At 60.1% G+C, this 55162-nt stretch carries 56 protein-coding genes, 4 tRNA genes and 1 pseudogene (2 of these 61 running past the window's edge); 39 read left to right on the top strand and 22 right to left on the bottom strand.

What is annotated here, in order from left to right; genetic code table 11:
* The 3 genes from BLU76_RS23620 to BLU76_RS23630 all read left to right on the top strand — a co-directional run.
* A protein-coding gene (locus BLU76_RS23620) for an alpha/beta hydrolase (protein WP_092147870.1) crosses the window boundary here: on the top strand, positions 1–388 show its end. The gene continues 464 nt to the left of window position 1, outside the view; 388 of the gene's 852 nt are visible here — the last part of the coding sequence; its start codon lies beyond the left edge, outside the window; its stop codon occupies positions 386–388.
* Between the two features lie 129 nt (positions 389–517).
* A complete protein-coding gene (locus BLU76_RS23625) occupies positions 518–1336 on the top strand; it encodes a DUF4892 domain-containing protein (RefSeq protein ID WP_092147873.1) in 819 nt (272 codons plus the stop codon).
* Positions 1337–1400: 64 nt separating this feature from the next.
* Positions 1401–2438: an AI-2E family transporter gene (locus BLU76_RS23630; protein ID WP_092147876.1), complete on the top strand. Its 1038-nt coding sequence runs from the start codon at positions 1401–1403 to the stop codon at positions 2436–2438.
* A 216-nt stretch (positions 2439–2654) separates the two neighbouring features.
* Here BLU76_RS23630 and xopAW read toward each other — a convergent pair whose 3' ends face one another.
* From xopAW to BLU76_RS23645, 3 genes are all read right to left on the bottom strand, one after another.
* Positions 2655–3383: an EF-hand domain-containing protein gene (gene xopAW, locus BLU76_RS23635; protein ID WP_092224698.1), complete on the bottom strand. Its 729-nt coding sequence runs from the start codon at positions 3381–3383 to the stop codon at positions 2655–2657.
* A gap of 174 nt (positions 3384–3557) precedes the next feature.
* Entirely contained in the window at positions 3558–4601 is a 1044-nt protein-coding gene (locus BLU76_RS23640) for a sensor histidine kinase (RefSeq protein ID WP_092224700.1), read from the bottom strand.
* The gene (locus BLU76_RS23645) at positions 4601–5359 is read right to left on the bottom strand and encodes a response regulator (RefSeq protein WP_092147885.1); all 759 of its coding nucleotides are present in this window, start codon (positions 5357–5359) and stop codon (positions 4601–4603) included. The genes BLU76_RS23640 and BLU76_RS23645 overlap by 1 nt, the downstream gene beginning before the upstream one ends.
* A 290-nt stretch (positions 5360–5649) precedes the next feature.
* On the opposite strand from BLU76_RS23645, the gene pyrF reads away from it, so the two are divergent.
* A complete protein-coding gene (pyrF, locus tag BLU76_RS23650) occupies positions 5650–6348 on the top strand; it encodes an orotidine-5'-phosphate decarboxylase (protein ID WP_063324865.1) in 699 nt (232 codons plus the stop codon).
* A 56-nt stretch (positions 6349–6404) separates the two neighbouring features.
* Here pyrF and BLU76_RS23655 read toward each other — a convergent pair whose 3' ends face one another.
* Positions 6405–7409, bottom strand: coding sequence for an NADP-dependent oxidoreductase (locus tag BLU76_RS23655; RefSeq protein WP_092224703.1), 1005 nt, complete (start codon positions 7407–7409; stop codon positions 6405–6407).
* 226 nt (positions 7410–7635) lie between these two features.
* On the opposite strand from BLU76_RS23655, the gene BLU76_RS23660 reads away from it, so the two are divergent.
* The 4 genes and pseudogenes from BLU76_RS23660 (at position 7636) to BLU76_RS32410 (ending at position 12070) form a co-directional block, all read left to right on the top strand.
* Entirely contained in the window at positions 7636–8397 is a 762-nt protein-coding gene (locus tag BLU76_RS23660; protein ID WP_057451989.1) for an SDR family oxidoreductase, read from the top strand.
* Between the two features lie 206 nt (positions 8398–8603).
* Complete coding sequence (locus BLU76_RS23665) at positions 8604–9992, top strand: aminotransferase-like domain-containing protein (protein ID WP_092224705.1); 1389 nt, start codon at positions 8604–8606, stop codon at positions 9990–9992.
* A gap of 992 nt (positions 9993–10984) precedes the next feature.
* Positions 10985–11161 (top strand): annotated as a pseudogene (locus tag BLU76_RS32405) (HAMP domain-containing protein); the annotation flags it as partial.
* Positions 11162–11365: 204 nt separating this feature from the next.
* The gene (locus tag BLU76_RS32410; protein WP_371856966.1) at positions 11366–12070 is read left to right on the top strand and encodes a methyl-accepting chemotaxis protein; all 705 of its coding nucleotides are present in this window, start codon (positions 11366–11368) and stop codon (positions 12068–12070) included.
* A gap of 196 nt (positions 12071–12266) precedes the next feature.
* Here the strand turns inward: BLU76_RS32410 and BLU76_RS23675 are convergent, their stop codons facing one another.
* Positions 12267–13025 (bottom strand): hypothetical protein, encoded by a 759-nt coding sequence (locus BLU76_RS23675; protein ID WP_092147893.1) that lies wholly within the window; start codon positions 13023–13025, stop codon positions 12267–12269.
* Positions 13026–13396: 371 nt separating this feature from the next.
* Here BLU76_RS23675 and BLU76_RS23680 point away from each other — a divergent pair.
* The 5 genes from BLU76_RS23680 (at position 13397) to BLU76_RS23700 (ending at position 14715) form a co-directional block, all read left to right on the top strand.
* A tRNA-Glu gene (locus tag BLU76_RS23680) sits at positions 13397–13472 on the top strand.
* A gap of 2 nt (positions 13473–13474) precedes the next feature.
* Positions 13475–13550 (top strand) — tRNA-Gly (locus BLU76_RS23685).
* A 104-nt stretch (positions 13551–13654) separates the two neighbouring features.
* A tRNA-Glu gene (locus tag BLU76_RS23690) sits at positions 13655–13730 on the top strand.
* A gap of 3 nt (positions 13731–13733) precedes the next feature.
* A tRNA-Gly gene (locus BLU76_RS23695) sits at positions 13734–13809 on the top strand.
* A gap of 273 nt (positions 13810–14082) precedes the next feature.
* Entirely contained in the window at positions 14083–14715 is a 633-nt protein-coding gene (locus BLU76_RS23700; protein ID WP_092224707.1) for a LysE family translocator, read from the top strand.
* Between the two features lie 67 nt (positions 14716–14782).
* On the opposite strand, the gene BLU76_RS23705 is transcribed toward BLU76_RS23700, so the two are convergent.
* From BLU76_RS23705 to BLU76_RS23720, 4 genes are all read right to left on the bottom strand, one after another.
* The gene (locus BLU76_RS23705) at positions 14783–16039 is read right to left on the bottom strand and encodes an aminotransferase-like domain-containing protein (RefSeq protein WP_092224709.1); all 1257 of its coding nucleotides are present in this window, start codon (positions 16037–16039) and stop codon (positions 14783–14785) included.
* 62 nt (positions 16040–16101) lie between these two features.
* Entirely contained in the window at positions 16102–17247 is a 1146-nt protein-coding gene (locus tag BLU76_RS23710; protein WP_092224711.1) for a PLP-dependent transferase, read from the bottom strand.
* Entirely contained in the window at positions 17244–18728 is a 1485-nt protein-coding gene (amrS, locus tag BLU76_RS23715; RefSeq protein ID WP_063324873.1) for an AmmeMemoRadiSam system radical SAM enzyme, read from the bottom strand. The genes BLU76_RS23710 and amrS overlap by 4 nt, the downstream gene beginning before the upstream one ends.
* 103 nt (positions 18729–18831) lie before the next feature.
* A complete protein-coding gene (locus BLU76_RS23720) occupies positions 18832–19545 on the bottom strand; it encodes a YczE/YyaS/YitT family protein (protein ID WP_092150191.1) in 714 nt (237 codons plus the stop codon).
* A gap of 188 nt (positions 19546–19733) precedes the next feature.
* On the opposite strand from BLU76_RS23720, the gene BLU76_RS23725 reads away from it, so the two are divergent.
* Entirely contained in the window at positions 19734–20165 is a 432-nt protein-coding gene (locus BLU76_RS23725) for an Lrp/AsnC family transcriptional regulator (protein ID WP_063324875.1), read from the top strand.
* 73 nt (positions 20166–20238) lie between these two features.
* Here BLU76_RS23725 and BLU76_RS23730 read toward each other — a convergent pair whose 3' ends face one another.
* The 6 genes from BLU76_RS23730 to BLU76_RS23755 all read right to left on the bottom strand — a co-directional run bounded on the left by BLU76_RS23730 (position 20239) and on the right by BLU76_RS23755 (position 25638).
* A complete protein-coding gene (locus BLU76_RS23730; protein ID WP_371914906.1) occupies positions 20239–21489 on the bottom strand; it encodes an MFS transporter in 1251 nt (416 codons plus the stop codon).
* Positions 21453–22055: a DUF1349 domain-containing protein gene (locus tag BLU76_RS23735; RefSeq protein WP_092224714.1), complete on the bottom strand. Its 603-nt coding sequence runs from the start codon at positions 22053–22055 to the stop codon at positions 21453–21455. The genes BLU76_RS23730 and BLU76_RS23735 overlap by 37 nt, the downstream gene beginning before the upstream one ends.
* 7 nt (positions 22056–22062) lie before the next feature.
* Entirely contained in the window at positions 22063–22713 is a 651-nt protein-coding gene (locus BLU76_RS23740) for an HAD family hydrolase (RefSeq protein WP_092224716.1), read from the bottom strand.
* Positions 22713–23387: a dihydrofolate reductase family protein gene (locus BLU76_RS23745; protein WP_063324879.1), complete on the bottom strand. Its 675-nt coding sequence runs from the start codon at positions 23385–23387 to the stop codon at positions 22713–22715. The genes BLU76_RS23740 and BLU76_RS23745 overlap by 1 nt, the downstream gene beginning before the upstream one ends.
* A gap of 29 nt (positions 23388–23416) precedes the next feature.
* A complete protein-coding gene (locus BLU76_RS23750) occupies positions 23417–24445 on the bottom strand; it encodes an alcohol dehydrogenase catalytic domain-containing protein (protein WP_092224718.1) in 1029 nt (342 codons plus the stop codon).
* 323 nt (positions 24446–24768) lie between these two features.
* On the bottom strand, positions 24769–25638 hold the full coding sequence (locus BLU76_RS23755; protein WP_092224720.1) for a response regulator transcription factor: 870 nt from the start codon (positions 25636–25638) through the stop codon (positions 24769–24771).
* A 311-nt stretch (positions 25639–25949) separates the two neighbouring features.
* Here BLU76_RS23755 and BLU76_RS23760 point away from each other — a divergent pair, with 311 nt between their 5' ends.
* From BLU76_RS23760 to BLU76_RS23815, 12 genes are all read left to right on the top strand, one after another.
* Positions 25950–26147 (top strand): Flp family type IVb pilin, encoded by a 198-nt coding sequence (locus tag BLU76_RS23760; RefSeq protein WP_027911505.1) that lies wholly within the window; start codon positions 25950–25952, stop codon positions 26145–26147.
* A 150-nt stretch (positions 26148–26297) separates the two neighbouring features.
* Positions 26298–26492 (top strand): Flp family type IVb pilin, encoded by a 195-nt coding sequence (locus BLU76_RS23765; protein WP_027911504.1) that lies wholly within the window; start codon positions 26298–26300, stop codon positions 26490–26492.
* 26 nt (positions 26493–26518) lie between these two features.
* A complete protein-coding gene (locus BLU76_RS23770) occupies positions 26519–27049 on the top strand; it encodes an A24 family peptidase (RefSeq protein ID WP_092224722.1) in 531 nt (176 codons plus the stop codon).
* Positions 27050–27051: 2 nt separating this feature from the next.
* The gene (locus tag BLU76_RS23775) at positions 27052–28380 is read left to right on the top strand and encodes a P-loop NTPase family protein (RefSeq protein WP_092150169.1); all 1329 of its coding nucleotides are present in this window, start codon (positions 27052–27054) and stop codon (positions 28378–28380) included.
* A 15-nt stretch (positions 28381–28395) separates the two neighbouring features.
* The gene (cpaB, locus tag BLU76_RS23780) at positions 28396–29208 is read left to right on the top strand and encodes a Flp pilus assembly protein CpaB (protein ID WP_092150166.1); all 813 of its coding nucleotides are present in this window, start codon (positions 28396–28398) and stop codon (positions 29206–29208) included.
* A 70-nt stretch (positions 29209–29278) separates the two neighbouring features.
* The gene (locus tag BLU76_RS23785) at positions 29279–30595 is read left to right on the top strand and encodes a TadE/TadG family type IV pilus assembly protein (RefSeq protein ID WP_092224724.1); all 1317 of its coding nucleotides are present in this window, start codon (positions 29279–29281) and stop codon (positions 30593–30595) included.
* A gap of 8 nt (positions 30596–30603) precedes the next feature.
* Positions 30604–31083, top strand: coding sequence for a TadE/TadG family type IV pilus assembly protein (locus tag BLU76_RS23790; RefSeq protein ID WP_063324887.1), 480 nt, complete (start codon positions 30604–30606; stop codon positions 31081–31083).
* Positions 31083–31577 carry a TadE/TadG family type IV pilus assembly protein gene (locus BLU76_RS23795; protein WP_063324888.1) on the top strand — a complete coding sequence of 165 codons (495 nt, stop codon included), beginning with the start codon at positions 31083–31085 and terminating at the stop codon, positions 31575–31577. Before BLU76_RS23790 ends, BLU76_RS23795 begins: the two co-directional genes overlap by 1 nt.
* The gene (locus BLU76_RS23800) at positions 31571–32791 is read left to right on the top strand and encodes an AAA family ATPase (protein ID WP_092224726.1); all 1221 of its coding nucleotides are present in this window, start codon (positions 31571–31573) and stop codon (positions 32789–32791) included. Before BLU76_RS23795 ends, BLU76_RS23800 begins: the two co-directional genes overlap by 7 nt.
* Before the next feature lie 3 nt (positions 32792–32794).
* On the top strand, positions 32795–34237 hold the full coding sequence (locus BLU76_RS23805; RefSeq protein WP_092150160.1) for a TadA family conjugal transfer-associated ATPase: 1443 nt from the start codon (positions 32795–32797) through the stop codon (positions 34235–34237).
* Positions 34234–35220 carry a type II secretion system F family protein gene (locus BLU76_RS23810; protein ID WP_063324891.1) on the top strand — a complete coding sequence of 329 codons (987 nt, stop codon included), beginning with the start codon at positions 34234–34236 and terminating at the stop codon, positions 35218–35220. The genes BLU76_RS23805 and BLU76_RS23810 overlap by 4 nt, the downstream gene beginning before the upstream one ends.
* Before the next feature lie 27 nt (positions 35221–35247).
* Positions 35248–36213, top strand: coding sequence for a type II secretion system F family protein (locus BLU76_RS23815; RefSeq protein WP_063324892.1), 966 nt, complete (start codon positions 35248–35250; stop codon positions 36211–36213).
* Between the two features lie 568 nt (positions 36214–36781).
* On the opposite strand, the gene BLU76_RS23825 is transcribed toward BLU76_RS23815, so the two are convergent.
* The 4 genes from BLU76_RS23825 to BLU76_RS23840 all read right to left on the bottom strand — a co-directional run bounded on the left by BLU76_RS23825 (position 36782) and on the right by BLU76_RS23840 (position 40172).
* A complete protein-coding gene (locus BLU76_RS23825) occupies positions 36782–37051 on the bottom strand; it encodes a DUF3613 domain-containing protein (protein WP_092224730.1) in 270 nt (89 codons plus the stop codon).
* A gap of 22 nt (positions 37052–37073) precedes the next feature.
* Positions 37074–37787: a tetratricopeptide repeat protein gene (locus BLU76_RS23830; RefSeq protein ID WP_092224732.1), complete on the bottom strand. Its 714-nt coding sequence runs from the start codon at positions 37785–37787 to the stop codon at positions 37074–37076.
* 56 nt (positions 37788–37843) lie between these two features.
* A complete protein-coding gene (locus tag BLU76_RS23835; protein ID WP_092224734.1) occupies positions 37844–39067 on the bottom strand; it encodes a type II and III secretion system protein family protein in 1224 nt (407 codons plus the stop codon).
* 478 nt (positions 39068–39545) lie between these two features.
* Positions 39546–40172: an alanyl-tRNA editing protein gene (locus BLU76_RS23840; protein ID WP_092150151.1), complete on the bottom strand. Its 627-nt coding sequence runs from the start codon at positions 40170–40172 to the stop codon at positions 39546–39548.
* A gap of 90 nt (positions 40173–40262) precedes the next feature.
* Between BLU76_RS23840 and BLU76_RS23845 the strand changes: the two genes are divergently transcribed.
* Positions 40263–41261: a LysR family transcriptional regulator gene (locus BLU76_RS23845; RefSeq protein WP_092224736.1), complete on the top strand. Its 999-nt coding sequence runs from the start codon at positions 40263–40265 to the stop codon at positions 41259–41261.
* Positions 41262–41440: 179 nt separating this feature from the next.
* Here the strand turns inward: BLU76_RS23845 and BLU76_RS23850 are convergent, their stop codons facing one another.
* Complete coding sequence (locus BLU76_RS23850) at positions 41441–41848, bottom strand: PA2817 family protein (protein ID WP_003204309.1); 408 nt, start codon at positions 41846–41848, stop codon at positions 41441–41443.
* Positions 41849–42079: 231 nt separating this feature from the next.
* Positions 42080–44527 (bottom strand): acyl-CoA dehydrogenase, encoded by a 2448-nt coding sequence (locus BLU76_RS23855; protein ID WP_092224738.1) that lies wholly within the window; start codon positions 44525–44527, stop codon positions 42080–42082.
* A 402-nt stretch (positions 44528–44929) separates the two neighbouring features.
* Between BLU76_RS23855 and BLU76_RS23860 the strand changes: the two genes are divergently transcribed.
* The 4 genes from BLU76_RS23860 (at position 44930) to BLU76_RS23875 (ending at position 48109) form a co-directional block, all read left to right on the top strand.
* Positions 44930–45589: a transglutaminase-like domain-containing protein gene (locus BLU76_RS23860; RefSeq protein WP_092224740.1), complete on the top strand. Its 660-nt coding sequence runs from the start codon at positions 44930–44932 to the stop codon at positions 45587–45589.
* 45 nt (positions 45590–45634) lie between these two features.
* Positions 45635–46258, top strand: a complete 624-nt coding sequence (locus BLU76_RS23865) for a glutathione S-transferase family protein (RefSeq protein ID WP_092224742.1) — start codon at positions 45635–45637, stop codon at positions 46256–46258.
* Between the two features lie 136 nt (positions 46259–46394).
* Complete coding sequence (locus BLU76_RS23870; protein ID WP_072347156.1) at positions 46395–47327, top strand: ABC transporter ATP-binding protein; 933 nt, start codon at positions 46395–46397, stop codon at positions 47325–47327.
* Between the two features lie 2 nt (positions 47328–47329).
* On the top strand, positions 47330–48109 hold the full coding sequence (locus BLU76_RS23875; protein WP_072347169.1) for an ABC transporter permease: 780 nt from the start codon (positions 47330–47332) through the stop codon (positions 48107–48109).
* 295 nt (positions 48110–48404) lie between these two features.
* Here BLU76_RS23875 and BLU76_RS23880 read toward each other — a convergent pair whose 3' ends face one another.
* Positions 48405–48920, bottom strand: a complete 516-nt coding sequence (locus BLU76_RS23880) for a DUF2062 domain-containing protein (RefSeq protein WP_092150130.1) — start codon at positions 48918–48920, stop codon at positions 48405–48407.
* 144 nt (positions 48921–49064) lie between these two features.
* Between BLU76_RS23880 and BLU76_RS23885 the strand changes: the two genes are divergently transcribed.
* The 8 genes from BLU76_RS23885 to murB all read left to right on the top strand — a co-directional run.
* Entirely contained in the window at positions 49065–51311 is a 2247-nt protein-coding gene (locus BLU76_RS23885; RefSeq protein WP_092150127.1) for a DNA internalization-related competence protein ComEC/Rec2, read from the top strand.
* 95 nt (positions 51312–51406) lie between these two features.
* Positions 51407–52042: a MotA/TolQ/ExbB proton channel family protein gene (locus BLU76_RS23890; RefSeq protein WP_161951746.1), complete on the top strand. Its 636-nt coding sequence runs from the start codon at positions 51407–51409 to the stop codon at positions 52040–52042.
* Positions 52039–52467, top strand: a complete 429-nt coding sequence (locus tag BLU76_RS23895; protein WP_013694002.1) for an ExbD/TolR family protein — start codon at positions 52039–52041, stop codon at positions 52465–52467. The genes BLU76_RS23890 and BLU76_RS23895 overlap by 4 nt, the downstream gene beginning before the upstream one ends.
* Positions 52467–53477: a tetraacyldisaccharide 4'-kinase gene (lpxK, locus tag BLU76_RS23900; protein WP_092150124.1), complete on the top strand. Its 1011-nt coding sequence runs from the start codon at positions 52467–52469 to the stop codon at positions 53475–53477. Before BLU76_RS23895 ends, lpxK begins: the two co-directional genes overlap by 1 nt.
* 23 nt (positions 53478–53500) lie before the next feature.
* On the top strand, positions 53501–53686 hold the full coding sequence (locus BLU76_RS23905) for a Trm112 family protein (RefSeq protein WP_003179363.1): 186 nt from the start codon (positions 53501–53503) through the stop codon (positions 53684–53686).
* Positions 53683–54447 carry a 3-deoxy-manno-octulosonate cytidylyltransferase gene (gene kdsB, locus BLU76_RS23910; RefSeq protein ID WP_053189634.1) on the top strand — a complete coding sequence of 255 codons (765 nt, stop codon included), beginning with the start codon at positions 53683–53685 and terminating at the stop codon, positions 54445–54447. Before BLU76_RS23905 ends, kdsB begins: the two co-directional genes overlap by 4 nt.
* Positions 54447–54911: a low molecular weight protein-tyrosine-phosphatase gene (locus BLU76_RS23915; protein ID WP_072347151.1), complete on the top strand. Its 465-nt coding sequence runs from the start codon at positions 54447–54449 to the stop codon at positions 54909–54911. Before kdsB ends, BLU76_RS23915 begins: the two co-directional genes overlap by 1 nt.
* Positions 54908–55162: the 5' end (the start) of a UDP-N-acetylmuramate dehydrogenase gene (murB, locus tag BLU76_RS23920; protein WP_092150121.1), read on the top strand. The gene runs 765 nt beyond the window's last position; 255 of the gene's 1020 nt are visible here — the first part of the coding sequence; its start codon is at positions 54908–54910; its stop codon lies beyond the right edge, outside the window. Before BLU76_RS23915 ends, murB begins: the two co-directional genes overlap by 4 nt.

Below are 55162 nucleotides of genomic sequence, written 5' to 3' on the forward strand. Positions count from 1 at the left end.
CAAGCCGGTCTACAAAACCCTCGAGCGTGCCATCGAAGCACGGATGAAGGGGCTGGTGGCGGTGAGTCGCGAGGCCGCCGAATTGCTGGCCCAGCGCGGCCTGATGCCAGTGCCCGGGGGCTATACCTGGCGCACCGACAATCGCCTGACCTTGCCATCGCCTTTGCGCCTGACCGATGAACAGGCCATGGCGTTCGTGGCGCGGGTCGCTTGTCCGGCGCATCTGGTGGTGGCCGCCGACGGCATGCTGGCCCAGCACCCGGAGTTGCTGGAGCGTCTACCCTTCAGTCATGAGCAGTTGCCCGGCGGCCATCATCTACACCTGAACGACGAGGTCGGTGCCACGCTTGTAGCAGACTGTTTCAATCGGTTCTTCACCGTTCCTTGACTTGCGGCGGGCAACTGTCGAGGCTGGGCGGGTTGAAAGGGAGACAACCATGACAGACCTCTGTTTATCAGCCTCGCGGTGCATCGACGACGCCCGTTGCGTCCAAGCGTCCCAGGCCAAGCCGACCCGATGAAATTATCCGTTCACTCACTCGTCCTGCTGGTGCTGGCCTGCTTCAGCCCGGCGTCGTTCGCCGTCGATGTGCCAGGCAGTCGCGACCTGGAGCGTGTGCCGCGCATGCCCGACGCGCAGATTGTCGATTACCGGCAAACCAGCGACCTGGAACGCGTCTATCCCATGGGCTCGATTCGCAAGATCAGCGGCCAGTTGCGCTTCGACGGCCAGGTCGATGCCCGGGGGAACGCCACGTCTGTTACTTACGAACTGCCGCCGGAACATTCCGCCACCCAGGCCTTTACTGCCGCGCGCGAAGCGTTGCAGAAACAGGACGCCGAGCTGTTGTTCTGGTGCCAGGCCCGCGATTGCGGCGAAAGCAGCCTGTGGGCCAACGATGTCTTCGGCAACGCCAAGCTCTATGGCGCCGACAACGGTCAGGCCTTCCTGCTGCTGCGCCTGGCTCCACCGGCGGACAACACACTGATTGCGCTGTATGCCATCACCCGCGGCAATCGCAAGGCCTACCTGCATGTCGAGCAGTTCGAGGCGAATGCACCGCTGGGGGACCTGCTGCCGACGTCGGCCACGCTGCTGCGCCAGCTCAAGGACACTGGGGTCCTGGATTTACCGCGTCTTGCCGGTGAGCCAGACGACACCTGGTTGCGCCTGTTGTCCCGGGCGCTGAACCTGGACACGGGCTTGCGGGTCAGTATCGCCGGTCCCCGGGCCGAGGATTGGATCGAGGCTCTGGCGGGCCAGGGCGTTCGGGCGGCGCGCATGGAGGCCGCCAGCGGCGAGGCGGCGGGATTGCACCTGGAGTTGCTGCGCTAAGCTGTCTCGGGGCCGCGGGTTTCACGCCGTTGCCTCGCTCCTGTTCATTTTTTCGAGACCCTACATGATCAATAACGATCGGCTGTTGGTGCAGATCCTGCTCCTGGTGTTGTTCGGCGCAAGCCTCTGGGTCATGGCGCCGTTCTGGTCGGCGCTGTTCTGGGGGGCGGTGCTGGCGTTCGCCAGTTGGCCGCTGATGCGCCTGCTGACCCGCTGGGTCAATGGCCGCGAATCCCTGGCGGCGGCGCTGCTGACAGTAGGCTGGATGTTGTTGGTGGCGGTGCCGCTGGTGTGGCTGGGTTTCAACCTGGCCGACCATGTGCGTGATGCCACCGTGTTCATCAAGGACGCACAGGTCGACGGCCTGCCCGAAGCCCCGACCTGGTTGGCCGGTGTACCGCTGGTGGGCGAACGGCTGGTCGGCATCTGGAACAGCATCGACCAGCAGGGGGCCGCGCTGATGGTGTCCGCCAGGCCTTACCTGGGGCAGGTCGGCAACTGGCTGCTGGCGCGCAGTGCACAGATTGGTGGTGGCATACTCGAGCTGACCCTGAGTATCGTGTTCGTGTTCTTTTTCTATCGCGACGGCCCGCGCCTGGCGGTATTCGTCCACGGGTTGCTGGAGCGTCTGATCGGAGACCGTGCCGGTTACTACATCGAGCTGGTGGCTGGTACGGTGCAACGGGTGGTCAACGGCGTGATTGGCACCGCGGCGGCCCAGGCCGTACTGGCGCTGATCGGCTTCCTGATCGCCGGGGTCCCGGGGGCGCTGGTGCTGGGTATCGTCACGTTCCTGTTGAGCCTGATCCCCATGGGGCCACCGCTGGTGTGGATCCCCGCAACGGCGTGGCTGGCGTGGAAGGGTGAGTACGGGATGGCGGTGTTCCTGGGCATTTGGGGCACGTTCATCATCAGTGGCGTGGACAACGTGCTCAAGCCCTACCTGATCAGCCGTGGCGGAAACCTGCCCTTGGTCATCGTGCTGCTGGGGGTGTTCGGCGGGTTGATTGCCTTCGGTTTCATCGGCCTGTTCATCGGCCCGACCTTGCTGGCGGTGGCGTATAGCCTGTTGACGGACTGGAGCAAAAGCCAGGCGCGGTAACCCCTGCAAGCCCAAGACCCTGTGGCGAGGGAGCTTGCTCCCGCCGGGTTGCGCAGCGACCCCAAACCAATCTTTTCGATATACCTGACACACCGCGTTGTCTGGCTTTAAGGGCTGCTGCGCAGCCCAGCGGGAGCAAGCTCCCTCGCCACAGGGTTATCGTCGATCAATCAACCGCGAACCTGGCTCCCGAGCGGCCAGGTGTGTACGGATGAATCAGGTCGCCACGTTCAGGTGTTTCCCTACAGTGGCGACGTTATCCAGCGAGTACTGCCGGCTGAGGTTGGCGATCATTCTGTTCAACGCTTCGCTGGCATTGGCCTGTTCGGTGGAACTGTCGCTGCGGCGACCGGCCTGCAAGGCGCTGCTCAGTTCGCTGGCGGTGACGGTGGCGTCGCCATCGGCATCGAGCTGGCTGAACAGCTCTTCACCGGAGGCCTGTTGCGGTGGTGGCGGTGGTGCAAGGCTGGCGGAGAGTTCGTCGAGGCTGACAGTGCCGTCTTCATTCTTGTCCAACGCCGAGAACACTTGCTGGCTGTCGGCATCGCTGTCCGTGCTGGCCAGGCCGTTGCTCAACTCATCGCTGCTGACCGAGCCATCACCGTCGCTGTCCAGGACGCTGAGCAGCGCATCGGCCAGTTCGGTATTCGGCGCCTGGCTCCGTGGCGGCGGAGGTGGTGGCGCCATTGCGGCCATTTCCTCGCTGCTCAGGTCACCACTACCGTCACTGTCCAGGTCGCCGAAATTGTCGCTCAGGCTGACCAGGATGCCATCGTCGCTTTTTTGCGACAGGGCAGTGCTCAACTCTTCCTGATTGACCGAACCGTCGCTGTCACTGTCGAGCTTGCTCAGCAGTTCCTTTTGAAACTGCTGGCTGCGGGCACTGCTGGTTGCGGTACTGCTGGTGCTGGTATAGGTGGAGTAACTGCTGACGCTACCGATCATGGGCGCTCTCCTTGGGCTGGGATAGCCGGTGGGTGCACCGGCTTATGCAGCCTCTGCGAGGGAGTTGTCTGGGGTGTGTGGAGTTTGTACCGGTGGGTGTACAAACTCAGTCCCGGCGCAGTGTCGAGTGTGGGAGCGAGCAAGCCCGCTCCCACAGAGGGACATCGGTGGGATTCAGGTGCGAGGCAGGCTGATCACCGCTGTCAAACCGCCCCCTGGCGTCTCTTCCAGGGTCAATTGCCCGCCCAGGCGTTCGGTGGCTTCCCGGGCGATGGTCATGCCCAGGCCGACGCCGCCGGAGTTGCGGTTGCGTGAGCCTTCCAGGCGAAAGAACGGCTCGAACACCGCCTCGCGTTTGTCCGCCGCAATACCGGGACCATGGTCGATGACACGAATCAGCACCTGCTTATGTTGGTCTTCCAGGCTAATCAAGGCATGACCGGCGTAGCGCAGGGCATTGTCGATGAGGTTGTTGAGGCACGAACGCAGCGCCATCGGTTGCACCTGCAGCGGTGCACAGGTCCCGCTGACCTGTACATCGGCGCCCTGGTCCTGGGCGTTTTCGCTCAACGATTCCACCAAGGCCTGCACGTCCATCCATTGCAACGCTTCACTGGTGCGCTGTTCGTGCAAGTAGGTGAGGGTGGCATCGAGCATGCCGATCATGTCGTCCAGGTCCTGGCGCATCTGGCCTTGCAGCTTGATGTCATCGATCTGCTCCAGGCGCAGCTTGAGCCGCGAAAGCGGCGTGCGCAGGTCATGGGACACCGCGCCGAGCATGCGCGAACGCTGCTGCACCTGCTCGCGAATCCGTTGCTGCATCAGGTTGAACGTATGGGCTGCCTGTCGCGCTTCACGGGGGCCGTTTTCATCCAGCGGCGGGCTGTCGAGGTTTTCGCTCAGGCGCTCGGCCGCATCGCTCAGGCGCTGGATGGGGCGGGTCAGGAGCTTGGCGCCGTACCAGGCCGCGACGATCAGGCACACGAATTGAAAGGTCAGCGGCACCAGCGGGCCGCCGAACCAGGGGCGCGCAGGGCGGTTAGGGGGCGGGCCGAAGCGCGGGGGGCTTTCGGCCTGTCGGGAGAATTCCGGCGGTGGCCCGGGAGGCGGCCTGTCGTATTGAGAAAACCAGGCAAACGCCAACAGGTGCGCCAGGACAATCGCCAGCAACAGCACGCCAAACAGGCGGCCGAACAGGGAGTCGAGGCGCAGTTGCATCAACCGATGTCCCGCGCGTCGAACAAGTAGCCTTCACCACGCACGGTCTTGATCAGTTGCGGGGCCTTGGGGTCGTCGCCCAGCTTCTGGCGCAGGCGTGATACAAGCAGGTCGATGCTGCGGTCGAAGGCCTCGATGGAGCGCCCGCGAGCTGCGTCCAGCAGTTGTTCGCGGCTGAGCACCCGGCGCGGTCGTTCGATGAAGACCCACAACAGGCGGAACTCGGCATTGGACAGCGGCACCACCAGCCCATCGGCGGAGATCAGTTGGCGCAGCACGCTGTTGAGCCGCCAGTTGTCGAAACGGATATTGGCCCGATGTTCGCTGCGGTCGTCGCGCACCCGGCGCAGGATGGTCTGGATACGCGCCACCAGCTCCCTGGGTTCGAATGGCTTGGCCATGTAGTCATCGGCGCCCAGCTCCAGGCCGATGATGCGGTCGGTGGGCTCGCAGCGGGCGGTGAGCATCAGGATCGGGATGTCCGATTCGGCGCGCAGCCAGCGGCACAACTGCAAGCCATCTTCACCCGGTAGCATCAGGTCGAGCACGATCACGTCGAAGTGCTCTGCCTGCATTGCCTGGCGCATGGCCGCGCCATCGGTCACGCCGCTGGCTCGTATGCTGAAGCGGGCGAGGTAATCGATCAGCAGCTCGCGGATCGGCAGGTCGTCATCGACGATCAGCGCGCGGGTGGTCCAGCGCTTGTCATCGTCGGGTACTTTTTGATCGTCAGAATTTGCAACAGGGGTGTTCTGCATGGATGCATCATCTGCCAGGTAGGCTGCCAACCGCAAAGAAGGCGGCGAGGTTGAGCCCTCAGCATAAGGCTTCGTACCGCGAGGCGTGAAGCGCTGAAAGGACGGGTTGCGGCGGCGGACGGTAGCGTGTCGACGTGTTGTACGCATGTCATGAATGTATCGGCTTCGACACAAAGGCCGGTATCGTCCATGCTGCTGGGGGACGATGATATTTACCGATCATCGGGTCCCGCACGGGCGCTCGTTCCGCTACAATGCGCGCCGATTTCGACTTGCCTGAGAGCCCGCTCATGTCCGCCTGCCAGACGCCCATTATCGTCGCCCTGGATTTCCCCTCCCGTGACGCCGCCCTGAAGCTGGCCGACCAGTTGGACCCCAAGCTTTGCCGGGTCAAAGTCGGCAAGGAACTGTTCACCAGTTGTGCTTCGGAAATTGTCGGGACCCTGCGCGACAAGGGTTTCGAAGTGTTCCTGGACCTGAAGTTCCACGATATTCCCAACACCACCGCCATGGCCGTCAAGGCAGCTGCGGAGATGGGCGTGTGGATGGTCAACGTGCATTGCTCCGGTGGCCTGCGCATGATGGCGGCCTGCCGTGAAGTGCTGGATCAGCGCAGCGGCCCGAAACCGTTGCTGATCGGCGTGACCGTGCTGACCAGCATGGAGCGCGAGGATCTGGCCGGGATCGGCCTGGACGTCGAGCCTCAGGAGCAGGTGCTGCGGTTGGCGGCGCTGGCGCAGAAGGCCGGCCTGGACGGTCTGGTCTGTTCGGCCCTGGAGGCCAGCGCCCTGAAAGCGGCTCACCCGTCGCTGCAATTGGTGACCCCGGGGATTCGTCCGGCGGGCAGCGCCCAGGACGACCAGCGTCGCATCCTGACTCCGCGCCAGGCGCTGGACGCCGGTTCCGATTACCTGGTAATCGGCCGTCCGATCAGCCAGGCCGCCGACCCAGCTCAGGCGCTGGCGGCGGTCGTGGCCGAATTGGCCTGACCTGACACCGAAGATCCCTAATGTGGGAGCAAGCTCGCTCCCACAGTTGTTTTGTGTCAGACCTTCAATACCAACTTCCCGAAGTTCTCCCCACTGAACAATTTGGTCAGTGTCTCGGGGAATGTCTCCAGACCTTCGACAATGTCCTCCTTGCTCTTGAGCTGTCCCTTGGCCATCCAGCCGGCCATTTCCTGTCCAGCGGCGGCGAACTGTGCGGCGTAGTCCATGACCACGAAACCTTCCATGCGCGCCCGGTTGACCAGCAGCGACAGGTAGTTGGCGGGGCCCTTCACCGCGTCCTTGTTGTTGTACTGGCTGATGGCGCCGCAGATCACCACGCGGGCCTTGAGGTTCAAGCGGCTGAGCACGGCATCCAGGATGTCGCCCCCGACGTTGTCGAAATACACATCCACGCCCTTTGGGCATTCGCGCTTGAGGCCGGCATGAACGTCTTCGTTCTTGTAGTCGATGGCGCCGTCGAAACCCAGTTCATCGACCAGGAACTTGCATTTATCGGCCCCGCCGGCGATGCCCACCACGCGACAGCCTTTGATTTTGGCGATCTGCCCGGCGATGCTGCCCACCGCACCGGCGGCGCCTGAGAGCACCACGGTCTCGCCCGCCTTGGGCGCGCCGACGTCCAGCAGGGCGAAATAGGCAGTCATGCCCGTCATGCCCAGTGCGGACAAATAACGTGGCAGCGGTGCCAGTTTCGGGTCGACCTTGTAGAAACCTCTTGGCTCGCCGAGGAAATAATCCTGCACCCCCAACGCACCGTTTACGTAGTCCCCGACCGTGAACCCCGGGTTGTTCGAGGCAATTACCTGGCCGACACCCAATGCTCGCATCACCTCGCCGATGCCGACCGGCGGGATATAGGACTTGCCCTCGTTCATCCAGCCGCGCATGGCTGGGTCCAGGGACAGGTATTCGTTTTTCACCAGGATCTGGCCGGCTGCCGGTTCGCCGACCGGTACTTGCTGATAGGTGAAAGTCTCGCGGGTCGCCGCGCCTACCGGGCGTTTGGCGAGCAGGAACTGGCGATTGGTCTGGGCAGTCATGGCGGGCACTCAAGATGAATGAAGCCTTGTTGATAGACCTTCGAAGCATTTGCCGCAAGGTCTGCTGATACAGCGAATGCAGTTCGATCCAACGCAGTGATAGTTCGCCCAGGGGCCTTATCACTGGCGCCCATGAGCGCTCAACCGGCAGTTGGATAGTGCTGCCGCGTCCTCGGGACCTGTGGCTAGACTGGCGGCATCTCCCGCATTCTTCGAGGAACAGACAATGAGCATGACGTTTTCCGGACAGGTCGCCGTGGTTACCGGCGCTGCCGCTGGCATCGGCCGGGCCACTGCCCTGGCGTTCGCGGCAGAGGGGCTGAAAGTGGTGGTGGCGGACCTCGACGTGGCGGGTGGCGAGGGCACGGTGCAGTCGATTCGTGATTCGGGCGGCGAAGCGGTGTTCGTGCGCTGCAACGTGACGCTGGAAAACGATGTGCAGCAGCTGATGGACGAAGTGATCAAGACCTACGGTCGTCTTGACTACGCCTTCAACAACGCCGGGATCGAGATCGAGAAGGGCAAGCTGGCCGACGGTACCCTCGATGAGTTCGACGCGATCATGGGGGTCAATGTGAAGGGCGTCTGGCTGTGCATGAAGTACCAGTTGCCATTGCTGCTGGCCCAGGGTGGTGGCGCGATCGTCAATACGGCCTCGGTGGCGGGCCTGGGTGCGGCGCCGAAGATGAGCATCTATGCAGCGTCCAAGCATGCCGTGATCGGCCTGACCAAATCGGCCGCCATCGAATACGCCAAGAAGAAAATCCGCGTGAATGCGGTCTGTCCGGCGGTGATCGACACCGACATGTTCCGTCGCGCTTATGAGGCGGACCCGAAAAAAGGTGAGTTCGCCAATGCCATGCACCCGGTGGGGCGTATCGGCAAAGTCGAGGAAATCGCCAGCGCCGTGCTGTATTTGTGCAGCGACGGCGCGGCCTTCACCACGGGCCATTCCCTGGCGGTGGACGGCGGCGTCACGGCGTTCTGAGGACTTGCCCTTCGGCTTGTAGGACGAAGCCCGCACTGGTTGCGGGCTTTTTCGTGGGGCGCTCGAAAAAACCTCGGAACGGTCCTTCAATGTGTTTCAAAGGGTGAGAATCGACGGTTTTGGCGACGTTGTCGTACATCGTCCCGTTGCGGCCTGTGCTTAACTGTTTCCGGAAATAAAACAAATGCTTAGGAGCTTGGTTACTCATGGAGTTGAGAATCGACCGACAGGCCCTGGTGCCTGTCGTGCAGCAAATCGTTGACGCGCTGACCGGCTGGATCCGACAGGATGCGGTACAACCGGGAACTCGGCTGCCATCCGTCCGCCAACTGGCGCGGGAGAACCTGCTCAGCCAGTCCAGCGTCAATGAAGCGTGTGAACGCCTGGTCGCCCAAGGCCTGTTGGCGTCCCGCCATGGTTCCAGCTTTTTTGTCGCTCCACCCCCGTCGCCCGGGCCCGAGCCCACTGATCAGAATCGACAGCAAGCCACGTTCACCGACGGGGGCGACAGCTCGCAATGGGAGTTGAAGCTGGGGTGTGGCGGGCTGCCCGAGAGCTGGCGTGAAAGCGACGACCTGGGCTATGCGATCCGCCAGGTCACTCGCACCGACATGGCGGGATTGTTCAACTACAGCACGTCGTTGGGGCTGCCTGCCCTGCGTGAGCAACTGTCCAGGCGCTTGAAACAATTCAATATCGAGGTCGATAAAGACCTGATCCTGACCACCACCGGGGCGACCCACGGGCTGGACCTGATCGTACGGACACTGTTGCCGCCGGGTTCCCGCGTGGTCGTGGAGAGCCCCGGTTATTCCAGCCTGTTCGACCTGCTCAGGTTGCACGACATCGACATGATCGAACTGCCCAGGACCCCACGCGGCCCGGACGTCGATGCGCTGCAAGACCTGCTGGCGATGCACCGGCCCACTGCGCTATTCGTCAACAGCGCCTGCCATAACCCGACCGGCACCAGCCTGGCTCCGGCCGTCGCTCAACGGCTGCTGCAATTGACGAAGGAGCACGGCGTACTGGTGATCGAAGACGATGCCTATGGCGATTTCCAGAGCTCGGCGCGGACCCGGCTCGCGGCACTGGATCCCGAGGTGGTCTACGTGGGCAGCTTTTCGAAAACCCTGAGCAGTTCGTTGCGCGTCGGTTTCGTGGTGGCCGGACCTTCCATCATTGCGCGCATGAGCGAGGTCAAGGGCATTACCAGCATGGGGGGATCGCGGTTCTGTGAGTCGGTCCTTGCCTGCCTCCTGGCCAATGGCGCCTATCGCAAGCTGGTCCAGCGCCAGCGGCAGCGTCTGGGTGCCGATATGGCGGCGCTGTTGCAGGTACTGGAAGACGCCGACTGGGAGGTCTTTGGCAAACCGGCCGGCGGGCTTTTCATCTGGGCAAGACCGCCATTGTGTGACTACGCTGGAGTACAGCGCCTGGCCAGGCGTTTTGGCGTGCTGCTGTCTTCGCGTAGCGCATTCAGCCCTTCGGGTGCCGACAGTGACTGGCTACGGATCAACGTGGCGTATGCCCGTGACCCCAGGGCGCTGGCGTTCTTCCGGGCAGCGGCTCTGGATCGACCTCTAGTGTCCTGAAAACGACGCAGCTGTAGCTTTTTGCCATTATTCCGACGCCAGCATCTTGTGTTGCAGGGCGTCTCGTTGCGAATCTGCAATCAACACACACTGGCAGAGGACTGAGCGCAATGATTTCCGCCGTGCAAGGACGTTTTGCCAACCTGGGTATGGCAAAGAAACTGGGTATCGGATTTGTCCTGGTGCTGTTGCTGACCGCAGTGGTCGCGGCCATCGGTGTCTGGTCCCTGCAGACCATCAGCCATCGCTTCGATGGCCTGAAACAGATGTCGTCCCTCAACAGCGGGTTGCTCAAGGTCCGGCTGCTGGAGCAGGAATACGCCTCGCGCTCCGACCCCAAGACCGCCGATGCGTTGCGCCAGGGGGTCGACGCTCTGGTGGCCCAGGCGAACGAACTCAAGGTGCAGTCGGCTGCCAACGTGCCGGTGATGAACGACGTGGAGCAGGCGCTGGGCGCGTATCGCAAGGCGTTCGACGAATTTGTCGGGTTGAGCCAGAGCAAGGACCTGGCGCTGGAAATGGCCAGTTGGTCGGTGTCCAGCGTCGCCAATAACCTGGATGTGTTGCAGGCCGGGCTGGCGGATGATGGCACCTATACCTTGAAAGATTCCGAGGGCAAGGAGGGGGCCGAGTTCATCGAGCAGGCCAACCAGGTCAGCGAAGTATCCCGCTTGATGTTGCAGGCCATGAACGAAGCGCGGGTCCGCCTGGACCAGAGTCGCAAAGGCAATGTCGAGGGCGCCGGAGAAGGCAGCATCGAACAGGCCGAGCAGGCGATGAAACAGGCCGAAGTGCTCAAGACCACGGTCAAGGACCCGGGTTACCAGACCGTGCTGAATGAAGTGGCCGGGCATATCGCCGGGTTCAATGAACAATTGGCCGAATACACCGGCCTGCTGGCGAAGGAAAAAGTCGTCTACCAGCAACTGCACGAGCGGGCCGATCAAGTGGTGGCGCGGGTTGACCAGGCCTTCGGTGCCGAAGACCAGGCCATGCAGACCGAACTGAAGAAAAATTCGCTGCTGATCATCGGTTCGTCGGCCTTGGCGTTGCTGGTGGGATTGATCGCGGCGTGGGTCATAACCCGGCTGATCGTGACGCCGCTGCGCAGTGTCATTCGCGTGGCCCAGCAGATTGCGTCGGGTGACTTGAGCGCCACGGTGGAGGTGACGCGCCGAGACGAAATTGGTCAGTTGATGCAGGCGATGCAACAGATGGGAGCGGGGCTGAGCAGTATCGTCAGCGGCCTGCAGGCCGGTATCGAGCAATTGGCCAATTCGGCCCAATCGCTGTCAGCCGTGACCGAGCAGACCAACCTGGAAGTCAGTAGCCAGAAAGAAGAAACCGAGCAGGTCGCCACGGCGATGAACCAGATGACGGCCACGGTGCATGACGTGGCACGCAATGCCGAAGAAGCCGCACAAGCGGCCCAGACTGCCGACGACAAGGTCGAAAGCGGCCAGCAGGTTGTGCGTCAGAGTATGGTGCGCATCGAACAGCTGGCCGATTCGGCCACGTCGGCCAGTTCCAGTATCGAAAGCCTCAGTGCCGAGATCCAGAACATCGGTACGGTGCTGAGTGTGATCAAGAGCGTGGCCGAGCAAACCAACCTGCTGGCGCTCAATGCCGCTATCGAGGCGGCCCGGGCCGGGGAGCAGGGCCGGGGTTTTGCGGTCGTGGCCGATGAGGTGCGGGCGTTGGCCAAGCGCACGCAACAGTCGACCGAGGAGATCGAGCGACTGGTGAGTGCCCTGCGTTCAGCGGCCCAGGCTTCCGTGCAGCAGATCCAGAGCAGCGGCGAGTTGGTGAAGATGGCGGTCAGCGATGCACTACAGACCGAAAGCGCCTTGGGCAGTATTGCGGCGGCGGTGTCGCTGATCCAACAGATGAACCAACAGATCGCGGCGGCGGCCGAGCAGCAGAGTTCGGTGGCCGAGGAGATCAATCGCAGTGTCACCAGCATTCGCGCCAGCGCCGATCAATCCTCTCTGGCGATGCGCGGCAATGCCGCTTCCAGCATCGAGCTGGCGCAGTTGGGGGTTGAGCTTAAGGGGATGGTGGGGCATTTCAGGTTGTGAGTCCGCGATAGCAGGTCCAACATTCCAACAGTTTTGCCTGCCTGGCGGTGTACGGGCATAGTTTACAGCCCCGTGGCGACGGAGCTTGCTCCCGCTGGGCGGCGAAGCAGACCCAAGATTCGTGGGAGCGCTGCGCACTCCAGCGGGAGCAAGCTCCCTCGCCACAGAAACTCCACCCGCATAGGGTGGAGCCGTATCAGTCGTAGACTTTCTTCTTCTTCCACTCGTCGTTGACTTCGGCTTCCTTCAGCCCTTCGGTCAACTGGTTGACTTCGCCTTCGACCGGCTGGGTGCTGGCCAGGACCTGGGCATTGGCGCGGGCCAGGAGTTTTTCCAGGTAGGCCAGTTGTTCGGCGTAGACCTGGGGTTCCTGTTGCTTGCGCAGGTACTGCACGCCGCGCTCGAAGGCCAGGCGGGCCTGCCCGGGTTGTTCTTGCTGCAGGGCTTGCTGGCCGAGGTTGTTGAAGAACTCGATGTGCAGCAGCACCAGGATGTGTCGCACTTCGCGAATCCAGCGCTTGGCTTCGTTAGGCGGCAGGAAACCGTCCTGGGCGGCACGGGTGATCTGGCCGTGCAAGGCCTCGAGCAGAAAACGTACGTCCTTGGCCTTGGCTTCGGTCTGGATCGGTGCCGGTGGATTGTTCACCGGGATCGATTCACCTTGGGCGGCCAGTGCGCTCAATTCGTCCAGGCGTGCCTTGACCGCAGAATTGGTTTTCTCCAGGTTCAGCAGGCGCTGACAGACGTTCATCTCAAGGCGCGTCATCAACAACTTCAGGGCAGGGGTCATCAACTGCCCGGGGAAGGTTTCGGTGAGCTCCCCACAGCGACGCATGCGGTCGTTGAGTTCTACCTTGGTGCGGGCCTTTTCCAGCTTGTTGTTTTCCACCACGTGGTTCATGTAGCCAATGGCGATCAACAGGGCGATCCCGGCTACGACGAGCAGGGTGATCATGAGTGGTGTCACCGGTAAGACCTCTTTATTGTGGTACGCATGTCATGAGTGTAGTGGCTTGGCTTTTAAGCGCATAGGTCCGAGCGACGCGATTAGACGGGCGTCGTGCTGTTTATAGGAAGCATAACCGGATGGGTGCACATTGCCATCATTTGCCGGGCTCGACTATAGCGTCTCGGCGGGTGACAGAATATAGGCGCCAGAGACCGGGCGGGTAAAATGTCCGGATCGCCCCCAAACCGGGCGAAGTCATTGATTTAAATAAATTTATATCTGGGGGTTGACGACCCTTCAATCCATCCATAGAATGCGCGCCACTTACAGCGTAAAGCACTCAGCCAAACGCTGTAAGCAGTGAATGTTGTACGTGTGTCCCCTTCGTCTAGTGGCCTAGGACACCGCCCTTTCACGGCGGTAACAGGGGTTCGAGTCCCCTAGGGGACGCCAATGCGGGAATAGCTCAGTTGGTAGAGCACGACCTTGCCAAGGTCGGGGTCGCGAGTTCGAGTCTCGTTTCCCGCTCCAATTTTAAACAGCGTTGCTTTCGGGCAGGGCTGAGTGAAACCAGAACCAAATCTTCGGAGGCGGATCTGGGCACTGGAACACACACCATGTGTTCCGGGCAGCGTGTCCCCTTCGTCTAGTGGCCTAGGACACCGCCCTTTCACGGCGGTAACAGGGGTTCGAGTCCCCTAGGGGACGCCATTTGCGGGAATAGCTCAGTTGGTAGAGCACGACCTTGCCAAGGTCGGGGTCGCGAGTTCGAGTCTCGTTTCCCGCTCCAAATTCAAAAAAACGCCGCTCATTTGAGCGGCGTTTTTTTTTGCGCGTAAAAAAGGCCATCTCAATGCCCAAGGTTATGTTTCCGGCGCTCAAGGGGCTTTGACCAGCGATTCGTCTTGTCTGAGGGGGCTGACGACGATTTTCCTTAATATTGAAGGGGAGTGGAGAATACTTCCTGCAAAATTCAAGGGAAAACGCCTAGGAAGATTAATAGTTCATTCCTAAAGAAATGCACTTCTCCTAACCTTCCAGTACCCATTCTGGAGATGCATTTATGCTGATTTTCGTTAAATCGATGGTCATTGGGCTGTGCATTGCAGCCCCTGTAGGACCCATTGGGCTGTTGTGCATACAGCGAAGTCTGATGCTTGGGTGGAGAGCCGGTTTCGCGACGGGATTGGGCGCGGCCACAGCCGATTCGATCTATGGATTCATCGGTGCCCTGGGGGTCACCGCCATCATTGCGACGCTCATCAGCTTTAAACCTTGGTTGTGTATTTTCGGTGGGCTGTTCCTCGCCTACATTGGCTATCAGACAATACGATCGAAGGGCGGCGCGACAGCCATGGCGGGTGAGCGGGCCAACCTGTTCAAAGCCTACTCGACCACGCTGTTCCTGACGCTTTCCAACCCCATGACCATTTTGTCGTTTATCGCGATATTTGCTGCGTTGAGTGATGGCATGGCCAGTGACCAAGGCGGCCAGCACGCCTTGCTGCCGATGGTGACCGGTATCTTCCTGGGCTCGGCTGCCTGGTGGCTGGGGTTGAGTGGGTTCTCCTCCATTTTCAAGGCGCGGATTGCCGAATCGAAACTAAGGCTGATCAACTACTTTTCAGGGGCAACCATCGCCCTCCTGGGGGCCTACCAGGTCGCCACTGGCGTCATGCTGGCCACGGCAATCTGACCCAAGCTTTTATGCCTCGCTGAGCGGGGCATAAGCCTTGGTGTCTCCCTACGTGCACGCAGGACGTTTATTGCAGCCTGAACTCGACGTACGCCCTGAAACGGCCTATCGCCTGGGTGATTTGCGAGGTGGTTGCATTGCTGAATGACAGCCTGACCTGGGTGGTGGCCTCATTCATCAGTGAAAACAACGTGGTGGGAAATACAATCACCTTGAACAGCCTGGCGCATTCGCGCATTTCAAGATATCCAAAGACGAAAGGCAGTTGCACATTGATGAAGAAGCCGCCTGCCGGATGATTCCAACTGACCGCTCTTTGAGCGCCGGCTTTGAGTGGAAATTCGCGCTCAAGGCATTCAAGCATGTGATTCCTTTTATTTGTATAAGACAGCACCCTGGGTTGGTTCAGCTCTCTCAACGAGTAGTGGTGCTCGATCAGCAAGCCTGCGACAACCGCTTGGCACAGGGCGGGGGTGTTCACCGTGATCAGGCTTTTGGCTTTGCACAATCGACCGCTGAAGGACATGACCCCAGTGCCCTCTGGGGCGACCACATAGCCCATGCGCAAGCCCGGGAAAATCGATTTGGCAAAGGAGCCCAGCAAGAACACCCGACGGCTGTCGATGGACTTCATCGACGCAATGGCATCGCCTTCGTACCTGAAGTAACGGTAGGCAGTGTCTTCGAGAATGAAAAAGTTCTTTTCCTCGGCCAGAGAGAGCATGGCTCTCCTGTCGTCATGGGAAAGGCTGTCGGCAGTAGGATTGCTAAAGTCCGGAATCGCATAAAGCGCCTTGATTCTTTCACCTCTGGATTCCAGTGCTTCGATGAACCTGCGCAGGGCGATCGGATCAAGAAAGGCGGCCATGGGGACGGGGACTACTTTTATACCCAGCAGTTTTGCGATACCCGTGATCCCGGAAAACACCGGATCAGGTACCAATAAAACCCCTCCGCCTTCAAAAATGGACAGGAGCGTCAAGGTGCAGGCTTCTTGAAAGCCCATGCACACCACAATGCTTTCAGGGTTGGCAACGTTGATCGCTTCATCCACCTGCAGATGGCTGGCGATTATTTCATTGATGATTCCAGCGGTTTTTCCATATTGGCAAAGCAGCGTCGCAAGTGACTGCTCGGTGCCGGCAACGTGATCTTTGTATTGGCTCATGCCCCTGTCGATGAGCGAAGGGTCGCACTGCTCATCATCGGGTCGACCGGAGGCCAGTGAAATGGCCTCCGGGTTTTCTTGGGCAATCGAGTTTAGTAGGTGAATGACGTTCAGGATGGGGGCGTCGAATATCGTGCTTTCGAATGCGCTGGACACTTTCGCTTCTCCATAAAAAAGCAACGAGCCATTGAAGGCCCGTTGCTCATGATCAACACCCGCTACGCAGGATCGAGTGAGCTTTCTTGATCGACCATGCGCTCCATGGCTTCGAATGCCTGCAGCAGGTCTTCCTTGAGGTCATCCAGGTCCTCCAGGCCAAAGCACAATCGAACCAGGCCTTTCTCGATGCCCATGTCCGCTTTTTCCTGATCCGTCATCGAGGCATGGCTGCCACTGAAGGGTTGGGCAACCATCGACGTCACGCAGGCCATTCCCGTGCCTGTGCCAAACCATTTGAGCGTGCTGGTGAACGTTTTGTAGAAGGGAACCAGGTCGGGTCGAATATCGACAAACACAATGCCGCCGTAACCGGTCAGTTGTTTGCCATCGATGCGTGGGTAATAGACATGCTCGATAAAAGGCAGCTCGCGCAGATAGTTGAGCATGCTGGCTGTCGTCTGGCTGTGCTTTTCCATGCGCAGGTTGAACGTCTGCATGCTTCTGCGAAGCAACCATGCGCTATTGGGCGTTAATATCGTGCCTGAATAAAAGCGACCCTCAAGCAGGCGGTTGTAAATCATTTCACTGTTGACCAGAACCAGGCCGCCCATGACGTCGCTATGCCCGGAGAAGTATTTGGTGGCGCTGTACAGTGAAATGTCGGCGCCAAAGTTCAACGGCTTCTGAAATATCGGTGTGGCCCAAGTATTGTCAACCACCACCAGCGCTTGCGGGTTGTTTTGCTTGACGGCCCGGCTGACCGCATGAATATCAATGTCTTTCAGGAACGGGTTGGTCGGTGTTTCGAAAATGACCATGTCGACGTTCGCCGGCAAGGCATTCAACCCGTCTTGCGTGGTGAGATCCAGAATCGTCAGGTGTGCGCCGATGCGTGCTGCATACCGCTGGAACAATTTATAAGAGCAGCCATAGATGTATTTGTTGATGACCAGTGAAGCACCCGGCTTCAACAGTTCCAACACCATGTAGATGGCGCTCATCCCGGTGCTGTACGCCAGGGCATATTCGCTGCCCTCCAGGGACGCGACAACCTGTTCCAATTCACTCACGTTGGGATTGGCCTTCCTTGAGTAGAAGAAGGCCGAGTCAGCGCTGAAGGCGCTGCACTGATAAATAGGCGTGACCGAAGGTCGGGCGTCCCGGTCATCGACCTTGATATGAAGTATTTCAGTAGACACTTTCATGCTTGGCTGACCAGTTTGATGACCTGTTCATACATGTTCTGCTTGCCCTCGTAACCAATGGTCGGGGTAATGTCGTTTTGCGAAATACCAATTTCTTCAATCGATTCGGTGGGAAAGTGAGCCCTGTCGAATACTTCATGAAGGTTCGAGTTCACCCCGTTGGGGAGCCAGACCTCAGGACCGGTTTCGTCGATGCGTGCCTTGGCAATAATGAATCGATAGCTTTCATGGGGCCGCAGCGTCAGTGATTTCCAATCGCTGTTGTGCCCGTCCGTATAGTTGCGCCGCAGGTAGACGGTCTGTTCGAAATCTTCGGTATTCAGCACTTGAGCGTGCAGCGACACGATATCCCCATGCCACTCGAACTTGCGTTTCTCGTAAGCGCTCAGCGCCTCCTCTCGCAGCTCGACAGGAACGTTCGCCTGGTGTTCGCCCAGCAGTTTGAAATGCGCATCGTGCCCGCATTGAGAGCAGCAACCCTTGCTGTCCAGCCCGATGATTTCAGCGTTCAAACCATAGCGGGTGACGAGCAGGGCGTTACAGTTGTTGCAACTGGTGTTGGTTCCCTCAACGTCATTCACGTTGCCCAGATAGACATGCTCTACGCCCATGCTCCGAGCAACGTCCCGAGCCTTCAGCAACCGGTCCACGGGGGTACGGATGCTGTTGCTCATTTTGTAATCGGGATGGAACCTGACGAAGTGCAACGGCACATTCGGGCCCAGCTCATCCAATACCCACTGGCTGATTTTCCGGGCCGTTTCCTCGTCGTCGCTGATGTCGGTCACCATCAAGGTGCTGACCTCGACATATTTGCCGGCGTCGTAGACCTTCTTGATTCCCGCCAGGACTGGCTCTACCCAGCCGGTGGTGACCTTGCGGTAGTATTCCGGGGAAATGGATTTCAGCGAAATCGAGAAAATATCGATGACCGGCAGTAATTCATCAATGGCTTCTTCACTGATAAAGAATGCCGATTTATATAGGTTGATCAGGCCCGCTTCCTTGGCCAGCCTTGCCGTGTCGAGGATGAACTCATGCCAGACAACGGGATCGTTATACGTCCAGGAAATGACGCGTATGCCGTGCTTGAGTGCGGTTTCCACAACTTGTTCAGGGGTGTAGTAGTAAACGTCTTTGTCGGTGACGTACTTGGCCTGCGAGGTCTTCCAGTTGTGGCAATAACCGCAGTTGAGCATGCAGCCGATATTGCCCAGGGACAGGATCCGCTCTCCAGGAGCAAAGTGGAAAACGGCTTCGGTCTCAATCGTTTCTTCCGTGCTGTGAACACCTTTGCCGTAGTTCAATGTAACGAGTCTGCCGCCTCGGTTCCCGCGCACTTTGCAAAAACCTACCTTGCCCTCCTGTATGACACAGTTTCGCGGGGAAAGATGACACTTGACGACGCCCCCCGGGAGTATTTCTTCCAGTTTTGCCGGGCTGCTTTCCAAGGTCCAGTTTTTATTTTTTGTAGTGTCCATCTTTCTCACTCCTCATCACGGAAGTTGTTATCAATATCATCGGTTGAAAAAAATCGAGGCGAAACAATCCCGCTGCCATGGATGGCAACTATCTTTATGGGTGTTAGTAGGCGGATGAAGCGCGAATCAATCCATAGTTCTTGAGAGAAAAGCGCTTGGCATTCATGTTCATGAAGGGTTGAATAAGCGGGCCGATCACCAGCAGGAATGCGATCGTTCCCACGCCGAACGGGCCGCCTAAAAGCCATCCGCTCGAAAAGATGCCGATTTCAATGATCATTTTGGCTTTGGTGAATGACCAGCCCCACTTGGAAACCATGGTCAGGACCACGAGGTCCATGATTCTGATTCCAATACCGCTCATGATGATCAGCGCGGAGGAGTAGGCACATAACACCAGTCCCGTCGCCAATAACATGTACTCATTCATTCTCGCGATCAAATACTCTCCGAGCCCCAACCCTGACCAGAGATCAATCAACAGGCCGGTCAGCGTTGTTGTAATAAAGGGACTTATCGGCGGGTATTTTTTGTTCCAGAGCATCCACCATGTCAGGAAGAAGAGCGACACGATAGCCGAACAAATGCCCATGCCGAGCATAAGTATTTTATCGATGGAAATGATCAAGACGTCTAATGGGTCGGTACCCAGTTGACTGATGATGAAGCACTTGGCGCCCAGTGAAAAGAAACCGACACCCGTCAAGTACATCAGGAGCTGGTCCTTCTTGAAGTGGCGAAAACTTAGTACTTGCGTGCCAATGTACTGAGCGAATGAGTATGACTTTTTTCCACACTTTATCTTCTCATCTTCCATGCGAGCACCATCCCTGGAGAGAATATTTTATTATGAGTGCGTCACGCTAAAGAGCAGGGCTATTGATTGCCCTCAGGCTTTCAGGCTGGAAATAGACTAGCGCTCTGCTTTATTTTGGTGCATGCTTTTTTTAATGAAAAACGCGGGCTTTTCATTAAAATTTATACTTTTAACCGGGGAAAACGCACATGGATCGTATAGACGTCAAAATCCTGGGTAAGGTACAGGACTGTGGTCGCATTTCCATCACAGAGCTTTCCAAGCACGCAGGTCTTTCTATTCCTGCCACCAATGACAGGTTGCGCAAACTTGAAGACTCAGGGGTCATCAAGGGCTATCACGCTCAGTTAGATCCAACCAAACTGGGGTACGGCATATCAGCTGTCGTCGGCATCACCACCCTCAAGCCGGCGAAATCCAAATTAATAGCAACGCTCACCGACATACCTGAAGTCGTTGAATGCCTGCACATCACGGGAAACGATTCCTATCTGATCCGGATCTACGCCAGATCCATGGCTGAAATCGAGGACATCATTGCGAAAATCAACGCATACGGAGAGACGCGTACCAGCATTGTCCTGTCCATTCCCATCGAGAGAAGAAAGCTCGCCCCGTGAGTCAGGGCGCCTGTCAGGCAGGGGCGGGGAGTGCTCGATCGACGAGGTCGCTCCCCGGCCATGGGCGTCCGGTCTAGCTCTGGCACGGGTGGGGATGCTTCTGTGGCCAGCGAGACATCCACACGAGTAATAGCATCATGGCGGCGGGGCAGAGGGTGACCGCCAGTAAACCGATGTGCAAATCCGAATGCGCTGAAATAATTCCCACAAGCCATGGAATCAGACTGCATCCGGCATTACCCGAGGCTGTCAGTACAGAGAACATGGTTGCTCCACCTTGAGGGTAGGCATCTGCGGTAATGGCGAGCATCGTGGGCCATAGGCAACTGCCTGAGAACCCTGCGGCGATGGCAGCGGTTAACGCCAATGCGGGGCTGGGGGTGAAGCTGATCACGAAAAACAGGACGACGGTCACGGCGCAGCAGCCTAGCATCAGTGAAACGGCGGGTATCCGTTCTTGCAGCAGAGCGGCAGCCATGCGCCCGAGGGCCATGCCCACTGAAAAACCGGCGAGCGCAAACCCCCCCACTTCTTTCGAGTAGCCCAATCCTTGTTCAGCGAAGGCGGGCAGCCATTGAGACAGTCCCGTTTCCGTAGCTCCTCCTAGAAAGATGGCGATCATGCAGGCGATGAAATAGGGTTGTCTGATAAGCGCGGGCATGGATTCGCGTTGCACGTGCTCCTGTATCAGCGGTGGCAGGGGCAATCGCAGGAACAATAGAAAGGTTGCAAGCGGGGCAACGATCAAGCCCAAGGCGACCATGCGCCAGGAAATGTCCCATCTCAGGGCGATGCTTGCGATCAGCACGGCACTTACCGCGCCAATGCAGAAATACGAATGCAGCCAGTTCATGGCGGCGCTTCGGCGCTCGGGTTGCAGGGCTGCGACAATAGGGCTGAGGATCATATCCAGCACACCCGCACCGAAACCCATGATGGCAACCGCGAAGAGCAGGAAGGTATAGGAAGGGGCAAAAGCCACAAGGGCCAGACCTGCTGAAGTGGTCATCAGCCCAAAGAGAATGATCCGCCTGGCGTCCCCTCGGTCTGCCAATGGCCCGGTGACCAGAATGGCCACTATAAAGCTGAGGAACATGACCGCCGGAATCCGTCCCAGTTGCTCCGTGGTCAGCCCTGACGAGGGGCCAAAGGCATCACTGAACGTCGTCAGGTACACCGGCAGGAAGTTGAGTGCCATGGCCAGGCACAGCATGGCTGCATAACAAGCGTAAAGCGCGTGTCGATGGGGATTGGGCGCAGACAGCATCAGGTATAAAACTCTTGAAATTAGAAACGTGGGGCGCCGTGCGCTTTCCAACAGCATTCAGTCCATTCAATCTCTGAAAAGTGTGCCGCGAAAGATGAATCGCCCGGGCTACTGGCAAAGAACCCGAACCGGACGAGTTCTTCTGCATGGAGCAGGTGGAACATACGCATCATGCAGAACTGTGTCCCGTCAACCGAGTTTTCCAGAAGGAAGTCGCTGCCTCTTCGGCTCAGGCGGTAATACATGGTCTGGGTGACGCGATCGAAATCAGCCATGGACCAGTCTGAAAAACCATTGTTGGTCACGACAGAGAACAGCTGCTGGAAACCATTGTTCTGGTATTCGATGCCGCTTTTCATCCAGTGGTTTTTATCTTGATAGATAAACAGGCCGCATTGGTCAAAGTAGGTACTTGAGGCAAAAGATACCTTGGCCTTCAATGTCCAGTATTGTTCCTCGTTGGCAACCACAATGGCCGGCGCATTGTCATACTCCAGGCCGTAATAGGTGCCTCGCCAGAAGTCGGTGTCGGGTGTGGTGTGGATAATGATTTCCTGATCATTGATGGACGATCGCTCGGGGACGTTAATCCAGGTCCAGTCTGAAATACTCAGTTTTTTCATGCGTTTATTACCCGAAAAGCCAGTGGTTTATTTCCCAGTGGTGGTGAACACGTAAATCCGCCGCGCTCAGGTCCTGCTGCCCTGAATTGGGGTTGAGCAAACCCGCGCAAAACATGCTGGCGGCTTTTGCTGCCGCCACACCATGAGCGGAGTCTTCAATCACCACACAGGATGACGGTGGGAGACCCAGGCGTTGGGCGGCCGTGAGAAAAATCTCGGGATCTGGCTTGCTGTGCGTAACGTCATCGCCACACACGATCTCACTGAAAAAAAGCTGCAGCCCAGCGTTACGTAAAATCAGCTCAACGAGTGCTCGCGGTGAAGAGGAGGCGACTGCACAAGGTATTCCCGCTCTCTTTAATGCGCCGAGAAGTTCTGTCACGCCTGGCATGGGAGGCAGGGGGGCGGAACTCAATACTTCCATCAACTGCCGGTGATGCTCTGCCATGAGGCAGTCCAGATCTTCTGCAAGCCCGTATTCGGTTTTGATGGCGCTCCACATATGACGCTGCGTGGTGCCTACAAAACGAGACAGTTCTGCCTCATCAAGCACCACGCCATGGCGTGCATAGGAATGTCTTTCCTGTTTCATATAGACCGGCTCACTGTCCACCAGCACACCGTCCATATCGAAAATGAACCCCTGGAAAGCCAGCATCAATGCGCACGCCGCTGTTGAGGGTCACGCTTGAAGTGCAGGAAGTTATAGTGTGAGCGTGCTTCAAACTCATGCAGCTTGAAGGCTTTGGTCATTTCAATGTCTTGGAATCCTTCGCCATCTATTAGCGTGGTAGTGTCTGAGCCGCCAATGATGATAGGCAATTGCATGAGCATGATTTCGTCGACTAGATCAAGATTGAATACCTGCCAGTTCAGGTGGCCACCCCCTTCAACCATGATGTGATTTATTCCGCGAGCTTCAAGCATCGGGAAGAGCTGTTTGAAGTCGACTCGTGCGGTTCCTGCAAAAAGAACCTCTTTACCATGCGCGCGGATGTGCTCGACCATCTTGTGGTCACGTGCTTCTTCTGTCGTTGCGATGATAGTGTGTTCGGGAGAACTGAAGATTTTCGCAGAAGCTGGGAAGTTGAGCGATGTCGTAGGAATGATACGCACAGGATTACGACCGGACTCATAGCGATTGGTCAATTGAGGATCGTCGGTGATAATCGTATTGCGACCGACCATGATGGCATCGACTTCACCGCGGAATTTATGAATGAAGCGCATGTCTTCATCGTCGAAATGCTGAAACAGCGGTTTGCTGGAGGCTTCATTGCCGAGCGTCAGTTTGCCATCGATGGAAATCTGGCTGAATACAGTAACTTTCATAAGGGGTCTACTTGAAGGGCTGGTTAGCTTTAGCGTGACAAGTGCTTGGGATTGGGGGTGAAGACGCTTTTTATCGTGGGTGCGCAAGGATCATTCAACAAACTGTCAAATGCTGTTGAATAAGCTTCAAGGGGATAACGGTGGGTGACTAGCTTTCCAAGTTCAGGAAGCCTGTGGGCAATGCGCAGCGCCCGGGGGAAGTGCTGGTTGTACTCGCCTGCGGCAATGATACTGATGGCATTGACCAAGAAGTGTTTTGCAGGGAGTGAATATTCATAATTCCCGTTGAATCCGAACAGGACAATCCTGCCACCTCGGGCAACCCGGCTGGCGGCTGTCTCGAGCTGATTACCCACGGTATCGATGACAACATCGTATTTTTCCTGGTTTTGCCCAAGGCACTCAAGTTCCTCAGGGCGCACAATGTTCAAACCCAGGGAGTGTCCGAATTCGATTCGAAAGGTATTCAAATCGGTAGCACATGTATGGACGCCCATCGCGCTCAAAAGTAGTTGTGCGACCAGGCTCATGGGGCCCGATCCTAGAAGCAGCACACGTTCCCCCGCTTTGATGGAGGCTTGTTCAATGTTGTTCAAAATACAGGCTACGGGTTCAACCAAGACGGCTGTTTCCCAACTCATGTCGTCTGGGATGCAGTGTACAAAGCGCTCGCGTGTTATGAATCGCTCCGCAAATGTACCGTGCTTGTTGACGCCGGCGATGTCCAGGCCCGCATTTGAACCGCCATTGCATAGATGGGTTCTAGCGGCGTTGCAATGTTCGCAGTTACCGCAGTATTCGTTGGGGTCTATCACCACACGCATCCCTTTACGCGTGCGTTTGACGCCTGCCCCTACATTGACAACGACGCCGACCGCTTCGTGACCACGGACGATTCCCACCTGTCCCTCTTCACGCCCGGACAATACCGCCAGGTCTGTTCCGCAAATGCCGGAGAATACAATGTCTATTTCTATACCATCGGCGGGTAGCGTTTCGGACACTTCGTGACTCACCAAGCTCAACGTTCGTGTGCTCGCTAAACTGATTGCTTTCATATACCCATCAGCGCTCTATTCGATTTTTTTGGATGAAGCATGCCAACTAGAGAACCCGCTCTGCTGTATCTGGAGCGGCCTACGGACGTGCAGCACGGTTCATCCATTTGGAAACGGCTGGCATTATGCAAGGCTGACAGAGTTGGTTTCAGTCGAAAAAGAATTACCGATAACGACACGATGATTCATGTTGTTTCAGCTTGGCCCGCCAGGCGCCGTAAAGACAGGCCACGCATGGTCTTTTCTAAGTTGGCAGGGGGGTGAATATTATTATTTGGACACAACTTGCGATGTGCAATTAATCAATAACGGTAACAAACCTTTTACCCTTCAAGGCTGTGCACCAGGTTTTCAATCGCTTCCAGGGCGGCCTCATCCGGTGGCTCCGGTGTCGGATGTGCGTTGCGCATCTGGTATGCAAGACGGTATTCACTGGGCGTGCAACTGGCATATTGCTTGAAGGCGCGAGCGAAGTAGGACGGGTCCTTGAAGCCGGCCTCGTAGCCGATGCTGGTGATGGGCATCTGGCTGTTATCGAGCAGTTCCTTGGCGAAGCTCATGCGTTTGTTCAGTACGTAGTCAGTGAAACCGAGGCCATTGGCTTCCTTGAACACCCGGCTGAAACGAAACGTCGTCATGCCGCAACGCTTGGCCAGGTCGCGCTGATCGATGCTGTCGCGAAAATGCTGGTCGATGTACAGCATGATGTGGCTGAGGGCCTGGTGCTTCTGGTGCCCGGCGGTCAGGCGAATGCTGTCCGGCAGGGTCGGGGAGTGGTCGATCTGCGAGGTCTTTCCTCGGCCATTGGTATTGCGACGCAACTCGCACAGTTGCACCACGGCCGTGAGGTAGCGCTTTTTCTCGGCGGCGGACAAGGGCAGCACCATGTATTCCCAGACGCTGGAGCGCATGGCCCACACCGCCAGCTCTTCGGAGTGCTGCACGGTGAACATGGTGATGGGCGTGCCAGGTACGGTTCGTTTGATCTCCAACAGGCGTCGCAGGCCCGGCGTGTCCGGGCGGTCGAAATGGATGCAGATCATGTCGACCTGTTCCGCGCTGGGCAGCATGGCGTTTTTTGCCAGCGTGCAGTCGCACGTGTCCTGGAATTGGGAGACGAGTTCCTTGGTGGACCGATCGTGAGTCAGATCGAACCATAACAGCTTTGGTTTTTCAGTCAGACTTGGCGCCATAGGACGACTACCCAGAGGTTCTTCCTGCCCTTTAGCTAGCAGTATTGTCACAGTGCTATCACTTCGCCGAATAAATTTTTATAAAAAACCGATCTTTTAGCGCCGTCCCGCCACGAGACGCTCGCGAGCGCCCGTCTGCGCTGCGGTACGGATGGATTTTCCGACCCGGCAGGCCCTTTCCCACCTGCCGCAAAAAAATCCTAGCGAAGTGCAAAATCCTCCTAACGGCTATGACCACCTGCTGACTAGGGTTGCATCAGGCAGTTCGCAATGTACTGCCCTTGAAAAACAACCCCGATGAGGTGTGCGAAATGACTCTTCAAACAATCAAGGCTTCGGTACTGAAGTTCGCCAAAGATGAAGACGGCCTGACCATTGTGGAATATGCGGTGGCTGGTGGGTTGATCACCGTATTGGTGGCCGCAGCCTTTGTGCTTCTGGGTGGTGCCGTGAATACCAAGATCCGTGCACTGTGCCAGGCGGTCAACGGCGGCGCTGTCTGCACATAAGCGATGACTTGCTTGGGGACACGGTGACTTTCAAGGAATAACGCTTGCGACTCTTTTGCAGTGAGTACAACGAATAAATCAAATGGACTTTGCGCTGTCCCCTCCCACCAGGTTTTTAGCAGTACTTCTTATCAGCGTGAGGTTCATGAAATGACTTTCCAGACAATAAGAACTTCGATCAGCAAGTTCGCCAAAGATGAAGACGGCCTGACCATTGTTGAATACGCGGTGGCGGGTGGCTTGATCACGGTGTTGGTGGCGGCGGCATTCGTCCTTCTGGGCGGTGTTGTGGATACCAAGATCCGTGCGTTGTGCCGAGCCGCCAATGGCGACGTCGCCTGCTAACAATAACCACACTAGGGAGACGCATCATGTCCATGGAATTGCTGGTGTCGACGGTACTGCTGGTAGGACTGCTGGGTGTGGCGGTGGTGAGCGATCTGCTTCGCCACCGCATCCCCAACACGCTGGTCCTGTTGGGCCTTGCCCTGGGGTTGGCCGGCCAGGTTTATACCGGTGGGCTCGGCGGCCTGGGCGACAGCCTATTGGGCATGCTGATCTGTTTCGGGTTGTTCCTGCCCATGTACGCGGTGGGTGGCATGGCCGCCGGTGACGTCAAGCTGATGACCATGGTCGGCAGCTTCCTGCCTTTTCATTACGCACTGTGGGCGGCGCTGTTCAGCCTGATCGCCGGCGGTGTGTGCGGTTTCCTGATCGTCCTGGCCCGTGGCCAACTGCTCCAGACCCTGGGGCGCTATTGGTTGATGGTGCGAGCCCAGGCCTATCTGGCGCCGACTTCCGATGAAGTGGCCGGTAAACCCTTTCCTTATTCGATTGCGATCCTGATCGGTACTTTGAACAGCGTTTACTGGCAACTGGTTGCCGGCGGCTGGGGAGTCTAGTCATGCACGTCATCAACGATAGCGATGCCTACCCCAGCGAACGGGAAGCGGTCCAACGCTTGGCGCCACAACCCTGCACCATTCGCGACACCGGCCTGAGCGACAGCTTCCTGGGTGAGCTGGTGTGCAAGCATCTGCACGACGCCGGCGTGCTGGACATGTCGCGGCTGGTGGAGCGCCTGGCCCTGACCGGCGCGGTGCTGGAAGAGGTCCTGGCGTTCCTGCGCAAGGACGGTCGTGTCGAAGTGCTGGGCCAGCTGGGGCAAACGGGTGTACAGACGCTGCGCTATGGCCTGACCGAACGCGGTCGCAGTTCGGCGCGTGACGCCCTGGCCCGTAGCGGCTACATCGGCGCGGCCCCGTTCCCGGTCAGCACCTATCGCTCGCTGATCAAGATCCAGACCATTCACCATGGCCGCATCACCGCCAAGGACATGCACCAGGCCTTGGCCGGCCTGGTGCTGAGCCAAGGCATGCTCGACCAGTTGGGCGTCGCCCTGAATTCCGGGCGGGCGATCATGATCTACGGTCCGGCGGGCACGGGCAAAACCTATGTCAGCAGCCGATTGATCCGGCTGTTCGCCGAGGCGATCTGGGTGCCCCATGCCATCGTCATCAACGAGTCGGTCATCGAGATCTACGACCCGCAGGTGCACCAGCGCCTGGATGACCACGGCCAATCGAACAACCTGATGCTCAACGAAGGCATCGACCGCCGGCTGCTGTGCTGCAAACGCCCGATCGTCATTACCGGCGGCGAGCTGAACATGGAACAGCTGGACGTGCGCTACGACCCGTTCACCCGGCAATACCAGGCGGCTTTGCAGCTCAAGGCCAGCAACGGCCTGTTCATCATCGATGACATGGGCCGCCAGCGCATGGCCCCAGCCGAGTTGCTCAATCGCTGGATCGTGCCCATGGAGGAGAAGCGCGACTTCATCAACCTGGGCGGCGGCCGGCATTGCGAGCTGCCATTCGACCTGGTGCTGGTGTTTTCCACCAACCTCAATCCCCTCGAATTGGCCGACGAGGCCTTCCTGCGGCGCATTGGCTACAAGGTGCAGTTCGGCTACCTCAAGCCCGAGGAGTACGAACAGATCTGGCGCCAGGAATGCGAACGCCTGGGCATCCCGTATGACCCCCTGTTGGTGCGCTATGTCCTGCAGCGGCTTTACGCAGGCGAAGGCATGCCGCTGGTGCCTTGCCATCCCCGTGACCTGTTGAACATGGCGCTTGACCGCCAGCGCTACCTGGGCGGTTCCGGGCCCCTGTCACCGCAAGAGTTGGAATGGGCCTGGCACAACTATTTCGTTCAGCTCGACTTCCTTTGATCTGGAGATACCGACATGAGCTCTCGTACGCTTCCCCTGATAGGCGTTTCCCTGGTAATGGGCCTTGGTGCCGCATGGATGGCCGACTCCTGGCTGAGCGCACGACTCAATGCGACCCCCGATGACCACTTGCGAAGCGTGGTGGTCGCCACGGTGGAAATCCCCTTCGGGCAAATGGTCGAGGCCCAGCAGGTCACCACCGTGCGCATGCCCATGGACACGATTCCGGACGACGCCTTCGATTCCAGCGAGCAGGCCGTAGGCAAGATTGCCACCTTCGACATTTTGCGTGGCGACATCGTGCGGGGCGCGCGGTTGAGTGAGCACCTGGGTGGCAGCACCCTGGCTTCGCTGATCGCACCGGACAAACGCGCCATTTCGGTAAGGGTGGATGATGTGGTCGGCGTGGGTGGCTTCCTCCTGCCGGGCAACCGGGTCGATGTCTTGGCGACCAAGACCACCAGTGCCGGCAGCAACAGTGCGACGTCCCGGACCCTCCTGGAAAACCTGCGGGTACTGGCCGTGGACCAGACCGCAGGCACGGACAAGACCCAACCCGTAGTGGTGCGTGCTGTGACGTTGGAAATGTCGGCCACCGAAGCGGAATTGCTGGTCACAGCGCAGACCGAGGGCAAGTTGCAATTGGCCTTGCGCAACCCGTTGAACCTGGAGAAAAAGGCCGTGGCCGTTGCACCGCCAGCCCCGGCGCCAGTCATGGCGATGGCCGCTCCACTGCCAAAACCTGTGGTACAGCGCAGTGCCAAGCCGCAAGGCGGGGCGATCACGCTGATCCGCGGAACTGAAAGCAGTGTGATCAATGTCCGCTGAGTAACACCCTCCATGCCAGGCCCTTGTGGACCGTGGCGATGCCGATCCTCAAACGTTGTATGAGGGCTCGATGATGAATGCCAATATCCGGCGCCAGGGAGGGGCGGTGAGTGTACTGATGGTGATCGCGTTGGTAGCGATTTCCATGATGGCGGCGTTGGCCCTGGATGGCGGGCACATGCTGCTGAACAAGACGCGTCTGCAAAATGCGGTGGATGCCGCCGCCCTGGGCGGGGCCAAGACCCTGAGCCAGGTGAGTGGCAGCATCAACATGGCCAGCACCACTCGCGCGGCGGCCCTGGACACGCTCAACAGAAACGCCAACGCCGCCGGCAACACCGAACTGGCAACCGCCGTTGCTGGCAACCCGGGGGCGTTTGCCGTGGTGGAACTGTCCAGCAGCGTCTACGGCCCGTTCTCCTATCCAGGGCCTACCGATGCCAAATACGTACGGGTGTCGGTGGCCAGTTATCAATTGAACGGTTTTTTCTGGAGCTTCGTGCAAACGATGGGCAGCGCCGGCTTGGGCAACAAGCGCGTGGCGGCGATTGCCACCGCGGGGCCCAGCCCCACCTCTCCGTGTGATCTGGCGCCGTTGATGGTCTGTGGCGATCCCACTCAATACGACCCGGCCGCCGGCAACTTCTGGGGGTATCAGTTTGGCGATCTGGAAGTCTTGAAAACGGCGGCGGGGAACACATCACCCATCGGCCCGGGCAACTTCCAATTGCTGGATTTCGGCTCAGGCGGCAGCGCAGTCCGCGAGGATCTGGCCGGTGGTGGCTCGGTTTGCCGCAGTGTCGGCGACAACGTCCAGACTGCGCCCGGTAATAAAGCCGGTCCTACTTCCCAAGGCTTGAATACGCGCTTCGGTATCTACAACGGCCCCGTCAGTTCTTCGGACTACCCGCCGGACCTGGTCACGTCCTCAGGCACCCCGGCGATCACCTACAACGATGCGCTCTCCCAGGCGCAATACAAAGGCCAATCCATCAATTCGAGCAACGGCGATCTTTCGGCGGGCGGCGAGGCGATACAGGACTACAACGACTGGCGGGCCCAGGTCGCCGCCTGTGTGGCGGGGGGCGGCAGCGGTTGTGAAAGCAATGGGGTTTTCGAGCGCCGGATGTTGAAAATCGTGATCGGTGATTGCGCCGGGAAGCTGAGCGGCTCGACGTCGATTCCAGTCTTGGGGTTCGGCTGCTATTTCGTCTTGCAACCGGTGAACGGCGGTGGTTCGGAGTCCATCATCTTTGGCCAGTTTGTCCAGGAGTGCGAGGGCGACAACGTACCCGGCCCAACGCCATCCACCGATTCCGGTCCGCAGATCATCCAGCTCTACAAAACCTATCTCAACGGCAGCGGCACGCCGAGCACCGACTCGTAGGAGGCGTCATGGGACTTTCTCATTTCAAACCCGCACAAGCCCAGCAAGGCGTAGCGCTGGTGGAGTTCACCCTGGTGCTGCCGTTGCTGCTGTTGCTGCTGCTGGCCTTCGGCGAGTTCGGCCGCATGCTCTACCAATACAACGTGCTATTGCAGGCCAGTCGCGATGCCGACCGTTTCGTCGCCAGCCAGGCGTGGAATACCACCCTGGGCGGCATCACGCTGAACAACACGTTGCTGACCCAGACAAAAAACGTTGCGGTGTATGGCGTGCCCAGTGCTACCGGCACCGCCGTGGTGTCAGGGTTGACCACGGCTCACGTTCAGGTCGCCGCCGAGGGCATCGATCATGTGCGCGTCACCATTACCTACCCCTTCTGTCCGGTGATTGGTGCGGGTAACTGCACCGGTTCGATTCCAGGATTTTTCGGCAATGCCATTCCGCTGGGGATCCAGTTGGTCGCAACCACCGTGATGAGGGCGCTGTGATGAATCACAAACACATGCGCGGCACTTACATCGTGGAGTTCTCGTTCGTGGGCTTGCTGGTGTTCATCCTGCTGTTCGGCGTGGTGGAAATGGGCCGGTTGTACTTCACGGTCAACGCGCTGGATGAAGCGGCGCGCCGTGGAGTCCGGCTGGCGGCGGTGTGCAATATCAGCGACCCGGTGGTGTTGCGTCGGGCCATCTTCAACGCCGCGACGGACGCCGGCACCAGTCAACTGATCACCAGCCTGGCGACCACGAACCTGGCGCTGACCTACCTGGATGTCAACGGAGCCGTCGTGGCGAACCCAGCCGACACCTCCGGCGCCAACGGTTTCCGTGCCATTCGCTACGTTCGCTTGAGCGTGGAGAACTTCGTTTTCAACCTGTTCATTCCCGGCTTAGGCGTGCCCATTACCTTGCCCGCGTTCAGGGCAACCTTGCCACGCGAAAGCCTTGGGCGTCATTCCGATTCCGGGGAGATCACACCATGCTGAATACCAGGGAAACTCCGCTTTCGACCGCGACTGGCAGAGCCGGGCTGCGGATACTGATCAGCAGCCGCGATGCCACGGCCCTGCGTGACCTGCAATGCGTCTGCCAGCGTATGCCTGGCCTTGAGGTGAGTACGCGCCTGGTCAGCAACGGGCATGTCGACCCGCTCTACGGCCTGGACCGCATGCCCGACCTGTTGCTGCTACGCGTCAGCCACCTGTGGCGCGAAGAATTGTCAGCCTTGCTGCAACGTCCGGCCCATGAACGTCCGCCGATGCTGGTGTGTGGTCCCTTGGGTGAGCAGGAGGGCATGCGCCTGGCGATGCAGGCCGGCGCCCGGGACGTGCTGCCCGAACCCATCGCCGATACAGAGTTGGTGGCGGCCCTGAATCGCCTGGTGACGGAAGTCCGCCTCGGCAACGGCAATGAAGGGAAGCTGATCGCGGTGATCAGCGCCAAGGGCGGTTCCGGCGGAACCCTGGTGGCGTGCAACCTGGCCCAACAACTCAGCGCCCGGGCCGGCAATACGCTGTTGCTGGACATGGACCTGCAATTTGGCAGCGTGACCCATTACCTGGACGTAGCGCAGTCCCACAGCCATCTGGAAGTGCTGCAGCAGATCGATGACATGGACAGCGTCGCGCTGCGGGGTTTTTGCAGCCACTTCAGCCCGACCCTGCATGTGCTCGGTGGCCGGGCCGGCGAGTTGTGCCTGCCCCAGGACGCCCAACCCGAACAGCTCGATGCCCTATTGCAACTGGCCCGTACCAGCTATGACTGGGTGGTGGTGGACCTGCCGCGGCAGATCGACCACCTCACCGGCTCGGTGCTGGAGCAGGTGGACCGGGTGTACGTGGTGGTGCAACAGAGCGTCAGCCACCTGCGCGATGCCAGCGCCCTGGTGCGGATCCTGCGTGAAGACCTGGGCGTGCGCGGGGATCAGTTGCAGATCGTGATCAATCGCTATGACAAAAACGCCGCCGTCAGCCTCAAGGACATCGGCGAGGCCCTGCGTTGCACGAACCTGTCGAAATTGCCCAATGACTTCAACCTGGTCAGCCAGAGTCAGAACACTGGCGTGCCGTTGGGGCTGCATGCGCCGAAGGCGGCCATCACCGCCGCCCTGCGCGATTTGACCGAAGACCTGGTCGGTCACCAGATGTCCACGGACAAGGGCTTGCTTAAACGTGCCTTCAACCGTTTTTTCGGGGGATGACCCATGATCAGCGACTTTCGTAACCGCTTGCGCAAACAACCTTCCAAATCCGGCGCCTCAGCGGGCACCCAGCCCGAGGACGGCTTGCCGGACCCGACGGACGCCTTGATGGCCTGGGAACAGGCCATCCCCGACGTGCTGTATGAAACCCGCAGCCAGGTGACCCCGGTGGAGGCCGAATGGCGGGAAAAGATCTACCAGCAACTGCTCAAGGTCATGGACCTGTCGTTGCTCGATACCCTTGAGCAAGCCGAGGCCGCGCGGCAGATACGCGAAATTTGCCAGCGTCTGCTCGAGGAACATTCGGCGCCGGTGAGTACCGTCAGCCGGCAACTGATCATCAAGCAGATCACCGATGAAGTGCTCGGTCTCGGGCCGCTGGAACCGCTGTTGGCCGACCATAGCGTGTCCGACATCCTGGTCAACGGGTTTGCCTCGGTCTACGTCGAGCGCTTCGGCAAGCTGCAACGCACCGACGTGCGTTTTCGCGACGACCAGCATTTACTGAACATCATCGACCGCATCGTTTCCAGCCTGGGGCGGCGCATCGACGAGTCCTCGCCGTTGGTGGACGCCCGGCTCAAGGACGGTTCGCGGGTCAACGCGATCATTCCACCGCTGGCCATCGACGGTCCAAGCATGTCGATCCGGCGCTTCGCCGTGGACCTGCTCAACACCGACAGCCTGATCCAGGTCGGCACCATGACCCCGGCCATTGCCTTGCTACTCAAGGCCATTGTTCGCGGGCGCCTGAATGTGCTGATCTCCGGCGGGACCGGCAGCGGCAAGACCACCATGCTCAACGTGCTGTCGAGTTTCATTCCCCACAACGAACGCATCGTCACCATCGAGGATTCGGCCGAGCTGCAACTGCAGCAGCCTCACGTGGTACGCCTGGAAACCCGGCCGTCGAACATCGAGGGACGTGGCGAGGTGAGCCAGCGGGAATTGGTGCGCAACAGCTTGCGGATGCGTCCGGACCGCATTGTCATCGGCGAGGTGCGTGGCGCCGAGGCGATGGACATGCTCACGGCGATGAACACCGGCCACGACGGTTCGCTGACCACCATTCACGCCAACACTGCACGGGACGCATTAGGTCGAATCGAGAACATGGTGTCGATGACCGGGGCGACGTTTCCGATCAAGGCCATGCGTCAACAAATTGCCTCGGCCATCGATGTGGTGATCCAACTGGAGCGTCAAGAAGACGGCAAGCGACGCGTGGTGAGCATGCAAGAGATCAATGGGATGGAAGGAGAGATCATCACCATGACCGAAATTTTCTCCTTCGTGCGCCAGGGCATCGGTGAGCACGGCGAGGTGCTTGGGGAGTATCGGCCCAGTGGCATGATCCCGGCGTTCCGCGATGTGCTGGCCAAGCGCGGCATCGAACTGCCACTGACCCTGTTTCGCCCTGAGTGGATGGAGAGCCGGACGTCATGAGCAATATCCCCAGTGAGTTCATTCTGATTTTCCTCGGCATGGTGTTCATCGCCGTATTCCTGCTGTCCCAGGGTGTGGTGGTGCCGGTGTTCGGTGAAGCCGGCAAGATGCGCAAGCGCATTCGCGGGCGCTTGCATGTGCTGGAGAAGGCCAACCACTTGCCCAACATGCAGACCGTGTTGCGGCAGAAATACCTGACGCGCCTGTCACCCTTGGAAGCCCGCCTGGAACAGCTGCCATTCATGGCCAACCTGACCCAACTGATCGAGCAGTCCGGTCATGAATACCGGGCCTATCGGGTCATGCTGCTGGGTCTGGTCCTGGGGGCGGCGGCCGGTGCCTTGGTACTGATGGTCTCGCCCGTCTGGTGGCTGGCGCTGCTGGCGGCATTTGCGTTGACCTGGGTGCCGGTGTTGAAAATCCTGCGTGACCGCAACAAGCGTTTCGCCGCGTTCGAGGAAGGTTTGCCGGATGCGCTGGACGCCATGTGCCGGGCCTTGCGCGCCGGGCATCCGTTCAACGAAACCCTGCGTCTGGTCGCCGAGGAGCACAAAGGGCCGGTCGCCCAGGAATTCGGTATGACCTTTTCCGATATCAACTACGGCAACGACGTGCGCCGGGCCATGCTCGGCCTGCTGGAGCGGATGCCGAGCATGACGGTGATGATGCTGGTGACTTCGATCCTCATCCACCGCGAGACCGGCGGCAACCTGACCGAAGTGCTGGAGCGCTTGAGCCGCCTGATTCGCGGGCGTTTCCGGTTCCAGCGCAAGATCAAGACGTTGTCGGCCGAAGGGCGCATGTCGGCCTGGGTGCTGGTGGCGATCCCGTTCGTGCTGGCGATCGCCATCGTGCTCACCAGCCCCAGCTACATGCCGGTGCTGATCAATGACCCCATAGGGCACAAGCTGATCATCGGCGCATTCTGCGCCATGTTGATCGGGATTTTCTGGATAAAGAAGATCATCCGGATCCAGGTTTAAGCGCTGTTGCGCCAAGAGGTTTCAGTCATGGACTTTTTGCTCGGATTGTTGAGTCGGTTTACCGGTAACGAAGAACTGGCGCGCCTGTTGTTCATCGCCGCGATTGGCCTCAGCACGGTGCTGGCGGCCGTCGCGCTCCTGCTATTGATGCTGGGCTTGCAGGATCCGGTGCAGCGGCGCCTGGCGTTGATCAAACGCGGTTACGCTGGAAGCACGACGGGGCAGGAGGCGCCGGGTAACCTGCAACTCTTGCTGGAACGGATCGGCCAACGCTTTGCTTCCACCGACCAGGCCCACACGTCCGCCACCCAGACTTTGCTGACCCATGCCGGTTACCGCTCTGCCTCGGCGGTGCAGATGTATTGGGCGGTGCGCCTGATGTTGCCGTTGTTGCTGGTCGGCATTGCGTTGTTGCTGCTGCCGATGGTCAAGGTTTCAGTGGCCATTGGTCTGCTGGCGGTCACCCTCATCGCGGGTATCGGTTGGTTGCTGCCGGCGATCTACGTCGGTAAACGCAAGCAGGCACGGCAAGGCCGGCTGCGCGCCGCGTTCCCGGACGCCTTGGACCTGATGGTGGTTTGCGTCGAGTCGGGCCTGGCCCTGCCCACGACGATCGAGCGGGTGGCCGAAGAGATGTCAGTCAGCCAGGTTGAACTGGCCGAGGAACTGGCGCTGGTCAACGCGCAGATCCGGGCGGGCATCACCAGCACCGAGGCGCTCAAGCAACTGGCCGTGCGCACCGGCCTGGAGGATATCCAGGGTTTGGTCAGCCTGCTGGCGCAGAGCATTCGTTTCGGCACCAGCGTGGCCGATACCCTGCGGATCTACGCCGATGAGTTTCGCGACCGGCGCACCCAGGCCGCGGAAGAGATGGGGGCCAAGATTGGCACCAAGCTGATCTTCCCGCTGATCTTCTGCCTGTGGCCGAGCTTCTTCCTGGTTGCCATCGGCCCGGCCATGATCGGTGTGTTCAGGGCCTTTGGGAATATGTAGATCGGTGGGTGTCCATGAGTCTTGTGTTCACCGCAGGCCCATTGTGGGAGCGAGCTTGCTCGCGATAGTGGCTTGACAGTCAATGACGGTGTTGAATGTCGGTCCGCTATCGCGAGCAAGCTCGCTCCCACAGATCTTTCTGACAGTCACCTATCTGTCGTCACTCGATCCTTCCAGCCAATACCCCGCCCCTGTGGCCGCGAGATTTAGCTAAACGTCGAATCGCGCTGTTGGGGCACGCGGTACATGGAGTGTCAGGCCGAAGCCGGTAACCGTGGCGAGGGAGCTTGCTCCCGCTCGGCTGCGCAGCAGACGCCCAAAAGCCAGGGGCCGCTGCGCGACCCAGCGGGAGCAAGCTCCCTCGCCACAAGGGTTATGGCCTGAATGCTGATACCCGGTCGAACACCCAAAAAGCCAAAAGTCACGCCCGGCCAGATAAAGCCATAGCCTCTGCCAAGCGCGTTCGGTTCATGCAGGAAAGACCAAAAGACCGCAGCCCTCGGCAGTTCCTACATCGGATCAATGTAGGCGCTGTCGAGGGCTGCGATCTTTTCGTTTTCTGCGTGGTTCATTTGCTACTGGTGATTTCTCCTGCCGAGTCCTGGTCAAAGAATTCCGGGATCGGGTAGTTGAAGCTGTTGAGCCAACGCTGCATGGCCATCTCGCGTTCGGCGGCCGAGGCGGTTTGCAGGTTGGTGGAGGCCACCACGCCACGAATCTGCAGTTGCATCCAGTTCTCGGTGCCTTGCTGTGCGGCCGAAGAGGGGCCTGGGTCAATGGCCCAGGCGCTGCTGGACAGGCTCACCATGCACACGATCATCAATTGTTTGGTCATCATTTCTTGAACTCCTCGTAACGCTCTACTTGACCGCGCCGGTTGAGGCATCGACGATCTCGGTGGGGCGGTTGGCGGGTGACGTCATTGTGTTTGTGGCCGAACCCCTGATTTTTTCCGCACGGGCTTGGGCATCTGCCACTTGCTGGGGGCTCAGCTTGGCCATGTTCGCGAGCTCGGCGGCCTGCTTCCAGTTGTCCTGGTAGATCAGCAGGGTCACCATGTTGAGCGCAGCCAGCGTGTCGGACTGCTGGAGCTCCATGGCGGTCATGAACTCGAAGCGGGCTTCTGAAATGCGTCGTTGGTTGAGGTAGACGACACCCAGGTCGTTGCGGATCTTGCCTTCGGTCGGGGCCATTTTCGCTGCGCGTTCGAGGTATTGCGTAGCGGCTGCATTGTCATTTTTGGCGACTGCCAATTGACCAAGGCCATGTTCACCGTCTGCGGCCAGGCATGTCCCGAGCAGGCTTTTGTACAACGGTTCGGCCTCGTTGCGGCCCATCAGGCGCAGCACCCGAGCCTTGCGCAGGCGGACCTGGACCAAGTCCTCGGGCAAGCGTTCGAGGTTCGCCAGGCTGGCGTACAAACGACCTTCGTTGGCCATGTCTTCGGCCATGTTCAAGGCCAGTTCCTGGTCGGCTCCGGGCTTGGCGCAATCGGTCGTGCGTGAAGCCACTACGCTGTTGCTGGCACAACCGGCGAGCATCAAGGTCGCCGCTATTGCGATCACTGCTTTCATTGAATGCCCCTTGGCAAGCCGTTGGACAATAGGTGCTTCGCACATCGGGCGCCGGCTCATTGGGAAAGCCCGCTGCGGTTGTCGAACTCGCCATGTTCGAGGAAGTACATACGGTAGAAATTCGGGTCGTAATTGCGCAGTTGTTCGCCCGGCAATGTTGGCAGTTGCGCGTCGGCGGCCAACGGTTGGACCAGGTGCGGCGTGACGATCATCAGCAGTTCGCGCTCTTCGCGGTTGATGGCGTTGTCACGAAAGAACGCGCCGAGAATCGGCACATCGCCCAGCCCTGGAAACTTGTTCACCTGGGAGCTGTTGCGGGTGCTGATCAGGCCGCTGATGACGAAGCTTTCGCCATTGGCCAAGGCGATGCTGGTGTCGGTACGACGTACCGTGAGTGCTGGCACCAGGGTCCCGGCGATGTTCACCGCGTTGGTGAAGTCCAGCTCACTGACTTCCGGAGCCACCTTCAGTGCGATGCGATTCTTGCCGATGACGGTGGGGGTCAGGGTCAGGCGAATGCCGAATTCCTTGTACTCGATGGACACGTTGTCGCTACCGGCACTGGGCACCGGGATCGGCACTTCGCCGCCGGCCAGGAAGCTCGCACTCTGCCCGCTGAGGGCCACCAGGCTCGGCCGCGCCAGGGTATAGGCGAAACCGCTGCCTTCCAGTGCGTTGATCATCAACAGGGTCTTACCGGTGGCAAAGGACAGGTTGAACATGTCGTTATTGACCGGCAATGAAGGCCGGACAATACCGCCGACAGTGGGCAAGGTTCGCGGCGAGCCGAACAGGAAGTTGCCACGGCTGCCAAAAATCGATGTCGAGGCTTCCTTGAGTTTGGTCCGGCTGACTTCAACGAAACGAATGTCGGTCTGCACCTGGGCGAGCAGCATCGGATCTTCGGACGGTATGCTCGCAGCACCGGTCAGCGCCTCGGTGGCCCGGCCTTTGACAAAGATCATGCTCTGGCGCGGTATCTTCGAACAGTCGGTCCAGACCATCAGGCTGGTGGCGCCGGGTGCCAGGCCCGTGAGAATAAAGGCATCGCTGCCACTGGGCTGCACATCGGCAATTTTCGGGTCGCCGACTGCCAACTTCGTCACGGGGGCGAGAATGCGCAGTTCGCTCTGGAGCCCTTGGCCGACCTCGAAGGTTGCCGGCAAATTGTCCAGTTGCGAACAATTTGCCGCTGCGGCCTGGGCCGCATCCAAGCCAAGACCCATCCAGAACAGGCCATGAAGGAAATGTTTTAGAACGGGAGCAGTACGATGGGTCATGAAGTGATCCTCGATGAAGAGGCCATCCCTAGGCTTGTCTATTTGCCTCGGATCACTTAAGAGGCCCGGGCTACCCCTTTCCATCTAACCTGACTGTTCATTGATTCCGGTTTCAGGCCTCGTCGCTTACCAACAAACGGGCGCATTTCACCGGCCTGACTGAACGACAGGCTGCTTGCAAACGACTTTTCGGTACCCGGGAGCTCCGGGATTTTCGAAGGCGATGACGGTGTCGATCAGTTCGCTTCAGGGAGCGTTTTGCCGACCCTGTCATCGCTTCTGTTTGACGGTAGTTCAAGCATGGCAAAGCGCCACGCCTTAAATAAAAAAATGACTAAAAAGTGACGGAAGGGAAAAAATCGCACAAATGGGCGTCAATAATCTGTCTTTTTGTGCTGTGAAAGGGATTTGCAGGAGCCAGGTCTGACGGGGGAGGCGAGACCTGCGAGCCATTGCTGGTCGCAGGGGCTGGCGGATATCAGGCCACGTGGTAATGCACTGACAGGATTCCTTTCTTTTGCGAAAGCGAGGCGATGGTGACTGTTCCCAGTTCCTGCAGGTGCTGCACGTGAGTGCCGCCGCAACCGTAGGCGGGCAGTTCACCGAAACCGACTTCGCGCAGGCCTTCGCGTAACGTGATCAGGCGCGGCAGGTCGTTGGCAATCCATTCGTCGATGCCTTGCTGGATCATCGAGATGTCCAGTTCCTGGGGATTTTCCCTTGGCTGGAACTGTACGCGGCTTTCACCGGGCCAGTGATGGGCCTTGATCGGCGTCCAGCCGCGGGTCTCGGCGAAATGGCCGATCAGATGCCCAGCCGAGTGCAGGCGCGCATTCAACTGTCGACGCTGCGCATCCACGCGGATCGCGGCGGTGCCCAAGGCCACCGGACTGTCGACGTAATGGACGATCTGTGGCCCTTCCTGGACCACGCGTAGCACCTGGCTTTCGCCGATCCATCCGGTGTCGCAGGGCTGACCGCCACCCTGGGGATGGAACAGCGTGGCGTGCAGCACCACGGCAAACTCATGTTCCCGGGGGCTGCAATCCAGGACTTCCACGTTGGCCTTGAGGTCATCGCTATGGAAAAAGAGGCGAAGCGTCATGTGCCATATCCACATCAGAAATTGTGACGGGATTATAGGTAGGGCGTAAAAGGGTGATAATCCGTTCAAATTTCAAAGGACTGTTGCGCCATGAGCACAAATCTACCGTTGCCGTTGCTGGCCGAAATGGCCATCTTCGTCAAGGTCGTGGAGACCGGCAGTTTCTCCGAGGCGGCCCGCCAGTCAGGTTCATCACCGTCGGCCATCAGCCGCAGTATTTCTCGCTTGGAGAAAGCCCTGGCGACCCGTTTGTTGCAACGCACCACCCGCAAGTTGCGTTTGAGCGATGGTGGGGAAGAGGTGTTCAAGCGCTGTCAGGAAATGGTCGCCGCCGCTCGGTCGGTGATGGAAATCAGCGGGCAGTTCACTCAGGAGGCTGAAGGTCGCATCCGCATCAGCGTACCCAAGGCGGTGGGGCGTTTCGTGATTCATCCGCACATGCCCGAATTCTTGCGTCGTTATCCGAAGGTCGATGTGGAGCTGTTCCTGGAGGATCGGCAGGTCGACCTGATCGATGATCACGTCGACCTGGCCATCCGGATTACCGATCAACCTCCGGTCGGGCTGGTGGGGCGTCAGTTGCTGACCATTGATCACCTGCTCTGCGCCACGCCGCAGTACCTGGCTGAACACGGTACGCCCACGCATCCTCATGACCTGTTGGAGCACAGCTGCATTTACCTGGGGGCAACCCCGAACGATGCGCGCTGGAAATTCAAGAAAGGCAGCAAGTCCGTTACCGTCAGCGTGCGCGGACGCTACGCGGCCAATCACACGGGCGTGCGGTTGGGGGCCGTCTTGCAGCACATCGGCATTGGCAGCCTGCCGTACTTCACCGCCCGTCATGCCTTGGAGCAAGGCTTGATCGTACAGGTATTGGCCGACTGGACGTTCCTGGCTTCCTACCACGGTGGCTTGTGGTTGCTGCATTCACCGACCCGCTACCTGCCGCCCAAGTTGCGGGTGTTCATTGATTATCTGGTGGCGTGTCTGGAGAAGGAACCGACTTTGAGCACGGTGGGCGGCGGGAGTGGTTCCAGCAAGGTCGCGACACGTTATGAGTTGCCGGAGAGTGATGGGTTGTTGTGACGGGCCTCATCGCGAGCTCGCTCCCACAAGAGGTCTGCTGAGCCGATGAATGTTGATCAACCGCAACCAGTGTGGGGGCGAGCTCGCTCGCGATGAGGCCCGTCCAGGCAACACACTTTGGCAAGGCAAAAAAAAGCCCGCAGGGTTAACCGTGCGGGCCTTTGCATGACGGATCGCAATCAGTGCTTGCTGTCCTGGTCCGACATCGCCAGCAATTGCTTTTCCTGGTTCCAGTCGAAAGGCTCGTCGTTTTGCTCGGCTTCGAAACGACGCTCCTCCAGGGCCTGGTACAGGGCGATTTCTTCGTCGGGCATGTAGTGCAGGCAGTCGCCGGCGAAGTACCAGAGCAGGTCGCGAGGCACCAGGTGGGCGATTTGTGGATAACGGACGATCACTTGGCACAGGAGGTCCTGGCCCAGGTACTGGCTTTCGATCGGGTCGACGGGCAGTTGCGCGCGCAACTCGTCGAAGCGCTCCAGAAACAGGGCGTGGCTTTCTTCGGGCACCTGTTCGGCCTCACCCACGGCGACCAGAATGCTGCGCAAGTGGTCAAGCAAGACAAGGTGATCGGCAACGACATTGGACACGAGATAAGTCCTCAAGAGCAAAACGGGCGCAGGAGTATAAAGGGCCTGCGCGCAGTTTCATACGCTTGGGCGGATCGGGCCGATGAGAGTCAGCCTTCGTGGCGAGGGAGCTTGCTCCCGCTGGGCTGCGTAGCGGCTCCCGGCTTTTGCGGTTGCTGCGCAACCGAGCAGGAACAGCTCCCTCGCCACGAAGGTACAACCCCTTGGCACCGGGGTTGAAACGCTGTCCGCTCAGCGCACTTTGGCTTCGGCGAGTGTCAATTGCTCCTTGTCGAAATCATCCACGTCGATGACTTTGCGCCGCGCCGCCTCGGCCGCGCGCAAGGTCTGCGCTTCACCGGCTTGCAGCACACCCGCTTCCAGGGCTGCGTCGATGAGGGGTTCGCCCGGCGCTGGGTTGAGCTGACCCTGCTTGAGCGCGATGTGCAGTTTCTTGTGCAGTGGATGAGCGGCGGCCAGCAGGTCGGCAGCGTGTTGCAGGGCACCCACCGGGTCGTCGATCGATTGCGGGCGATAGCAGCCCTGCAGCAGCTCTTCGAGGGTCGGATCACCCTTGGGCCGGCCGATGACCGCCGCCACCTCGGCGTCGAGCCTGTCGCTCGGGCCCTTGTGACGCCGACCGAAGGGGAACACCACCAGGCGCAACAGGCAACCCAACACCCGGTTCGGGAAGTTGCTCAGCAGTTCATCCAGCGCACGCTCCGACTGGCCCAGGCTTTCCTCCATGGCCCAGGTGAACAGCGGTGTCATGTGGTCCGGCGAGTCCAGGTCGTGATAGCGCTTGAGCGCTGCGGAGGCCAGGTACAGGTTGCTCAATACGTCGCCCAGGCGGGCCGACAAGCGTTCCCGGCGTTTGAGTTCACCCCCCAGCAGCATCATGCTCAGGTCCGCCAGCAGGGCGAACGCCGCAGCCTGCCGGTTGAGGGCGCGAAAATAACCCTGGCTCAAGGCATTGCCGGGGGCCTTCTCGAAATGCCCCAGGCCGAGGTTAAGCACCAGGGTGCTGGCGGCGTTACTCACGGCAAAACCAATGTGCTTGAGCAATAAGGCGTCGAACTCGACCAGTGCCTGGTCCTTGTCTTCGCGGCTTGCCAGGGCCATTTCCTTGAGCACGAACGGATGGCAGCGAATGGCGCCCTGGCCAAAGATCATCAGGTTGCGCGACAGGATGTTCGCGCCTTCGACCGTGATGAAGATCGGCGCACCTTGCCAACTGCGACCCAGGTAATTGTTCGGGCCCATGATGATGCCCTTGCCGCCATGCACGTCCATGGCGTGGCTGATGCACTCGCGGCCGCGTTCGGTCAGGTGGTACTTGAGAATGGCCGACAGCACCGAAGGCTTTTCCCCCAGGTCCACGGCGTTGGCGGTCAGCATGCGTGCGGCATCCATCATCCAGGCGTTGCCACCGATGCGCGCCATGGCTTCCTGGATACCTTCGAACGCCGACAACGGTACGTTGAATTGCTCGCGCACCTGGGCGTACTGGCCCGTTACCAGGCTGGTGAACTTTGCAGCACCGGTGCCCACCGCCGGCAGGGAAATCGAGCGTCCGACCGACAGGCAGTTCATCAGCATCATCCAGCCCTTGCCGAGCATGTCCTGGCCGCCAATGAGGAAGTCCAGCGGGATGAACACGTCCTTGCCCCAGTTCGGCCCGTTCATGAACGCGGCGCCAAGGGGCAGGTGACGGCGGCCGATATGCACGCCAGGGGTGTCGGTGGGAATCAAGGCGAGGCTGATGCCCAGGTCTTCTTGCTCACCCAGCAGGTGGTCGGGGTCATACGCCTTGAAGGCCAGGCCCAGGAGGGTGGCTACCGGACCGAGGGTGATGTAGCGCTTTTCCCAGTTCAGGCGCAGGCCCAATGTTTCCTGGCCTTCCCATTCACCCTTGCAGATGACGCCGGTGTCGGGCATCGCCCCGGCGTCGGAGCCGGCCAGCGGCCCGGTCAGGGCGAAGCAGGGAATGTCGTCGCCACGGGCCAGTCGCGGCAGGTAATGGTCGCGTTGCTCATCAGTGCCGTAGTGCAGGAGCAGTTCCGCCGGGCCGAGGGAATTGGGGACCATCACGGTGGAGGCCAGGTCGCCGCTGCGCGTGGCCAGTTTCATTGCCACCTGGGAGTGGGCATAGGCGGAGAAGCCCTTGCCGCCGTATTCCTTGGGAATGATCAACGCGAAGAACCCGTGCTCCTTGATATGGGCCCAGGCTTCAGGCGGCAGGTCCATGGCCTGGCCGATCTGCCAGTCGCTGACCATTGCGCAGAGGTCTTCGGTGGGGCCGTCGAGGAACGCCTGCTCCTCCTCGGTGAGTTGCACCTTGGGGTAGGCCAGCAGCAAGTCCCAGTCCGGGCGGCCGCTGAACAGTTCGCCGTCCCACCACACCGTGCCGGCGTCGATGGCGTCGCGCTCGGTCTCGGACATGGGCGGCAGGGTTTTCTGGAACCAGTCGAACATCGGCGCACTGAAGTACCGGCGGCGCAGGTCCGGTAGCAGCAGCGGGGCCGCGACGGCTGCGAGTGCCACCCAGAGGATCAGCAGCAGCCAGCCGGGCGCATGGCTGAAAATGCCCATGGCCAACAGATAGACCGCGACGATACCCAGCGCGGGCAGCGGGGCGGTGCGCCGATGCGCCAGCCAGGCGATCCCGACGACCAGGACCAGTATCCACAACAACAGCATATGTAATCCTCCGTGAACCAAGGCAAAACCGACCTTCAGAGCTTAGACGGCATCTGCAAAACCGGCGGTCAGCGCGATGTGATTGATTTCGTGGGAAACCTTGGGTGCATTGCGCCAGTCTGGTTGGCAACAGCCGTGGGAAATCGTTCGTTAACAAGGTGAGAAAACGCCATTGTTTGGCCGGAATGCCGTTATCGCTGGGCCGGGGCGGTGGATAAACTCGTGGTTCCCGATGCCAGTTCGCCAACCACTGTTGTGGCGAGGGAACTTGCTCCCGCTGGGCTGCGTAGCGGCCCCCAGCTTTTACGGTTGCTGCGCAACCGAGCGGGAGCAAGCTCCCTCGCCACAAGGATCTGGTTCGGCATTACCTGCGGTGATGTTTCCCGAGAGGTCTTTCCTTATATGCAGCAATACCTGAACCCCGGCCCCTTCATCGACAGCGATCACCCCGCGGTCATCGACTTTACCGAAACCCACCGCGGCGCCGATCGCGACCCGCAGGCCCAGGCGGTCAGCCTGTATTACGCCGTGCGCGAGGCGGTGCGCTACAACCCCTACACCTTCAGCCGTGACCCGGCGACCCTGCGCGGCAGTTACGCGCTGGCTGCAGGCGAAAGCTATTGCGTGCCCAAGGCCACCTTGCTGGCCGGTTGCGCCCGGCATTGCGGCATCCCGGCGCGCATCGGCCTGGTGGATGTGCGCAATCACCTGTCTACGCCGCGCTTGCTGGAATTGCTCAGGAGCGACGTGTTCGCCATGCACGGTTATACCGAGCTGTACCTGAACGACCGCTGGGTCAAGGCCACGCCGGCATTCAACCAGGGGCTGTGCGAGTTGTTCGACGTGGCCCCGCTGGAGTTCGACGGTCGCCATGACAGCGTGTTCCACCCGTTCAATCGGCAAGGAGCAAAGCTGATGGAGTACATCACCGACCACGGCCAGTTCGCCGATGTGCCCGAAGCGTTCTTCTTCGAGCACCTGGAAAAATGCTACCCGCACCTGTTCGGCGCGCAGGTGCCGCGCTTGCTCGGCGACATGCAGGGTGATTTGAGTCGTGTCTGATCCGGCGTATGCTGCTGCGGCATTTATCCATCGAGGGACGCCGTGATGCTGAAGATATGGGGCCGGAAAAATTCATCGAATGTGCGCAAGGCGTTGTGGTGCGCAGAAGAGTTGGGGCTGGCCTACGAGGCCATTGATGCGGGCGGGGCATTCGGTGTGGTGGATACGCCCGAGTACCGTGCGAAAAACCCCAATGGTCGGGTGCCGATGATCGAGGACGACGGCTTCGTGCTCTGGGAGTCCAACACGATTGTGCGTTACCTGGCTGCTCGCCATGCGTCGGGTTCGGCCTGGTACCCCGCTGACGTACAGGCACGGGCCCAGGCTGAAAAATGGATGGACTGGACCACCTCCAGTTTTGCCGCACCGTTTCGCACGGTGTTCTGGGGCGTCTTGCGCACCCCGGCCGAGCAACAGGATTGGACGGCCATCAATGCGGCGATCAAGGAGTGCGACGATTTGCTGGCCATGGTCGAGCGCATCTTGAGTGAGCAGCCCTACCTGTCGGGTGATGAAATCGGCATGGGCGACATTCCCCTGGGCAGTTTCATTTATGCCTGGTTCGAGATGCCCATCCAGCGCGCCGAGCTACCTGCCGTGCAGGCCTGGTACGCGCGATTGCAGCAGCGTCCGGCCTACCGCAAAGCTGTCATGACCGCGTTGACTTAATACTTACTATCGACACACTTGACTGTACTTGTGCGGCGACGCCAAGCACCATTGCCTTCGTGCGCCGTGGTTGCATTGCTCGCCGCCCGCCCTTATCTAGTCTTTTCTTCCCTCCCTTCTTGGTGCGTAATCCGATATGAGTTCCGCTCTGTCCATCCGGCAGCTAACCAAAACCTACGGCAACGGTTTCCAGGCCTTGAGTGGTATCGATCTGGATGTCGCCGAAGGTGACTTTTTCGCCTTGCTCGGCCCGAACGGTGCCGGCAAATCCACCACCATCGGCATTCTTTCCACCTTGGTGAACAAGACCAGCGGCACGGTGAACGTGTTCGGTCATGACTTGGACCGCGAGCCTGCCGCCCTCAAGCGCTGCATTGGCGTGGTGCCCCAGGAATTCAATTTCAACCAGTTCGAAAAGACTTTCGACATCGTCGTGACCCAGGCCGGTTACTACGGCATTCCGCCGAAGATCGCCAACGAGCGCGCCGAGCAGTACCTGACCCAATTGGGCCTGTGGGACAAGCGTGACGTGCCGTCCCGTTCACTGTCCGGCGGCATGAAGCGTCGCCTGATGATTGCCCGCGCACTGGTGCATGAGCCGCGCCTGCTGATCCTCGACGAACCGACTGCCGGCGTGGACATCGAACTGCGTCGTTCGATGTGGACCTTCCTCACCGAGCTGAACCAGAAAGGCATCACCATCATCCTCACCACCCATTACCTGGAAGAGGCTGAGCAGTTGTGCCGCAACATCGGCATCATCGACCACGGCACCATCGTCGAGAACACCAGCATGCGCCAGTTGCTCAGCCAACTGCATGTGGAAACCTTCCTGCTGGACCTGAAAAACGACCTGGCGACGGCGCCCCAGCTCATGGGTTATCCGGCCCGCCTGGTAGACAGCCACACCCTGGAAGTCCAGGTCGACAAAGCCGTGGGCATCACCGGGCTGTTCACCCAACTGGCCCTGCAAAACATTGAAGTGCTGAGCCTGCGCAACAAAACCAATCGCCTCGAGGAGTTGTTCGTGTCCCTGGTGGAGAAAAATCTGGCGAAGGTGGCGGTATGAGCATGAGTTCCGAACTGCGCCCCAACCTCATCGCCCTCAATACCATCGTTTACCGTGAAGTCCGGCGTTTCATGCGGATCTGGCCGCAGACGCTGCTGCCACCGGCCATCACCATGGTCTTGTACTTCGTGATCTTCGGTAATCTGATCGGCCGGCAGATCGGCGACATGGGTGGCTTCACGTACATGGACTACATCGTGCCGGGGCTGATCATGATGTCGGTGATCACCAACTCCTACGGCAACGTGGTGTCGAGTTTCTTCGGCAGCAAGTTCCAGCGTTCGATCGAAGAACTGATGGTCTCGCCGGTGTCGCCCCATACGATCCTCATCGGCTACACCCTGGGCGGTGTCCTGCGCGGCCTGGCGGTGGGCCTGATCGTGACCCTGCTGTCGTTGTTCTTCACCCATTTGCAGGTGCATCACCTGGGCGTGACGGTATTGGTGGTGGTGCTCACGGCCACGATCTTTTCGCTGCTGGGGTTCATCAATGCCGTGTTTGCGCGCAACTTCGATGACATCTCCATCATCCCGACGTTCGTGCTCACGCCGCTGACTTACCTGGGCGGGGTGTTCTACTCGATCTCCCTGCTGCCGCCGTTCTGGCAGACCGTGTCCCTGGCCAACCCGGTGCTGCACATGGTCAATGCCTTTCGCTATGGCATTCTCGGGGTGTCGGACATCAAGATCAGCATCGCGATCACCTTCATGCTGGTGGCGACCGTGGTGCTTTACATCGGTTGCGCGCGGTTGCTGGTCAGCGGGCGCGGGATGCGTACCTAACATTCCTTGTGGGGGGCGAGCCTGCTCGCGATAGCACCAGTACGAACACCCCAAAAAAGGCCTCCATTCCCAGACAAGCGGTTCAGTCAAGAAAATGATGGACCTGTGGCGAGGGAGCTTGCTCCCGCTCGGCTGCGAAGCAGTCGTAAATCGGCGGGTGCGGTGTGTCTGATACTCCACATCTGGCAGGTTTCGGGGCCGCTTCGCGGCCCAGCGGGAGCAAGCTCCCTCGCCACGGTTTTGTCGATTGCCTTAAGTGAACAGCATGACCCTTCCCGGGAGGCCTTTTTGCGTCTCACATCCGGCTTTTCTTGCGCCGCCGCCACTGTCGGGCCACCCACCAGCGCCAGTAACTCATGGTGACGAAGTAGGCGAGGGCGCCGAGTACCAGGCCGGTCACCACCGAGCCCAGCAGGAACGGCTGCCACAAGGTGGACAACTGGCCACTGATCCATTCCCAGGTCAGCTCATCGGGCAGCGTCCGGGCGGGCACGTCCATCAGCCAGGCGCCGGTCTGATAGGTGCAGAAAAACACCGCCGGCATGGTGATCGGATTGGTCAGCCACACCAGGCTCACCGCAATCGGCATATTGCCGCGCACCGTGACGGCCAATGCGGCGGCCAGCAACATCTGCAGCGGGATTGGCAAGAACGCGGCAAACAGGCCAACAGCCATCGCCCGGGCGACAGAGTGCCGATTGAGGTGCCAAAGGTTGGGATCGTGCAGCAGCGTGCCGAGAAAACGTAAGGACTTATGTTCCCGAATGCTCTCTGGGTCTGGCATGTAACGTTTGAATAGGCGCCGGGGCATAAGGCTTCTCGGTCGGTTCAACGCAGTAAGGCCGCAAGTATGTCTGGATTCTACGGCTGGCAGATTCAGACTTTGTGACAATTGATAACGCCAGCGGTGCCGTGGACCGTCTATGCCTGAAGAGGGCACTCTCAAGGACGGGTTATGCGCACAGGGTTAGTCGCGCTTGCACTGGGGTTGTTGGCCCCGATTTTTTTGCCGGCATTGCCGCCGTTATGGCTGATTGCAGCCATGCCGGTGCTGGCGCTGATGGCGTTGCCGTTTCGAACTTATCCTCTGGGTTTTTTCCTGTTCGGGCTGGCCTGGGCCTGCCTGTCGGCGCAGTTTGCGCTGGACGATCGGTTACCCATCGCGCTCGACGGCGAAACCCGCTGGGTCGAGGGGCGAGTGGTCGGCTTGCCGCAACAGGGTGAAGGCGTGGTGCGCTTCGAACTGGCCGATGTGCATTCGCGCCGTACCCGTCTACCGACGGCGATGCGCCTCGCCTGGTTCGGGGGGCCGCCTGTAAACAGCGGCGAACGATGGCGATTGGCAGTGAAGCTCAAGCGGCCCGCCGGGTTGTTGAACCCGCACGGCTTCGACTATGCCGCCTGGTTGTTGAGCCGCGGCGTTGGTGCGACCGGTACCGTCAAGGACGGGCATCTCCTGCACGCGGCCCGGGGTGCCTGGCGTGACGAGGTGCGCCAGGCGTTGGCACAGGTTGACGCCCATGGCCGCTCCGGCGCGCTGGCGGCCTTGGTCCTGGGCGACGGCGGCGGGCTGAGTCGCGAGGATTGGCAGGTGCTGCAAGACACCGGCACCGTCCACTTGCTGGTGATCTCCGGGCAGCACATCGGCCTGCTTGCCGGCCTGGTGTACCTGTTGGTGGCCGGAGCGGCGCGTTATGGCCTGTGGCCGGCGGGGCTGGCGTGGTTGCCTTGGGCCTGTGCGCTGGCCTTTTGCGCCGCCCTGGGCTACGGCTTGCTCGCCGGCTTCGAGGTGCCGGTGCGGCGGGCCTGCGCGATGATTGGCCTGGTGTTGCTGTGGCGCTTGCGTTTCAAGCAGCCAGATCCGTGGTGGGCATGGCTGCTGGCCTTCGTCGGGGTGCTGGTGTTCGACCCGCTTGCCAGCTTGCGGCCAGGGTTCTGGTTGTCGTTTGCAGCCGTGGCCATATTGATGTTCACCTTTGGCGCCCGCCTGGGGCCCTGGCGCTGGTGGCAAACCTGGACCCGTGCCCAGTGGCTGGTAGCGCTTGGCCTGTGTCCGTTGTTGTTGATCGTGGGCTTGCCGGTCAGCCTCAGCGGGCCGTTGGTGAACTTGCTCGCGGTGCCCTGGATCAGCCTGTTGGTATTGCCGCCAGCGCTGCTAGGCACTGCATTGTTGCCGGTGCCGTTCATGGGCGAAGGCCTGCTGTGGATCGCCGGCGGGCTGTTGGATCTGCTGTTCAAGGGGCTGACGCTGGTTGCCGGACGGATGCCGGCCTGGGTCCCTGCTGCGGTCCCGCCCTGGGCCTTGGCTATCGCCGTCCTCGGTGCTTTTTTGCTGCTGTTGCCCAAAGGTGTGCCGCAACGTCTACTGGGCTGGCCGATGGTGTTGCTGATGGTCTTTCCACCGCAAGAACACCTGCCGCAAGGGCACGCCGAGATCTGGCAACTGGACGTGGGCCAAGGGCTGGCGGTGCTGGTGCGGACCCGGCGGCACACCCTGCTTTACGACGCCGGACCGCGCTTTGGCGAGGCTGACGCGGGCGAGCGGGTCGTACTGCCGACCTTGCGCAAACTGGGTGTGCGCAGCTTGGACCTGATGTTGCTCAGCCACGCCGACGCCGATCACGCTGGCGGTGCCCGCGCCGTGCGCAAGGAGCTGCCGACGCTGGAGGTGATCAGCGGCGATCCCGACGCGCTCCCCGCCGAGCTGCTGGCCGGGCCTTGCGACAGTGGCAGGCGCTGGGAATGGGACGGGGTCGGGTTCGAACTGTGGCGGTGGGCCTCTGCTGTCGAGAGCAACCAGAAGTCCTGCGTCTTGCTGGTGGAGGCCGGTGGTGAGCGCCTGCTGCTGACCGGCGATATCGACACGCATGCCGAGCGCGCCTTGCTCGACGAAGCCCTGGCGGCGCCGATCCAGTGGCTGGCCGCGCCGCACCACGGTAGCCGCAGTTCGTCGTCGATGGCGTTGCTGTCGCGCCTCAAGCCGCATTCGGTATTGATCTCCCGAGGGCAGGGCAACGCGTTCGGCCACCCTCATCCCCAGGTGATGGCCCGGTATCGGCGCTCGGGCCTGACGATATACGACAGTGCCGAGCAGGGCGCCATTCGTCTGCAACTGGGCGCTTTCGAGCGGCCGCGTACCGAGGCCGGGCATCGCCGATACTGGCGTGATCCGCCAGCAGTCGGGGCACCGGGGCAATATTGATCCAGCGCAATCGGCTGATGCGCTTATCGGTGGGGCGGGTCTGCAAGGCGAGTCGGTGTGATAAAGTGGCGCACTTTTTCGAGGGGGCAGTCACTGTGTGGGAATTGGTCAAATCCGGCGGCTGGATGATGTTGCCGATCATTCTGAGTTCCATCGTGGCACTGGGTATCGTTGCCGAACGCCTGTGGACCCTGCGGGCCAGCCGCGTGACCCCGGAGCATCTGCTCGGGCAGGTCTGGGTCTGGATCAAGGACAAGCAACTGAACAAGGACAAGCTCAAGGAGCTGCGGGCCAGTTCCCCCTTGGGGGAAGTCCTCGCCGCCGGCCTGGCGAACTCCAAGCATGGTCGCGAGATCATGAAGGAGTGCATCGAGGAAGCTGCCGCCCGGGTCATCCACGAACTGGAGCGCTATATCAATACCCTGGGCACCATCGCCGCCATGTCCCCGCTGCTGGGCCTGCTGGGTACGGTGCTGGGCATGATCGACATCTTCAGTGCGTTTACCGGCTCCGGCATGACCGCTAACGCCGCAGTACTGGCGGGGGGCATTTCCAAGGCTTTGATCACCACCGCCGCCGGCCTGATGGTGGGTATTCCGGCTGTGTTCTTCCATCGGTTCCTGCAACGCCGTGTCGACGAGTTGGTGGTCGGTATGGAGCAGGAAGCGATCAAGCTGGTCGAGGTGGTGCAAGGTGACCGTGACGTGGACCTGGCTGGGGGCAAGAAGTGAAATTCCGCCGCAAGCCACGGGAAAACATCGAGATCAACCTTGCATCGCTGATCGACGTGGTGTTCATCCTGCTGCTGTTTTTCGTCGTGACCACCACGTTCACCCGGGAAACCCAGCTCAAGGTTGAATTGCCACAGGCCGTCAGCGGCTCGCCGGCCGAAGACCAGCAACTGAAGAATCTGGAAATCACCATCAGCGCCGAAGGGGCGTTCTCGGTGAACAACCAATTGCTGCCCAAGAGCGACCTGGCGAGCCTGATCGAGGCCCTGCAGAAAGAATCCGGCGGCGACACCAACCTGCCGCTGTCCATCAGCGCCGACGGCAAGACCCCTCATCAATCGGTGATCACCGCCATGGACGCGGCCGGCAAGCTCGGTTTCAGCCATCTGCGCATGACCACGGTCGAGGCGGCCCCCGCACCCTGATGGCCATGTCCGATCGATTGCTTGCCGCGTGGTACGAAGGTCACCCGGCCCTGACGTTGTTGCGGCCGCTGGAGTGGTTGTACCGACGGGTGGTGGTGGGCAAGCGCGAGCGTTTCCTGGCGGGCGAAGGCCACATCTACCAGCCCCCCGTGCCGTTGGTGGTGGTGGGCAATATCACGGTCGGTGGCACCGGCAAGACACCGTTGATCCTGTGGATGATCCAGCACTGCCAGCGCAGTGGCCTGCGGGTCGGCGTGGTCAGCCGGGGTTACGGCGCCAAGCCGCCGCAGTTGCCATGGCGGGTCGCGGCCGAGCAGGGCGCCGACATCGCGGGTGATGAGCCACTGTTGATCGTCCAGCGCACAGGTGTGCCGTTGATGATCGACCCTGATCGCAGTCGCGCGATCCAGGCGCTGCTGGAGGCCGAACCACTGGACCTGATCCTGTCCGACGACGGCATGCAGCATTATCGGATGGCCCGGGACCTCGAGCTGGTGTTGATAGACAACGCCCGCGGCTTGGGCAACCGCCGTTGTCTGCCTGCAGGGCCGTTGCGCGAGCCGGTCGAGCGCCTGCAATCGGTCGACGCGGTGCTGTACAACGGCGCCAGTGCCGACCGTGAAGACGGTTTCGCCTTCCAATTGCGCCCCACCGCGCTGGTGAACCTGGCCAGCGGCGAGCGGCGTTCCCTCGACCATTTTCCACCCGGCCAGGCCCTGCATGCCGTGGCCGGCATCGGCAATCCCCAGCGTTTCTTCAAGACCCTCGAAACGCTACACTGGCGGCCAATACCGCATGGGTTTGCCGACCACGCCGAATACAGCGCCCAGGCCTTGAGTTTCACGCCATCGCTGCCGGTGGTCATGACGGAAAAGGACGCCGTCAAATGCCGTGCCTTCGCCGCACCCGACTGGTGGTACCTGGCGGTAGACGCCGCGCCGTCACCGGCTTTCGCGGCCTGGTTCGATACGCAGTTGATACGCCTGTTGCCGGATCGGCTTTTGCCTTAAAACCTTTTATCCAGGGGAATTCCATGGACACCAAATTGCTCGATATTCTGGCCTGCCCGGTCTGCAAAGGCCCGCTCAAGCTCAGCGCCGACAAGACCGAACTGATCAGCAAGGGGGCCGGCCTGGCCTACCCGATTCGCGACGGCATCCCGGTGATGCTCGAAAGCGAAGCCCGCACCCTGACCACCGACGAGCGCCTGGATAAATGACCGCAGCCTTTACCGTTGTCATTCCGTCGCGTTTCGCTTCGACGCGCCTGCCCGGCAAGCCGTTGCTGTCGATTGCCGGCAAGCCGATGATTCAGCATGTCTGGGAGCAGGCCTGCAAAAGCAGCGCCCAGCGTGTGGTGGTGGCGACTGACGATGCGCGCATCGTCGAGGCCTGCAAAGGCTTTGGCGCCGAAGTCGTCCTGACGCGTGAAGACCATAATTCCGGCACTGACCGCCTGGCGGAGGTCGCGGCGAAGCTCGGTCTTGCCGCCGACGCTATCGTGGTCAATGTGCAAGGCGACGAGCCGTTGATCCCGCCGAGCGTTATCGATCAGGTCGCCGCCAACCTCGCGGCCCACACCGAGGCGCGCATGGCCACCCTGGCCGAGCCGATCGAGGATGTGCAGACCTTGTTCAATCCCAACGTGGTCAAGGTGGTCAGTGACCTCAATGGCCTGGCGTTGACCTTCAGCCGCGCGACGTTGCCCTGGGCGCGGGACGCATTTGCCCAAAGCCGTGACGTGATGCCGGAAGGCGTGCCATACCGCCGCCACATCGGCATCTATGCCTACCGCGCCGGCTTCCTCCAGGACTTCGTCGCCTGGGGCCCGTGCTGGCTGGAAAACACTGAAGCCCTGGAACAGCTGCGTGCCCTGTGGCACGGCGTGCGGATCCACGTCGCCGATGCGCTGATCGCCCCGCCGACCGGCGTGGACACCGCCGAAGACCTCGAGCGCGTTCGTCGCCTGCTGGAGGCTTGATGCGGGTCCTGTTTGTCTGCCTCGGCAATATCTGCCGCTCGCCCACCGCCGAAGGCATCCTGCGCCACAAGTTGCGTGAGGCCGGGTTGGCCGGGCAGGTGGAAGTCGCTTCCGCCGGCACCGGTGACTGGCACGTCGGCAAGGCTCCGGACAAGCGCAGCCAGGCGGCGGCCCTGAAGCGTGGCTACGACTTGTCGGCCCAGCGTGCGCAACAGGTGACCCGCGCTGATTTCGCCGCCTATGACCTGATCCTGGCGATGGACAGCAGCAACCTGCGCCACCTCAAGGCCTTGCAACCGGCCAATGGCAAGGCCGAGCTGGACCTGTTCCTGCGGCGCTACGAAGCTGAACTCGACGATGTGCCGGACCCGTACTACGACGGCGAACAAGGCTTCGAACAAGTGCTGGACCTGATCGAGCGCGCTACCGATCGCCTGGTGATCGAATTGAAGGGGCGGTTATGACCTTGCAGGTGCGGGCGGGCGTCAGCCTCAAGCCCTTCAACAGTTTCGGGGTGGACGTCACTGCCCGGTTGTTCGCCGAAGCCCACAGCGATGGTGATGTTCGCGAGGCGTTGGCTTATGCCGCCGAACATGCCGTGCCATTGTTGGTAATAGGGGGCGGCAGCAACCTGTTGCTGACCGGCGACATCGACGCGCTGGTGCTGCGCATGGCCAGCCACGGTATTCGCCTGCTCAGCGATGACGGCGAACGC

Origin of the sequence: Pseudomonas sp. NFACC08-1, from assembly GCF_900106735.1 — a bacterium.
GTDB classification, from domain to species: Bacteria; Pseudomonadota; Gammaproteobacteria; order Pseudomonadales; family Pseudomonadaceae; genus Aquipseudomonas; species Aquipseudomonas fluorescens_Q.

What these genes read in the sequence shown, in the direction of transcription:
- BLU76_RS23865 (WP_092224742.1), top strand. Translation starts at nt 45,635, where the DNA reads ATGCTGAAGATATGGGGCCGGAAAAATTCATCGAATGTGCGCAAGGCG.
- pyrF (WP_063324865.1), top strand. Translation starts at nt 5,650, where the DNA reads ATGTCCGCCTGCCAGACGCCCATTATCGTCGCCCTGGATTTCCCCTCC.
- BLU76_RS23770 (WP_092224722.1), top strand. Translation starts at nt 26,519, where the DNA reads ATGTCCATGGAATTGCTGGTGTCGACGGTACTGCTGGTAGGACTGCTG.
- BLU76_RS23760 (WP_027911505.1), top strand. Translation starts at nt 25,950, where the DNA reads ATGACTCTTCAAACAATCAAGGCTTCGGTACTGAAGTTCGCCAAAGAT.
- BLU76_RS23905 (WP_003179363.1), top strand. Translation starts at nt 53,501, where the DNA reads ATGGACACCAAATTGCTCGATATTCTGGCCTGCCCGGTCTGCAAAGGC.
- BLU76_RS23660 (WP_057451989.1), top strand. Translation starts at nt 7,636, where the DNA reads ATGAGCATGACGTTTTCCGGACAGGTCGCCGTGGTTACCGGCGCTGCC.
- BLU76_RS23675 (WP_092147893.1), bottom strand. Translation starts at nt 13,025, where the DNA reads ATGATCACCCTGCTCGTCGTAGCCGGGATCGCCCTGTTGATCGCCATT.
- BLU76_RS32410 (WP_371856966.1), top strand. Translation starts at nt 11,366, where the DNA reads ATGACGGCCACGGTGCATGACGTGGCACGCAATGCCGAAGAAGCCGCA.
- BLU76_RS23625 (WP_092147873.1), top strand. Translation starts at nt 518, where the DNA reads ATGAAATTATCCGTTCACTCACTCGTCCTGCTGGTGCTGGCCTGCTTC.
- lpxK (WP_092150124.1), top strand. Translation starts at nt 52,467, where the DNA reads ATGGCCATGTCCGATCGATTGCTTGCCGCGTGGTACGAAGGTCACCCG.
- BLU76_RS23875 (WP_072347169.1), top strand. Translation starts at nt 47,330, where the DNA reads ATGAGTTCCGAACTGCGCCCCAACCTCATCGCCCTCAATACCATCGTT.
- BLU76_RS23785 (WP_092224724.1), top strand. Translation starts at nt 29,279, where the DNA reads ATGATGAATGCCAATATCCGGCGCCAGGGAGGGGCGGTGAGTGTACTG.
- BLU76_RS23750 (WP_092224718.1), bottom strand. Translation starts at nt 24,445, where the DNA reads ATGAAAGCAATCAGTTTAGCGAGCACACGAACGTTGAGCTTGGTGAGT.
- BLU76_RS23845 (WP_092224736.1), top strand. Translation starts at nt 40,263, where the DNA reads ATGAGCACAAATCTACCGTTGCCGTTGCTGGCCGAAATGGCCATCTTC.
- amrS (WP_063324873.1), bottom strand. Translation starts at nt 18,728, where the DNA reads ATGGACACTACAAAAAATAAAAACTGGACCTTGGAAAGCAGCCCGGCA.
- BLU76_RS23885 (WP_092150127.1), top strand. Translation starts at nt 49,065, where the DNA reads ATGCGCACAGGGTTAGTCGCGCTTGCACTGGGGTTGTTGGCCCCGATT.
- BLU76_RS23880 (WP_092150130.1), bottom strand. Translation starts at nt 48,920, where the DNA reads ATGCCCCGGCGCCTATTCAAACGTTACATGCCAGACCCAGAGAGCATT.
- BLU76_RS23710 (WP_092224711.1), bottom strand. Translation starts at nt 17,247, where the DNA reads ATGAAAGTGTCTACTGAAATACTTCATATCAAGGTCGATGACCGGGAC.
- BLU76_RS23735 (WP_092224714.1), bottom strand. Translation starts at nt 22,055, where the DNA reads ATGAAAAAACTGAGTATTTCAGACTGGACCTGGATTAACGTCCCCGAG.
- BLU76_RS23835 (WP_092224734.1), bottom strand. Translation starts at nt 39,067, where the DNA reads ATGACCCATCGTACTGCTCCCGTTCTAAAACATTTCCTTCATGGCCTG.
- BLU76_RS23810 (WP_063324891.1), top strand. Translation starts at nt 34,234, where the DNA reads ATGAGCAATATCCCCAGTGAGTTCATTCTGATTTTCCTCGGCATGGTG.
- xopAW (WP_092224698.1), bottom strand. Translation starts at nt 3,383, where the DNA reads ATGATCGGTAGCGTCAGCAGTTACTCCACCTATACCAGCACCAGCAGT.
- BLU76_RS23855 (WP_092224738.1), bottom strand. Translation starts at nt 44,527, where the DNA reads ATGCTGTTGTTGTGGATACTGGTCCTGGTCGTCGGGATCGCCTGGCTG.
- BLU76_RS23775 (WP_092150169.1), top strand. Translation starts at nt 27,052, where the DNA reads ATGCACGTCATCAACGATAGCGATGCCTACCCCAGCGAACGGGAAGCG.
- BLU76_RS23765 (WP_027911504.1), top strand. Translation starts at nt 26,298, where the DNA reads ATGACTTTCCAGACAATAAGAACTTCGATCAGCAAGTTCGCCAAAGAT.
- BLU76_RS23725 (WP_063324875.1), top strand. Translation starts at nt 19,734, where the DNA reads ATGGATCGTATAGACGTCAAAATCCTGGGTAAGGTACAGGACTGTGGT.
- BLU76_RS23665 (WP_092224705.1), top strand. Translation starts at nt 8,604, where the DNA reads ATGGAGTTGAGAATCGACCGACAGGCCCTGGTGCCTGTCGTGCAGCAA.
- BLU76_RS23805 (WP_092150160.1), top strand. Translation starts at nt 32,795, where the DNA reads ATGATCAGCGACTTTCGTAACCGCTTGCGCAAACAACCTTCCAAATCC.
- BLU76_RS23640 (WP_092224700.1), bottom strand. Translation starts at nt 4,601, where the DNA reads ATGCAACTGCGCCTCGACTCCCTGTTCGGCCGCCTGTTTGGCGTGCTG.
- cpaB (WP_092150166.1), top strand. Translation starts at nt 28,396, where the DNA reads ATGAGCTCTCGTACGCTTCCCCTGATAGGCGTTTCCCTGGTAATGGGC.
- BLU76_RS23915 (WP_072347151.1), top strand. Translation starts at nt 54,447, where the DNA reads ATGCGGGTCCTGTTTGTCTGCCTCGGCAATATCTGCCGCTCGCCCACC.
- BLU76_RS23755 (WP_092224720.1), bottom strand. Translation starts at nt 25,638, where the DNA reads ATGGCGCCAAGTCTGACTGAAAAACCAAAGCTGTTATGGTTCGATCTG.
- BLU76_RS23840 (WP_092150151.1), bottom strand. Translation starts at nt 40,172, where the DNA reads ATGACGCTTCGCCTCTTTTTCCATAGCGATGACCTCAAGGCCAACGTG.
- BLU76_RS23720 (WP_092150191.1), bottom strand. Translation starts at nt 19,545, where the DNA reads ATGGAAGATGAGAAGATAAAGTGTGGAAAAAAGTCATACTCATTCGCT.
- BLU76_RS23745 (WP_063324879.1), bottom strand. Translation starts at nt 23,387, where the DNA reads ATGAAAGTTACTGTATTCAGCCAGATTTCCATCGATGGCAAACTGACG.
- BLU76_RS23655 (WP_092224703.1), bottom strand. Translation starts at nt 7,409, where the DNA reads ATGACTGCCCAGACCAATCGCCAGTTCCTGCTCGCCAAACGCCCGGTA.
- BLU76_RS23860 (WP_092224740.1), top strand. Translation starts at nt 44,930, where the DNA reads ATGCAGCAATACCTGAACCCCGGCCCCTTCATCGACAGCGATCACCCC.
- BLU76_RS23645 (WP_092147885.1), bottom strand. Translation starts at nt 5,359, where the DNA reads ATGCAGAACACCCCTGTTGCAAATTCTGACGATCAAAAAGTACCCGAC.
- BLU76_RS23700 (WP_092224707.1), top strand. Translation starts at nt 14,083, where the DNA reads ATGCTGATTTTCGTTAAATCGATGGTCATTGGGCTGTGCATTGCAGCC.
- BLU76_RS23630 (WP_092147876.1), top strand. Translation starts at nt 1,401, where the DNA reads ATGATCAATAACGATCGGCTGTTGGTGCAGATCCTGCTCCTGGTGTTG.
- BLU76_RS23830 (WP_092224732.1), bottom strand. Translation starts at nt 37,787, where the DNA reads ATGAAAGCAGTGATCGCAATAGCGGCGACCTTGATGCTCGCCGGTTGT.
- BLU76_RS23740 (WP_092224716.1), bottom strand. Translation starts at nt 22,713, where the DNA reads ATGCTGGCTTTCCAGGGGTTCATTTTCGATATGGACGGTGTGCTGGTG.
- BLU76_RS23870 (WP_072347156.1), top strand. Translation starts at nt 46,395, where the DNA reads ATGAGTTCCGCTCTGTCCATCCGGCAGCTAACCAAAACCTACGGCAAC.
- BLU76_RS23730 (WP_371914906.1), bottom strand. Translation starts at nt 21,489, where the DNA reads ATGCTGTTGGAAAGCGCACGGCGCCCCACGTTTCTAATTTCAAGAGTT.
- BLU76_RS23815 (WP_063324892.1), top strand. Translation starts at nt 35,248, where the DNA reads ATGGACTTTTTGCTCGGATTGTTGAGTCGGTTTACCGGTAACGAAGAA.
- BLU76_RS23800 (WP_092224726.1), top strand. Translation starts at nt 31,571, where the DNA reads ATGCTGAATACCAGGGAAACTCCGCTTTCGACCGCGACTGGCAGAGCC.
- kdsB (WP_053189634.1), top strand. Translation starts at nt 53,683, where the DNA reads ATGACCGCAGCCTTTACCGTTGTCATTCCGTCGCGTTTCGCTTCGACG.
- BLU76_RS23825 (WP_092224730.1), bottom strand. Translation starts at nt 37,051, where the DNA reads ATGATGACCAAACAATTGATGATCGTGTGCATGGTGAGCCTGTCCAGC.
- BLU76_RS23795 (WP_063324888.1), top strand. Translation starts at nt 31,083, where the DNA reads ATGAATCACAAACACATGCGCGGCACTTACATCGTGGAGTTCTCGTTC.
- BLU76_RS23790 (WP_063324887.1), top strand. Translation starts at nt 30,604, where the DNA reads ATGGGACTTTCTCATTTCAAACCCGCACAAGCCCAGCAAGGCGTAGCG.